This is a genomic window from Micromonospora sp. NPDC049282, from assembly GCF_043197045.1.
Classification (GTDB): Bacteria; Actinomycetota; Actinomycetes; order Mycobacteriales; family Micromonosporaceae; genus Micromonospora.
This window is the reverse complement of the sequence record NZ_JBICSL010000027.1, coordinates 1-55683: the sequence shown is the minus strand read 5'-3', so window position 1 is coordinate 55683 and position 55683 is coordinate 1. Positions and strand designations below refer to the sequence as shown.

Annotated in this window: 54 protein-coding genes, 1 tRNA gene, 1 other RNA gene and 1 pseudogene (1 of these 57 only partly in view); 20 read left to right on the top strand and 37 right to left on the bottom strand. The window is 71.5% G+C overall.

Annotation, left to right across the window (positions count from 1 at the left end; all coding sequences use genetic code 11):
* The 4 genes from ACGFI2_RS28995 to ACGFI2_RS28980 form a co-directional block, all read right to left on the bottom strand.
* On the bottom strand, positions 1-451 hold the 5' portion of the coding sequence (locus ACGFI2_RS28995) for a glycosyltransferase family 2 protein (RefSeq protein WP_393522904.1). Its footprint begins 326 nt before the window's first position; the window shows 451 of its 777 coding nt (coding positions 1-451); the start codon lies at positions 449-451; the stop codon falls past the left edge of the window.
* Positions 439-1251, bottom strand: a complete 813-nt coding sequence (locus ACGFI2_RS28990; protein ID WP_393522901.1) for a GntR family transcriptional regulator — start codon at positions 1249-1251, stop codon at positions 439-441. Before ACGFI2_RS28990 ends, ACGFI2_RS28995 begins: the two co-directional genes overlap by 13 nt.
* 142 nt (positions 1252-1393) lie before the next feature.
* Positions 1394-1738 (bottom strand): hypothetical protein, encoded by a 345-nt coding sequence (locus tag ACGFI2_RS28985; protein ID WP_393522899.1) that lies wholly within the window; start codon positions 1736-1738, stop codon positions 1394-1396.
* Positions 1731-2072, bottom strand: coding sequence for a hypothetical protein (locus tag ACGFI2_RS28980; protein ID WP_393522897.1), 342 nt, complete (start codon positions 2070-2072; stop codon positions 1731-1733). The genes ACGFI2_RS28985 and ACGFI2_RS28980 overlap by 8 nt, the downstream gene beginning before the upstream one ends.
* 542 nt (positions 2073-2614) lie before the next feature.
* On the opposite strand from ACGFI2_RS28980, the gene ACGFI2_RS28975 reads away from it, so the two are divergent.
* From ACGFI2_RS28975 to ACGFI2_RS28965, 3 genes are all read left to right on the top strand, one after another.
* Positions 2615-3037, top strand: coding sequence for a GntR family transcriptional regulator (locus ACGFI2_RS28975; protein ID WP_393522895.1), 423 nt, complete (start codon positions 2615-2617; stop codon positions 3035-3037).
* Positions 3038-3142: 105 nt separating this feature from the next.
* The gene (locus tag ACGFI2_RS28970; protein WP_393522892.1) at positions 3143-6586 is read left to right on the top strand and encodes an NACHT domain-containing protein; all 3444 of its coding nucleotides are present in this window, start codon (positions 3143-3145) and stop codon (positions 6584-6586) included.
* 278 nt (positions 6587-6864) lie between these two features.
* Complete coding sequence (locus ACGFI2_RS28965; protein WP_366621202.1) at positions 6865-7056, top strand: hypothetical protein; 192 nt, start codon at positions 6865-6867, stop codon at positions 7054-7056.
* Positions 7057-7446: 390 nt separating this feature from the next.
* Here the strand turns inward: ACGFI2_RS28965 and rnpB are convergent.
* An RNA gene (gene rnpB, locus ACGFI2_RS28960) (RNase P RNA component class A) lies at positions 7447-7856 on the bottom strand.
* A 67-nt stretch (positions 7857-7923) separates the two neighbouring features.
* Positions 7924-8898, bottom strand: a complete 975-nt coding sequence (locus ACGFI2_RS28955) for a serine hydrolase domain-containing protein (protein ID WP_393522889.1) — start codon at positions 8896-8898, stop codon at positions 7924-7926.
* 127 nt (positions 8899-9025) lie between these two features.
* Here ACGFI2_RS28955 and ACGFI2_RS28950 point away from each other — a divergent pair, with 127 nt between their 5' ends.
* The gene (locus ACGFI2_RS28950) at positions 9026-9787 is read left to right on the top strand and encodes a sulfite exporter TauE/SafE family protein (RefSeq protein ID WP_393522887.1); all 762 of its coding nucleotides are present in this window, start codon (positions 9026-9028) and stop codon (positions 9785-9787) included.
* 7 nt (positions 9788-9794) lie between these two features.
* Here the strand turns inward: ACGFI2_RS28950 and ACGFI2_RS28945 are convergent, their stop codons facing one another.
* Positions 9795-11018 (bottom strand): MFS transporter, encoded by a 1224-nt coding sequence (locus tag ACGFI2_RS28945; protein WP_393522885.1) that lies wholly within the window; start codon positions 11016-11018, stop codon positions 9795-9797.
* 56 nt (positions 11019-11074) lie between these two features.
* On the opposite strand from ACGFI2_RS28945, the gene ACGFI2_RS28940 reads away from it, so the two are divergent.
* Positions 11075-11542 (top strand): MarR family winged helix-turn-helix transcriptional regulator, encoded by a 468-nt coding sequence (locus ACGFI2_RS28940; protein WP_393522882.1) that lies wholly within the window; start codon positions 11075-11077, stop codon positions 11540-11542.
* 58 nt (positions 11543-11600) lie between these two features.
* Here ACGFI2_RS28940 and mctP read toward each other — a convergent pair whose 3' ends face one another.
* The 7 genes from mctP to ACGFI2_RS28905 all read right to left on the bottom strand — a co-directional run bounded on the left by mctP (position 11601) and on the right by ACGFI2_RS28905 (position 18392).
* Positions 11601-13253 carry a monocarboxylate uptake permease MctP gene (gene mctP / locus ACGFI2_RS28935; protein WP_393522879.1) on the bottom strand — a complete coding sequence of 551 codons (1653 nt, stop codon included), beginning with the start codon at positions 13251-13253 and terminating at the stop codon, positions 11601-11603.
* A complete protein-coding gene (locus tag ACGFI2_RS28930) occupies positions 13253-13498 on the bottom strand; it encodes a DUF3311 domain-containing protein (protein WP_393522876.1) in 246 nt (81 codons plus the stop codon). Before ACGFI2_RS28930 ends, mctP begins: the two co-directional genes overlap by 1 nt.
* 152 nt (positions 13499-13650) lie before the next feature.
* A complete protein-coding gene (locus ACGFI2_RS28925; RefSeq protein ID WP_393522874.1) occupies positions 13651-14856 on the bottom strand; it encodes a bifunctional RNase H/acid phosphatase in 1206 nt (401 codons plus the stop codon).
* A gap of 5 nt (positions 14857-14861) precedes the next feature.
* The gene (locus ACGFI2_RS28920) at positions 14862-15599 is read right to left on the bottom strand and encodes a zinc ribbon domain-containing protein (RefSeq protein WP_393522872.1); all 738 of its coding nucleotides are present in this window, start codon (positions 15597-15599) and stop codon (positions 14862-14864) included.
* Positions 15596-16462 carry a Nif3-like dinuclear metal center hexameric protein gene (locus ACGFI2_RS28915; RefSeq protein WP_393522870.1) on the bottom strand — a complete coding sequence of 289 codons (867 nt, stop codon included), beginning with the start codon at positions 16460-16462 and terminating at the stop codon, positions 15596-15598. The genes ACGFI2_RS28920 and ACGFI2_RS28915 overlap by 4 nt, the downstream gene beginning before the upstream one ends.
* A gap of 102 nt (positions 16463-16564) precedes the next feature.
* A complete protein-coding gene (locus ACGFI2_RS28910; RefSeq protein WP_393522868.1) occupies positions 16565-17146 on the bottom strand; it encodes a flavoprotein in 582 nt (193 codons plus the stop codon).
* 16 nt (positions 17147-17162) lie between these two features.
* Positions 17163-18392 (bottom strand): helix-turn-helix domain-containing protein, encoded by a 1230-nt coding sequence (locus ACGFI2_RS28905; RefSeq protein WP_393522865.1) that lies wholly within the window; start codon positions 18390-18392, stop codon positions 17163-17165.
* 217 nt (positions 18393-18609) lie between these two features.
* On the opposite strand from ACGFI2_RS28905, the gene ACGFI2_RS28900 reads away from it, so the two are divergent.
* The gene (locus tag ACGFI2_RS28900; RefSeq protein ID WP_393522862.1) at positions 18610-19281 is read left to right on the top strand and encodes a bifunctional DNA primase/polymerase; all 672 of its coding nucleotides are present in this window, start codon (positions 18610-18612) and stop codon (positions 19279-19281) included.
* 260 nt (positions 19282-19541) lie between these two features.
* Here the strand turns inward: ACGFI2_RS28900 and ACGFI2_RS28895 are convergent, their stop codons facing one another.
* Genes ACGFI2_RS28895 through ACGFI2_RS28875 form a run of 5 tightly spaced genes read right to left on the bottom strand, consistent with a single transcriptional unit; the run spans position 19542 to position 25785 of the window.
* On the bottom strand, positions 19542-20267 hold the full coding sequence (locus ACGFI2_RS28895) for an FAD:protein FMN transferase (RefSeq protein ID WP_393522947.1): 726 nt from the start codon (positions 20265-20267) through the stop codon (positions 19542-19544).
* Positions 20268-20314: 47 nt separating this feature from the next.
* Entirely contained in the window at positions 20315-20914 is a 600-nt protein-coding gene (locus ACGFI2_RS28890) for an FMN-binding protein (RefSeq protein WP_393522859.1), read from the bottom strand.
* Between the two features lie 13 nt (positions 20915-20927).
* Positions 20928-22343 carry a ferric reductase-like transmembrane domain-containing protein gene (locus ACGFI2_RS28885; protein WP_393522857.1) on the bottom strand — a complete coding sequence of 472 codons (1416 nt, stop codon included), beginning with the start codon at positions 22341-22343 and terminating at the stop codon, positions 20928-20930.
* A complete protein-coding gene (locus ACGFI2_RS28880; RefSeq protein WP_393522944.1) occupies positions 22340-23713 on the bottom strand; it encodes a DUF1501 domain-containing protein in 1374 nt (457 codons plus the stop codon). The genes ACGFI2_RS28885 and ACGFI2_RS28880 overlap by 4 nt, the downstream gene beginning before the upstream one ends.
* A gap of 14 nt (positions 23714-23727) precedes the next feature.
* Entirely contained in the window at positions 23728-25785 is a 2058-nt protein-coding gene (locus ACGFI2_RS28875; protein ID WP_393522854.1) for a DUF1800 domain-containing protein, read from the bottom strand.
* A 454-nt stretch (positions 25786-26239) separates the two neighbouring features.
* On the opposite strand from ACGFI2_RS28875, the gene ACGFI2_RS28870 reads away from it, so the two are divergent.
* Complete coding sequence (locus tag ACGFI2_RS28870) at positions 26240-26497, top strand: DUF3040 domain-containing protein (protein WP_393522851.1); 258 nt, start codon at positions 26240-26242, stop codon at positions 26495-26497.
* A 50-nt stretch (positions 26498-26547) separates the two neighbouring features.
* On the opposite strand, the gene ACGFI2_RS28865 is transcribed toward ACGFI2_RS28870, so the two are convergent.
* Positions 26548-27519, bottom strand: a complete 972-nt coding sequence (locus tag ACGFI2_RS28865; RefSeq protein WP_393522849.1) for a hypothetical protein — start codon at positions 27517-27519, stop codon at positions 26548-26550.
* Positions 27516-30863 (bottom strand): SNF2-related protein, encoded by a 3348-nt coding sequence (locus ACGFI2_RS28860; protein ID WP_393522846.1) that lies wholly within the window; start codon positions 30861-30863, stop codon positions 27516-27518. Before ACGFI2_RS28860 ends, ACGFI2_RS28865 begins: the two co-directional genes overlap by 4 nt.
* A 65-nt stretch (positions 30864-30928) precedes the next feature.
* On the opposite strand from ACGFI2_RS28860, the gene ACGFI2_RS28855 reads away from it, so the two are divergent.
* On the top strand, positions 30929-31789 hold the full coding sequence (locus tag ACGFI2_RS28855) for a carbohydrate kinase family protein (protein WP_393522843.1): 861 nt from the start codon (positions 30929-30931) through the stop codon (positions 31787-31789).
* 3 nt (positions 31790-31792) lie between these two features.
* Here ACGFI2_RS28855 and ACGFI2_RS28850 read toward each other — a convergent pair whose 3' ends face one another.
* Entirely contained in the window at positions 31793-32314 is a 522-nt protein-coding gene (locus ACGFI2_RS28850) for a DinB family protein (protein ID WP_393522840.1), read from the bottom strand.
* A gap of 83 nt (positions 32315-32397) precedes the next feature.
* On the opposite strand from ACGFI2_RS28850, the gene ACGFI2_RS28845 reads away from it, so the two are divergent.
* Entirely contained in the window at positions 32398-32604 is a 207-nt protein-coding gene (locus ACGFI2_RS28845) for a hypothetical protein (RefSeq protein ID WP_393522837.1), read from the top strand.
* A 10-nt stretch (positions 32605-32614) separates the two neighbouring features.
* Here the strand turns inward: ACGFI2_RS28845 and ACGFI2_RS28840 are convergent, their stop codons facing one another.
* Entirely contained in the window at positions 32615-33760 is a 1146-nt protein-coding gene (locus ACGFI2_RS28840) for a polysaccharide pyruvyl transferase family protein (RefSeq protein WP_393522834.1), read from the bottom strand.
* A 74-nt stretch (positions 33761-33834) separates the two neighbouring features.
* Complete coding sequence (locus ACGFI2_RS28835; protein WP_393522941.1) at positions 33835-34419, bottom strand: TetR/AcrR family transcriptional regulator; 585 nt, start codon at positions 34417-34419, stop codon at positions 33835-33837.
* A gap of 93 nt (positions 34420-34512) precedes the next feature.
* On the opposite strand from ACGFI2_RS28835, the gene ACGFI2_RS28830 reads away from it, so the two are divergent.
* Both ACGFI2_RS28830 and ACGFI2_RS28825 read left to right on the top strand, forming a co-directional pair.
* Positions 34513-35082, top strand: coding sequence for a dihydrofolate reductase family protein (locus ACGFI2_RS28830; protein WP_393522831.1), 570 nt, complete (start codon positions 34513-34515; stop codon positions 35080-35082).
* A gap of 57 nt (positions 35083-35139) precedes the next feature.
* Positions 35140-36078 (top strand): phosphotransferase family protein, encoded by a 939-nt coding sequence (locus ACGFI2_RS28825; RefSeq protein WP_393522829.1) that lies wholly within the window; start codon positions 35140-35142, stop codon positions 36076-36078.
* 1 nt (position 36079) lies between these two features.
* On the opposite strand, the gene ACGFI2_RS28820 is transcribed toward ACGFI2_RS28825, so the two are convergent.
* Together ACGFI2_RS28820 and ACGFI2_RS28815 are read right to left on the bottom strand one after the other, a co-directional pair.
* Positions 36080-36268, bottom strand: coding sequence for a DUF397 domain-containing protein (locus ACGFI2_RS28820; protein ID WP_393522827.1), 189 nt, complete (start codon positions 36266-36268; stop codon positions 36080-36082).
* Complete coding sequence (locus tag ACGFI2_RS28815) at positions 36259-37059, bottom strand: helix-turn-helix transcriptional regulator (RefSeq protein ID WP_393522824.1); 801 nt, start codon at positions 37057-37059, stop codon at positions 36259-36261. The genes ACGFI2_RS28820 and ACGFI2_RS28815 overlap by 10 nt, the downstream gene beginning before the upstream one ends.
* A gap of 216 nt (positions 37060-37275) precedes the next feature.
* Between ACGFI2_RS28815 and ACGFI2_RS28810 the strand changes: the two genes are divergently transcribed.
* Together ACGFI2_RS28810 and ACGFI2_RS28805 are read left to right on the top strand one after the other, a co-directional pair.
* Positions 37276-37611: a hypothetical protein gene (locus ACGFI2_RS28810; RefSeq protein ID WP_393522821.1), complete on the top strand. Its 336-nt coding sequence runs from the start codon at positions 37276-37278 to the stop codon at positions 37609-37611.
* An 11-nt stretch (positions 37612-37622) separates the two neighbouring features.
* On the top strand, positions 37623-38072 hold the full coding sequence (locus ACGFI2_RS28805; RefSeq protein ID WP_393522818.1) for a GNAT family N-acetyltransferase: 450 nt from the start codon (positions 37623-37625) through the stop codon (positions 38070-38072).
* Positions 38073-38182: 110 nt separating this feature from the next.
* Here ACGFI2_RS28805 and ACGFI2_RS28800 read toward each other — a convergent pair whose 3' ends face one another.
* Positions 38183-39412: an ROK family protein gene (locus ACGFI2_RS28800; protein WP_393522816.1), complete on the bottom strand. Its 1230-nt coding sequence runs from the start codon at positions 39410-39412 to the stop codon at positions 38183-38185.
* A gap of 129 nt (positions 39413-39541) precedes the next feature.
* Here ACGFI2_RS28800 and ACGFI2_RS28795 point away from each other — a divergent pair, with 129 nt between their 5' ends.
* On the top strand, positions 39542-40045 hold the full coding sequence (locus ACGFI2_RS28795) for a SigE family RNA polymerase sigma factor (protein WP_393522814.1): 504 nt from the start codon (positions 39542-39544) through the stop codon (positions 40043-40045).
* A complete protein-coding gene (locus tag ACGFI2_RS28790) occupies positions 40042-41430 on the top strand; it encodes a TolB family protein (protein WP_393522811.1) in 1389 nt (462 codons plus the stop codon). Before ACGFI2_RS28795 ends, ACGFI2_RS28790 begins: the two co-directional genes overlap by 4 nt.
* On the opposite strand, the gene ACGFI2_RS28785 is transcribed toward ACGFI2_RS28790, so the two are convergent.
* Complete coding sequence (locus tag ACGFI2_RS28785; protein ID WP_393522808.1) at positions 41402-42190, bottom strand: alpha/beta fold hydrolase; 789 nt, start codon at positions 42188-42190, stop codon at positions 41402-41404. The genes ACGFI2_RS28790 and ACGFI2_RS28785 overlap by 29 nt on opposite strands.
* A 39-nt stretch (positions 42191-42229) precedes the next feature.
* Positions 42230-42814, bottom strand: coding sequence for a helix-turn-helix domain-containing protein (locus ACGFI2_RS28780; RefSeq protein ID WP_393522805.1), 585 nt, complete (start codon positions 42812-42814; stop codon positions 42230-42232).
* A gap of 79 nt (positions 42815-42893) precedes the next feature.
* On the opposite strand from ACGFI2_RS28780, the pseudogene ACGFI2_RS28775 reads away from it, so the two are divergent.
* The 4 genes and pseudogenes from ACGFI2_RS28775 to ACGFI2_RS28760 form a co-directional block, all read left to right on the top strand.
* Positions 42894-43031 (top strand): annotated as a pseudogene (locus ACGFI2_RS28775) (thioredoxin reductase); the annotation flags it as partial.
* Positions 43032-43107: 76 nt separating this feature from the next.
* Complete coding sequence (locus ACGFI2_RS28770) at positions 43108-44955, top strand: glycoside hydrolase family 15 protein (protein WP_393522803.1); 1848 nt, start codon at positions 43108-43110, stop codon at positions 44953-44955.
* Between the two features lie 108 nt (positions 44956-45063).
* Positions 45064-46104 carry a phosphotransferase enzyme family protein gene (locus ACGFI2_RS28765; RefSeq protein WP_393522800.1) on the top strand — a complete coding sequence of 347 codons (1041 nt, stop codon included), beginning with the start codon at positions 45064-45066 and terminating at the stop codon, positions 46102-46104.
* A complete protein-coding gene (locus ACGFI2_RS28760) occupies positions 46058-46408 on the top strand; it encodes a hypothetical protein (RefSeq protein WP_393522798.1) in 351 nt (116 codons plus the stop codon). The genes ACGFI2_RS28765 and ACGFI2_RS28760 overlap by 47 nt, the downstream gene beginning before the upstream one ends.
* An 84-nt stretch (positions 46409-46492) precedes the next feature.
* Here ACGFI2_RS28760 and ACGFI2_RS28755 read toward each other — a convergent pair.
* The 7 genes from ACGFI2_RS28755 to ACGFI2_RS28725 all read right to left on the bottom strand — a co-directional run bounded on the left by ACGFI2_RS28755 (position 46493) and on the right by ACGFI2_RS28725 (position 51895).
* Positions 46493-46567, bottom strand: a tRNA-Val gene (locus ACGFI2_RS28755).
* A gap of 77 nt (positions 46568-46644) precedes the next feature.
* Positions 46645-47112, bottom strand: coding sequence for a peroxiredoxin (locus tag ACGFI2_RS28750; protein ID WP_393522795.1), 468 nt, complete (start codon positions 47110-47112; stop codon positions 46645-46647).
* Positions 47113-47120: 8 nt separating this feature from the next.
* Positions 47121-47558 carry a DUF3052 domain-containing protein gene (locus tag ACGFI2_RS28745; protein WP_393522793.1) on the bottom strand — a complete coding sequence of 146 codons (438 nt, stop codon included), beginning with the start codon at positions 47556-47558 and terminating at the stop codon, positions 47121-47123.
* Positions 47559-47668: 110 nt separating this feature from the next.
* On the bottom strand, positions 47669-50512 hold the full coding sequence (locus ACGFI2_RS28740; RefSeq protein WP_393522791.1) for a thiamine pyrophosphate-dependent enzyme: 2844 nt from the start codon (positions 50510-50512) through the stop codon (positions 47669-47671).
* Between the two features lie 63 nt (positions 50513-50575).
* Complete coding sequence (locus ACGFI2_RS28735; RefSeq protein ID WP_393522788.1) at positions 50576-51043, bottom strand: MarR family winged helix-turn-helix transcriptional regulator; 468 nt, start codon at positions 51041-51043, stop codon at positions 50576-50578.
* 82 nt (positions 51044-51125) lie between these two features.
* Entirely contained in the window at positions 51126-51530 is a 405-nt protein-coding gene (locus ACGFI2_RS28730) for a secondary thiamine-phosphate synthase enzyme YjbQ (protein ID WP_393522786.1), read from the bottom strand.
* Between the two features lie 23 nt (positions 51531-51553).
* Positions 51554-51895: a hypothetical protein gene (locus ACGFI2_RS28725; RefSeq protein ID WP_393522783.1), complete on the bottom strand. Its 342-nt coding sequence runs from the start codon at positions 51893-51895 to the stop codon at positions 51554-51556.
* A gap of 182 nt (positions 51896-52077) precedes the next feature.
* Between ACGFI2_RS28725 and aceE the strand changes: the two genes are divergently transcribed.
* The gene (gene aceE, locus ACGFI2_RS28720; RefSeq protein ID WP_393522781.1) at positions 52078-54822 is read left to right on the top strand and encodes a pyruvate dehydrogenase (acetyl-transferring), homodimeric type; all 2745 of its coding nucleotides are present in this window, start codon (positions 52078-52080) and stop codon (positions 54820-54822) included.
* 168 nt (positions 54823-54990) lie between these two features.
* Here aceE and ACGFI2_RS28715 read toward each other — a convergent pair whose 3' ends face one another.
* Positions 54991-55437, bottom strand: coding sequence for an SRPBCC family protein (locus ACGFI2_RS28715; RefSeq protein ID WP_393522778.1), 447 nt, complete (start codon positions 55435-55437; stop codon positions 54991-54993).
* Between the last annotated feature and the right edge of the window lie 246 nt (positions 55438-55683).

Below are 55683 nucleotides of genomic sequence, written 5' to 3'. Positions count from 1 at the left end.
ACAGGACCGCACCGCGGTCGACGACCCCGCCGGCCGGGTCCTTGTCCCAGCCGGCGGTTGACCCGTCGGGCAGCAGATCGAGTACCCGCGAGGTGGTCCAACCGATCTGCGGATGCGCGTCGAACGCGGCGATGTCCCGGGCGAGCGCGCCGGGGGTCAACTGGTCGTCGGCGTCCAAGACCTTGATGAGGTCACCAGAGACCCGGGAAAGCGCGAGGGTACGGGCAACACCCGGTCCGCCGGGGCGGCCGATGCCGAGACTGATCCGGGGATCGTCGGGCAGCGTGTCGGCCAGGGCGCCGGTTTGCCCGTCCTCCTGGACGAGCCATTGCCAGTCCCACCCGGGGGGCATCTCCTGCTTGGCCAACGACTCGTAGGCGCCAGCAAGGTGCTCGATGCTGGGCGCGTGGACCGGGGTGACGACCGAGACGAGCTGCGTCAAGTTCTCCACCGCTGAAGTTTGTGGGAGTAGACAAGCTCAGTGCGGTCGCCAGGCATCACGACATCGGCGACCTCGACGACCCGGCCGGCAGTGTCGACGGAAGTCTTCCGCACGGTGAGGACGGAGACGCCCGGGTCGATGTCCAGGAGTTCGGCCTCATCCGGCGACGGCGGACGCGCGCGGATCTCGTCGTCGATCCGGTCCAGCTCGATGCCGATGGTGTGGAGCTGGTGCTGTGTGCCGCCCGGCCACGGTTCCTTGCCCTCGTCGAGCAGGTCCGGGTTCGCGGTCACCAGGTCGTACGGCAGGTACGAGTAGGACACGGTCAGCGGCGCGTTCTCCTGCCGGGAGGAGGTCCAGTAGACCCGGCGCAGCAGCGTCGCGCCCGGGTCGACCTGCAAGGCCGCCGCCATCTCCATATCGGCCTCCACGCGGGTGTACTCGGCGTGGAACTTGAGGTCGTCGACGGTCAGGCCGGTGTCGTGCTCGGTGGCGCCGGTCTTCAGCCGCTCGTCCTCGTCGAGCAGGACACGGTCCTTCTCCCACTGGTAGCGCTCGGCGTTGCGTCGGCGTACCCGTTGGCGGGGTGCCCGCACGTAGGTTCCGCGTCCCTGCTCGGCGCGGACCAGGCCCCACTCGCGGAGCTGCCGGATCGCGTTACGCACGCTGGTGCGGGACAGGCCGGATGACTCGGCAAGCTCGGTTTCGCTCGGCATCAGGGTGCCGGGAGCCAGTTCGCCGCCCATGATCTTTGCCCGCAACTCTTCGGCGAGTTGCAGGTAGCGAGGGCGCCAGTCCCGACCTTGCACACCGGCCACCGTACCCCCTAGACGTTCCAACGTCTGCCAGGTGGTCCCCCCGGCCGGGCGTTCGGGGACCGGAGCGACCGGTGCCGCAGGCAGCTTGGTCTGTCGCCTAGTAAGCGAGGAGGCCCGGCCGGGGCGCCGGCGGTCAGGGGCGCTCATCGCGCTCTTCCAGGTGCTGGCCTTTGGTCATCATCACCAACCGGGCGTAGGTCAGTTCGTAGATGAGCCGGTCCAGACGGATTCGGTCGAGCAGGACGGGCTGGGGCGCGCCGTTGCGGGTGGCGTCGAGTTTCACGACCAGATCTCGTCGCGCGAAGCGGTCGAGCAGCATCTGAACGCTGACCCAGCCGGTTCGTTCCTGACCGACGGTGGCGAGGAACCCGCGGTGCATCGGGTCGTTCGGTCCGCATCCTCGGCACCACGCAGGGCATTCGACGGTGCCCGTCAGCGACCTTATGACGTTCTCCGGCTCTTTCTTCGGCTCAGTCACTGTGGCTCCCGGGATCTACGTCGGCCTCGACCACCAGGCCGCTGAGGCGCTCGATCAGTTGAGCGGCCTGCGTCAGGGACAGCTCAGCCCAGCCGATGCCGGCCCGGCACGTCGCATAAACCGCGATCAGGGGCGTCCGAGCGTCGACGCCGATGAGATACGCGACCACCAACCCGCCCACGCGAGCGTCGCCGACTCGGTGCGTCGGACCGCGATGATGGCGGGTCATCTCTGACATCAGCGGCGGGACCAGGTGACCGCAGCGATCGGGGGCACACCAGTCCGGATGGTTCACGACGTCGGCGCGCTTGTTCGTAGGCGTCACCTTGGCCACCGCCCGACGCCGTCCCTGTAGATCTGGACTCGCGTGATCGGCGGGGTGAGCGGCAACGCGGACGACTCCCGCGTCTGTTCGACCGACCAACGCGCTGACAATCGGACTCCCGCCGGACGCAGCGCTGGCGGGACCTTGCTCTTGGATGATCGCGCCAGGTACCGCTTTCGTGGCCACCACAGGGAGAGCCGGTGGCGTCGACGAGGACGGCTGGACATCGCACCTCCACAGGTAGAAGAGAGCCGGTGGCCGACTACGGGGGAATGCAGCCGGCCACCGGCTCGAATGAAGGCACGGCGCACCGTCCGACGGGGACGGGTCGGGTATCGCCGAGCCAACTTATCCGCGCGGCTACCGCAACCGGTCCGACAGGACGCCGCGCGTCAGGTGCGACCAGGGCTGGCGCCGAGACCACCCCTGACACGAGCCGTCACCCTGGCCGCATACCACGAAACGTATCTACAAGTGGACGAGTTGTCTAGACGTCGAAACAGCCCAATTGGTTGACACTTGGTAAGACAAGTGCCAGGTACGGTGAGCGAGTGCCCGACTCGCACTACGGACAACCCCGCTATCGCGCTATCGCCAACGACCTCAGACGACGCATCTTGAGCGGCGCGCTCCCGCAAGGGGCCCTACTGCCGGCCGAAAGCTCCCTCACCGTAGAACTCAGGGCGAGCCGGGGCACAATCCGACAAGCCCTAGCAATATTACGAGAAGAAGGGCTCATTATTACCGAGCATGGGCGAGGCACATATACGAATCCCAACATAAGCGGAAGGGACCAGCTAGCCAAGCTGGAAACACGACGCCGTCTAGTGCCAGCCGACCAAGAACTCGCGAGTCTCTTCGCAATCGAAGTAGGCGCCGCGCTAGTCGAGCAACAGCGGATAATGCGGACTGGCGGTGTCACAGAAGAGGTAGTCAGAAGCTACCAATTGCCCCTAGTCGCGGACGACACCTAAGAAATGCCAAGCCCCAATAGACATGAGGCTAACCACCGCTCCGCTTCCTATAATTGCCTCGATTCATTCAGCGCTTACCGAGAATTCTAAGAAAAGTTGGGATCGATGATGCGATCTTCGCTCAGCTACAGCCAATCATTGAAGCTGCTCTCACGAGACGACGTCCGAATCGCGAAGCTCGATCGCCTACTGGGCGGGGCATTGTTGATAACCGGGCCGCTGACCGCAGGCGCTTCATTGGCATTGATCGACCCCAAAACCGAAGCAATTGCGCTTATCCGGGAAATCACCAACACCGCTCCAGCGCGCATCAAGTCCGCCACTGGACGTCATCACTATGATCTGCTTGAGTCAGCTCACACCGTGCTAGCTGCCACCGCGTTCTTCGAGGCATTTCAATCCGAACTCGGAGAATCTGGAAAAAAATTAGCGATTACCGACAGCGAAAAGCGCCAGCTAGTCTCCAGCTCGGCGCGGCATCACCAAGGGCTTTCTCGCGAACTTAATGACTCGCAATTTCCACTACCTTCGGTTACGAACGGGTTCTTCGAAAACAAAGAAAGTATTCGATCACGGTTCGAGGAGCTGTTCACACATACTCTAACCTTCGTCGAGGGACTATCCGCTTGGGAACGGCTATCACTCCGCCCTGACAACGACACTCTACGCCAGAGAGTTGTTGAACAGGCTGTAGCTGTCTACGAAGGCCATTTCATGAGACTAGCCGCAGACCTGCCAGAATTCGCATTGTGGATGAATCAAAGCGAGCACGCCGCGACCCGCAACACAGTGACCACAGCCCTAAAGTCCATCGAGTGCCTCCAACACCAGCAGGCCGGGGCTCTTTCGGAACTTCGTAGACTACTGGCACAGACTACTTCATCGGTTGGACGGGCGTGGGATGTAGAGAAAAAGCTATCCAGGAAGTACAGCTCCGTATTAGCTCAGCCCATTTGGAGGACTGAGGTTGAAGGTCTGGCTTTTCCGAACGTCAACGAAGGTTTTGTAAGTACGGACTTTCGGCTCTCAATCGCTGGTGACCAGTCACGACCACATCAAGATGGCTGGTGGGAAAGGCAAGAGCGGCGAGTGGATTTAGCAACCTTCCTAGCAACTTATGTAGCGGATCCAGCAAGCACCAAAAAACCACTAATAATTTTGGGACACCCAGGTGCGGGGAAAACTCTCCTTAGCGAAGTAATCGCTTCTCGGCTGCCGACCGGCTCTCATACTCCAATCATCGTTCAGCTGCGCAGGGTCGATGCGGACGCAGATATCCATCAACAAATCGAGAGTGCGCTTGAGTCCAATGTGCGGGAGCATGTGAGTTGGGGAAGCTTTTGCCGTGAGTCGCCAACCACCAAGGTCATAATCTTCGATGGGCTCGACGAATTAATCCAAGCAACAGGTGTGACACAGACGAGCTACATCGAGAAAATCGCTAAATTTCAAGAAGATGAATGGCGTGACGGACATGCAATGGTCCCAATCATCACATCGCGAGTTCTGGTGATGGACCGTGTACGAGTTCCAAAGCACTCTATGCTAGTCAAGCTTGAGCACCTCTCGGATGAGCAAGTTTCGCATTGGGTGCGGCGGTGGAACCAATCTAACACCGACAGCCCTCGATTTCGTCCCCTGACGGCCGCAGAGCTGCTTCACCACGGGGATCTTGCTCGTCAGCCTTTGCTGCTCTTCCTGCTCGCTATTTACGCTGCAGAAAGTAAGATTGAAAGCCTCGCGAGTGAAGAATTATCCGGGGCAGAGCTATATAGGCGACTGCTTGACTCCTTTATTCTTCGGCAGGTTAGAGAGAAGCTCCAAAAAACCGAAATTGGCGCAGCCGAAATAGCGCGCAGGCAGGCGGTCCTGCGAAGAGATCTTTCCCTCGCGGCCTTTGCGATGTTCAACAGGGGAAAGCAGTCAGTCTCGGAGAATGACCTCGGCAAAGACCTTCACGCATTAGCTCCCACGAAACAGTCTCATATTCAAGCCGACTTTAGCGAGCCTATCGACAGAGCAAATTCTACTGTAGCTGCCTTCTTCTTTGTGCATGTGTCTAAGTCCGCTGAACACGATGCTGCCAGAGGTAGAAGCAACTTCGAGTTTCTCCACGCGACCTTCGGAGAATACCTCGTCGCAGAATACACCGTCGACCGGCTTCGCGACCTTTCGATGGATCGAGACCGACTGAGGGAGCGCATGTTCGCTCAGCCACTGGAGGATCAAGAGTTCAGAGCCATCTTAGCGCATCAGCCACTTCTAAAACGCCAAGCGGCAGCCGAATTCGCAAAAGAAATAATGTCTTATCCAGCGTCAAAGAAAGCCGATTTGCGCGACACTGCTATTGAGCTCTTTTGCAATGCTCGAGATAAAAAGGGATACGACCTCGTGGAAGGCTACTTGCCCACACCGTTCGATCCAATATGCCGTCTAGCAAACTATACCGCAAATATGGCGACCCTGGCCATTCTGGCCGCTCACCCAGAAGCGATTCCCGAGAATCTTCTATCCAAAAATTCAACTTGGCATTCTACTGTCAATCTTTGGCTCGCCGGTCTAGACACAGAAGGCCAAGAAAGTGTCCTTAGAGGACTTAATCGCGACAACACGGATCGAATCTACTTCGATCCACCTTCAGATGAGATTGCTCCGAATTTGAAGGAGAAAGCCAGCAGGATAGCAGGTGACATTGCGGCCGAGTCTGCGATCTCGGCCGGGCTGATTACATGGCACGGTTCCATTGCGGCTGACCGATTTCAGCTCGATTTTCACTGCCGAATATTAGAGCTATTTGCGGCTCGCTGGCCGGTGCCGTCACTAGCTCGCATGATGCCCTTTGATGAAGATTTGTATAAAAAACTCGCAAAGCTTGCGAGAGAATCCGAATCGGGTATTTCCGAATCTAGCGCGAGGCTTCTCTTGTCACTGTTAATTGATGATGGACCACGGCTTTCACCAGATCTAGTCACTGAGCTTGCCATCCTTGGCACCACAACCCTACAGCGGGTTCAAGGCTACTTCGCCCTGCCAGTTTTAATTCTTAGATGCCCCCATCTGCTCAACGTCGAGGATTTCACAAATCAGTTTTCTGGAAACGTCCGAAATGCGCTGGATCTCTTTCTACGCCGCGTAACAGTAAAGCGCTTCTTCAGCGCTACACTGGCCGATGGCATCCAGCTAGGGGCCAGCTCCGCTGGCATGTTGGCGAGCGATACTTTCAGCCCAAGCCTAGTAGTGCCCGATATGGTTAAAGAGTTCAAGGGCGACGGCCTGTCAGAGGATGCAGTCCGGTCACTACTTCATTCCCTGAACTATTATCCGGAAATAGTCTGGCCGCAAGTCGATCCGCGAGACGTTCTAGAGATGGTTACCCGCATTAACCGCCCTTCGGAAGCTTGGAAGAAATCCATATCGCCCATACTGAAAACGTATCTATCCACCCGTGGAATTTCCGTTTCTGAGGATGTGTACCATTCGATAGTGGCAAGACTAGCCGGATATGCTGAAGAAAACGGAGACTCGGTTTCAGTCCAACAAGGGTCGTGACACCTGACGACACCTTGCAGCACAGCGTCCAGTGCCCCGTATCGCACTCTTGCACCACTGTCTTGCCTGACTGTCTTGCCTGACTGTCTTGCACCACTGTCTTTACTGCCGAATCGTTCTAATTGGAATCAAGGCACCGCGCTCCGCGCGGTGCAGGGCGGGAAGCCCGGCCGGCGGCAAGCCGCCCCGGCCGCCTACGGCGCCGGGGCGGTGAGCCACCGACAGCCGCCGGGACACCGCCCTTACGCCACACGACGGCAAACTCCTACGGTCGCAGCATGGACGACCCGATCGAGCTGCGTCTCGACCTCGCCACCGCCGAGTACCTTCGCGTCGCGCTGTACGACCTGGGCGAGCATCAGGCCGCAGGCAGACCAATTCCCTACATGGACGCCGAGGCCAGCAGAAGGCTCGGTGCCCTTCTGCGAGACCTGGATATCCGGTTGGGCGGCACCGGCAGATTCGCATAGCCGGCTTGCCAGCGAGCGGTACGGAAGCCGGCAACTCGACCGCCATCGGGGTCGGGGCTTCCGCCTGCCGCGCCAGTCCAACCCCAGGACTGGCTTGCCACCGGATCACCGGGTCGCGGCACCAGCTCCACCGCCAGGCCGTACCCGACCCTCCCCCACAGCCGCCGGCTCCGCTCCGGAACCATCGAACGCGGCCCTTCAGACGGCCGACAGCGGCGCAGCCAACCCGACCCGAGCAGAGGTCAACTGAGCCGGCACTCAGGGCGTCTCCAGGGCGTCAGGGCGTCGTCAGGGCGTCAAACGCCGGCCAAAGTTGACCAACGACGACCATCGACGCCCGGACATAGAACCAGCTCAGACCCTTGATCAGGTCTCTGAGCTGGTAGGCGACGGACGAGTCGACCTGTACGCCGGATTTTGTGCCCGGCACGCCCGAAGGCGCGCCGGCGGCGGCCATCCATCTCGGCCTGCCGTCGCCGGCAGGCTCCAGCGGCCTACCCGCAGACATCGGGCGGGCAGCCCTCAAGCGTCTGCGCCGGGTCGTCATCTTGCGGTGACGGCCCTTTCTTGGCCTTGCTCCGGGTGGGGTTTACCGAGCCACCCCGGTCACCCGGGGTGCTGGTGGGCTCTTACCCCACCGTTTCACCCTTACCGTCCCGTGACGGGCCGGCGGTCTGTTTTCTGTGGCACTGTCCCGCGGGTCACCCCGGGTTGCCGTTAGCAACCACCCTGCCCTGTGGAGTCCGGACGTTCCTCGGCGGCGGGCCGGAGCCCGCCGACGCGACCGCCCGGTCGACTCGTCCGTCGCTCCCCCATCCTAACGACGCGCCCGGTGTCTTCAATTCCACCCTGACGCCTTCCCATGGGTCACCTGATCTCGGGGAGAATGACCTGCTCCAGCAGCGCGAGCGGGGTCCGCCACTGGTCGGGGTCGTCGTAGTTGCCGGCGGTGACGGCCACGGTGAGGTCCAGGTCGGGCAGGACGTACAGGCGCTGGCCGCCGTTGCCCATGGCGGCCACCACGTGATGGTCCGCGACGGATTCGAGGTACCACTGGTAGCCGTACCGCCCGTCCCAGTCGGTCGTCAGGCGCGGCTGGAGCATCGCCCGGATCCAGTCGGCGGGGACGAGCCGTCGACCGTCCCACACCCCCTCGCGCAACACCAGCTCTCCGAGCCGAAGCAGGTCATGGGGTACGAGTCGCAGCCCGGACGCGGCGGAGGCCACTCCGTCCGCCCCTGCCATCCACTCGTACCGGCTGATGCCCAGCGGGTCGAACAGCTTCGCCTGCCCGTACTCCGGTAACGACTGCCCGGTGCCGTCGGCGATCAGCTTGCCGAGCAGGGCCGTGGCGCCGCCGCAGTAGGCCCATCGGACGCCGGGCGGCTCGACGACCGGCCGTTCCAGGATGTACCGGTACCGATCCGGGGCCAGCTCCATCGCGATCTCGGCGTTGGCCGGGCTGTCGTACGGAAGATCCTCGCGCCACTCCAGCCCCAGCGACATGGTCAGCGCGTGCCCGACGGTGAGCCGGGTGCGCGCGGGGTCGGCCGCCAGGTCGGGATGGTGCGGGAAGTGTGGCAGCAGCGGCTCCTGCGGCGCCGGCACCAGCCCGTCGCCGAGCGCGATGCCGTACAGCAGCGCGGTCACGCTCTTGGTGACCGAGCGCATGTCGTGCAGGGTCCCGGGTCCGAACTCGACCACGCCCAGCGGATTGCCCCAGGTGAAGTCCTCGCCGGCCCCGTAGTGCTCCAGCAGGCTCCGGCCGCCGCGCGACGCGACGACGGCGTGCAGGCCGTCGAGTTGGCCGGCTCGGAGCGCGTCATCCAGTCGATCGCGCATCTGCGCCTCCCTCCGCGACCAGCACCGGCCGGCCACACCCATGCCCGTTATACCGAACCCATGCTCCGGAGGTGGCCCCGCGTCTCGTGCACCAAGTTCCGGCCGGCTCGTACTAGCCTCGGGGATCGTGGATCTCTCCGACGTCGCGTTGCTGCTCGCCGCCGGTCTGGCCGCGGGCACGGTGAACGCGGTCGCCGGCGGCGGCTCGCTGATCACGTTCCCGGCGCTGATCGCGACCGGTCTGCCGCCGGTGGCGGCGAACGTGTCGAACTCGGTGGCGGTCTTCCCGGGGTACGTGGCGAGCGTGGCGGGCAGTCGGGCGGACCTGCCGCGCGGCCGGGCGCTGTGGTCGCTGCTGCCCACCGCCGCGGTGGGCACGGTGGTCGGCTGCGTGCTGCTGCTGGCCACCCCGGCCCGCGCGTTCGAGTTGGTCGTGCCGTTCCTGGTGCTGGGTGCGACCGCCGTGCTGGCGTTGCAGGATCCGCTGCGCCGGCTGGTGGGCCATCCGTCGCGGATGAGCCCGCGCCGCCGTACCGTCACGGTGCAGGCCATGGTCGCGGTCGGCACGGTGTACGGCGGCTATTTCGGCGCGGCGCTCGGGGTGATGCTGGTGGCCGGGCTGGCCCTGGTGCTGGACGCGACGCTGGCCCGGGTCACGGCGGTGAAGAACCTGCTCTCGGCCGTGGTGGGGCTGACCACGCTTGTGGTGTTCGCGCTGTTCGGCCCGGTGCAGTGGGTGGCCGTCGCGGTGGTCGCGCCGGCCACCCTGGTCGGTGGGTACGCGGGCGCCCGGCTGGCCCGCCGGCTCCCGGCGGTGGTGTTGAAGACGGTCATCGTGGTGTTCGGCACGACGATCGGCCTCTACCTGCTGTGGCGCGCGCTGACCTGACCGCCGGTCAGTACGCCTCCCCCACCGGCTCCTCCGGGGCGTGTTCGGCGGCGCGGGCGGCCCGGTTCCACACCAGCCGCTCGCCGTAGCCGGCGGCCATCAGGTGGCCGAAGGCGAGGTAGACCACCACACCGACGGCGAGGACGCCGAAGCCGACCCAGAACGGCAGTGCCAGGCCGTGTTCGGCGAGCTTGCCGGAGATGATCGGCGCGGGCGCGGCGGCGCCCCACCGGACGAGGTTGAACGCGCCGGTGGCGACGCGGCGGTCGGCGGAGCCGAGGCCGAGCGCCAGGTCGGTCAGGTTGGCGTTGGCCAGGCCCATGAACAGGCCGGCGATCACGAGCACGACCAGCGACGTGGCGGTGCCGGTGGAGGTGGCGAACAGGACCATGCAGACCAGCAGGCCGAGGATTGCCACGCCGACGGTCTGCACCGCGCCGATCCGGTGCGCGAGCCGGTGCCCGATCAGCAGGATGCCGGCGGCCAGGCCGAGGCCCCAGCCGGTGAACGCGAGGCCCAGCGGGATGACGTCGAGGCGCAGGAACAGCGGCGTGTAGCCGAGCACGACGAAGAAGACGAAGTTGTAGGCGGCGGTGACCACGCAGAGGGTGATGAACGCCGGCTTGCGGTAGGTGGCGAAGATCTGGCCGACGCGTACCGGTGACTGCTTGTTTGTGGGTTCGCGCAGCTTGCGGACCGCGACGCCGAGCGCGAGCACCATGAACACGCCGCAGACGAAGAACGGCAGCCGCCAGCTCACCTCGCCGAGCAGGCCGCCGATCAGCGGGCCGACGGCGAAGCCGAGGCCGAGCGCGGTCTCGAAGAGGCCGACCACCCATTCCCGGTCGTTGGCCAGGTTGACCAGCACCACCATGGCGGTGGCGAAGAACATCGCGTTACCCAGCCCCCAGACGCCGCGCAGCACGGAGAGCTGGACGATGTCGTTGCTGAACGAGGCTCCGATGGCGGCCAGACCGACCACCGACACGCCGGTGACGAGCACCGGTTTGAAGCCGAACCTCCCGCTGGCCAGGGTGGCCGGGATCATGCCGACGGCCATCACCGCGATGTACGCGGTGAAGAGCAGTTCGACCTGCCAGGCGGTGACGCCGATGGCCTCGCCGATGGCGGGCAGGATGGGGTCCACCACGGCGATGCCGGCGATGGCGAGGAACGCCACGAGTGTGGTGGCGTAGATGGCACTGCGGTTGGGCTCGGATCGCCGATCCACTCCGCAACCTCCCAGATAGCTGTATGGTACAGGTAATTTTCTTGTATCATACAGCTATGAGCGACGACGCCCACGCGAAGGAAGTCACACTCGGCCGGATCGAGACCGAGGTCGCGTTGCTGATGCGGCTCGGCGAGGCCACCCGGCGCGGCACCGGCACGATGGAGCACCGGCTGCTCGACCGGGCCGCGTACGTGATCCTGCGGCACCTCGACGTGGCCGGCCCGCAGAACGTCTCGGCGCTCGCCGCCCGGCTCAACCTGGACGGCTCCACGGTCACCCGGCAGGTCTCCGCGCTCCAGCGGGACGGCCTGATCGCGCGTACCCCCGACCCGGCCGACGGGCGCGGCACGGTGATCTCCGCGACGCCGGCCGGACTCCAGCGGATGGCGGCCGTGCAGGCCGCCCGCACCCGGCTCTACGGCGAGATGCTGGGCGGCTGGTCCGAGACGGACCGCGACAGCCTCGCGGAGCTGCTGCACCGCCTCAACGAGGCGCTCGACGCGCGCAACCGTCGCCGCTGAGGCGATGTCAGGAGGGGCCCCCTGTTGTGCAGAATGCGTCAACCGGGGGCCCCTCCTTCTACGCGACCGGTTCGGGCGCGGAGTCGGCGCGCTCGGCGGCGCTGGTCGCCCGGGGGTCACCCTCGTCGGCGAAGTAGTCGTCCGGGGTGGTGCCGTCCGGGCCGTCGGCCACCTTCGCGGCCCGCAGCACCAGCGTGACCAGCGCGGCCACCGCCAGGTTCACCAGCACCGCGACGATCCCCACGTAGATCGTCTTCTTGGTGTCGAAGCCGAACTCGGAGAGCGGGAACGCCGAGCCGGCGAAGTGCTTCTTGCCGGTCGCCGGGTTGCCGACCTGGTAGAGCATCCACATGCCCAGGCCCATGCCGGCCACCCAGCCGGCGATCAGCGCGTCCCGGTGGAACCAGCGGGTGTAGAGGCCCAGCGCCACCGCCGGCAACGTCTGCAGGATGATCACACCGCCGATGAGCTGGAGGTCGATGGAGAACTGCGGGTCGAGAAAGACGATGCAGGCCACCGCGCCGACCTTCACCACCAGCGAGGCGATCTTCGAGACGTTCGCCTCCTGCGCCGGGGTCGCGTCCCGCTTCAGGTACTCCTTGTAGATGTTGCGGGTGAACAGGTTCGCCGCCGCGATCGACATGATCGCCGCCGGCACCAGCGCGCCGATGCCGATGGCCGCGTACGCCACGCCGGCGAACCAGTCCGGGAACTGCTGGTCGAACAGCAGCGGCACCACCGTGTTGCCGTCCACGCTGCCGGCCTTGGCGCCGGGCAGCGGCTTCACGTTCGCCGCGATCGCCATGTAGCCGAGCAGCGCGATCAACCCGAGCAGCAGGCTGTACGCCGGCAGCGCGGACATGTTCCGCTTGATCACGTCCCGGTTCCGGCTGGCCAGCACGCCGGTGATGCTGTGCGGGTAGAGGAACAGCGCCAGCGCCGAGCCGAACGCCAGCGTCACGTACTGGAGCTGGTTGTTGGCGTTGAGCAGGATGCCGTCGCCCGGTGCCGGGGTGGCCTGGAACTTCGCGTCCGCGGCGTCGAAGATGCTGCCCCAGCCGCCCAGCTTGTAGGGCAGGTAGATCACCGCCACCAGGATCACCACGTAGATCAGCGAGTCCTTGACGAACGCGATGAGCGCCGGCGCGCGCAGCCCGGACTGGTAGGTGTAGGCCGCCAGGATCGCGAACGCGATGATGATCGGCAGATGCCGGGCCAGCGCGCTCTCCCCGGTGACGCCCATGGTCTTCAGCACCGCCTCGATGCCGACCAGCTGCAACGCGATGTACGGCATGGTGGCGACGATGCCGGTGATCGCCACCAGCAGCGCCAGGACCGGCGAGCCGAACCGGTTGCGGACGAAGTCGGCCGGGGTGACGAAGCCGTGCCGGTGCGACACCGACCAGAGGCGGCACAGCACCAGGAACACCAGCGGGTAGATGACGATCGTGTACGGCACGGCGAAGAAGCCGGCCGCGCCCGCCCCGAAGATCAGCGCCGGCACCGCCACGAACGTGTACGCGGTGTACAGGTCGCCGCCGACCAGGAACCAGGTGATCCAGCCGCCGAAGCTGCGACCGCCCAGCCCCCACTCGTCGAGGTGGGCCATGTCCTGCGGCCGGCGCCACCGGGCCGCCACGAAGCCCATGGCGCTGACCAGCAGGAACAGCACGGAGAAGACGATGATCTCGGTGAGATGGTCGCGCCACATCAGAGGTCACCCCGCTTGTTCTTGGTCATCTGGTAGACCAGCGTGGTGGTGCCGACGCCCAGCAGGATCCAGGCCAGTTGCAGCCAGTAGAAACGGGGGAACCCGAACAGCCGGGGTGAGTCGGCGTTGAAGAATGCCGGGATCAGCGGCACCACGATCGGGATGAGGAGCAACCAGTTCCAGGGACTCTTGTCCTTCGCCCGGGATCGCGCCGTGTCCAGCGCCTCCGGTTCCGGTGCGTCCATGTGACACCCTCCGGGAAGTCGTAGCGGTCCATGTGACGGCCGGAGGCTACGACCCGGTGAGCGCGGTCACGTTCGAGTGTCGGACGTCGATGCGCCGAGCGGCCGCCCGGATGCGCCGAACGGCGCTTGCGAACGGCCACTCGGGCCGGTCGTCACAGGTCGGAGAGGTGGGCGGTGTCGTTGACCGAACGGACCGCCACGCCGCCGTCCGGGTACAGGTCGAGCACCGAGACGCCCGCGGTGTCCAGGTAGAGCCGGTGCAGGAACGCGTCGTCGGCGGCGAGCGCGTCGCGCAGCACCAGCTTGATCGGCGAGACGTGCGAGACGACCACCACGGTCTCCCCCGGGTACGCCGACCGCAGCCGGTCCACCGCCCGGCCGGTGCGCTCGGTGACCGCCGTGAACGACTCCCCCTCCGGCGGGCCGATCCGGGTGGAGGCGAGCCAGGCGTCCAGCTCACCCGGCCAGCCGTCGCGCACCTCGGCGAACGTGCGCCCCTCCCAGATGCCGAAGTCGCACTCGATCAGGTCGTCGTCGGGGCGTACCGGCGGGTTGCCGACCAGCGCGGCGATCGCCTCGGCGGTGGCCGTACACCGGGACAGCGGCGAGCTCACCACGGCCGCGACGGACGGCGCCAGCTCGGCCACCCGGGCGGCGGTGGCCCGGGCCTGGGCCCGGCCCCGCTCGGTCAGCGGCACGTCGCCGCGACCGGAGTAGCGCTTCTGCACGGTGCGCTCGGTCTCCCCGTGCCGGACCAGGATCAGCCGGGTGCCCTCCTCGGTCGGGCGGGGCTCCCAGGACGCGGGGATGGTGGCCGGATCGGTGCCGGTGGCCTTCGCGGTGGCGGCGCGGGCGGCCACCTCGCGGGCGGCGGCGCGGGCGGCCGAGTCGGCGCCGGCGACCTCGCGCGGCGGCTCCGCGGCGCGCGGCGCGGCCGGGGCCCGGCCCGCGGCGGCGTCCATGGCGGCGTTGGCCAGGGCGTCGGCGTGCCGGTTGCGCTCCCGGGGGATCCAGGTGAACCGGACGGCGGCGAACCGGCCGACCAGCCCGGCGGCCTGGGCGGCGAGCGGGCGCAGCCCCGGGTGCTTGATCTGCCAGCGGCCGCACATCTGCTCGACCACCAGCTTGGAGTCCATCCGCGCCTCGACCTCGGCCGCGCCCAGCTCGGCGGCGGCCTCCAGCCCGGCGATCAGGCCCCGGTACTCCGCCACGTTGTTGGTCGCCGTGCCGATCCCCGCCGAGCGTTCGGCCAGCACCTCACCGGTCTCCGGGTCCCGGACCACCGCGCCGTAGCCGGCCGGACCCGGGTTGCCCCGCGACCCGCCGTCGGCCTCGATCACGACCGCGCGTACCGCCACCGCGGCTACAGTCCCGACTCGTTGGTCCGGACCATGATCCGGCGGCAGTCCTCGCAGCGGACCACGTCGTCCGGGTCCGCCTTGCGGATCCGGGCCACGTCGGCGCCGGAGAGCTCCAGCCGGCAGCCGCCGCAGCGACCGCCGGTGAGCAGCGCGGCACCCATCCCGGTGTCCTCGCGGAGCTTGTCGTAGAGGGTGACCAGGTCCGCCGGCAGGTCGTCGGCGAGCGGCCGGCGGGAGGTGCGCTTGTACTCCTCCTCCTTGGCAATCTCGGCGAGCGCGTCGTCGCGACGCCGCTCGGCCGCGGACCGGCGCTCCCGGGCCTCGGCGATGCGCCCTTCGATGCCGTCCAGCACGCCCTGCGCGGTCTCCCGCTGCTCCATCAGCTCCAGCTCGGCGTCCTCCAGGTCGCCCTGCCGGCGGTTGAGCGAGACCAGCTCGTGCTGCAGCGCCTCCAGCTCCCGGGCCGGGCCGCTGCCCGAGGCGAGCCGGGCCTCGTCCTTGCTCTTGCGTGCCCGCACCTGGTCGACGTCCTTGTCCAGCCGGGCGATGTCCCGGTCCAGGTCGTCGACGGCCACCTGGGCGCGGACCCGCTCGTCCTCCAGCGCCGACAGCTCGCGCGCGAGCGCCTCCAGCTCGGCCCGTTCCGGCAGGCTCCGGCGGCGGTGCGCCAGCTGGGCGAGCGTGGTGTCGATCGCCTGCAGGTCGAGCAGGCGACGCTGCACCTTCGGGTCAGCCTTCACGGTCGGGGCTCCTTGTCGTCCGGTCGGGGCGCGGCGGCGTGCACGGTCCAGGGGTCGGTGTCCAGGTCGGACACCACGGTCTCGACGCCCAGCTCGCTGGTCAGGTGGGCGGCCAGGTCGTCCAGCCACGGTCGTTCGGTCGCCCAGTGGGCGGCGTCCAGCAGGGCCGGGCCGCCGGCGGCGAGGTGTTCCCCGGCCGGATGGTGGCGCAGGTCCGAGGTGAGGAACGCGTCCACCCCGGCCGCGGCCGCCTCGGCGAGGAAGCCGTCCCCCGAGCCGCCGCTGACGGCGAGGGTACGAACCATACGCCCGGGATCCCCGGCGGCGCGAACGCCCCAGGCGGTGACCGGGAGCACGGCGGCGGCCAGCCGGGTCAGCTCGGCGAGCGTCATCGGGGCGGGCAGCTCGCCGACGCGGCCGATGCCCCGGCCCGGCCCGTCGGCGGGTGAGCCGGGACGGGGCGGGTGCAGCGGGCGCAGCCCGGTCAGCCCGAACCGGGCGGCCAGCGCGTCGGACACCCCCGGGGCGGCCACGTCGGCGTTGGTGTGCGCCACGTACAGGGCCACGTCGGCCTTGATCAGCCGGTGCACGATCCGGCCCTTGTACGTGGTGGCGGCCACCGAGGAGACGCCGCGCAGCAGCAGCGGGTGGTGCGCGACGATCATGTCGGCGCCGGCGGCGAGCGCCTCCTCCACGGTCTCCGGGACCACGTCGACCACGCAGGCGACCCGGCGCGCCGGGTGGTCGGGCTCGCCCAGCACCAGACCGACCCGGTCCCACTCCTCGGCCCAGCCGGGCGGGTAACGGCGGTCCAGGGCGGCCACCACGTCGGCGACCGTGGGCGGGGATCCGGTTGTGCTCACGGCCGGCCAGCTTACCGGCGCCCGGCGGTCGACACGTCCACGGCGGTCGAGCGGGGCCCCCTGCACCACCGAATGCGTTGACAAGGGGCCCCGGCTTACACCTCAGGCGACCGGCGCGACCGGCCGCGCCGCGCCGCGCAGGGCGGCCAGGCCGGCGTCCCACGGGAAGGCGTCCAGGTGCCGCTCGCCGGTGCCGGGCGGGTGCAGGCGGACCACGTGGTCGCCGAAGACCACCCGGACGCCCCACTCGGCGAGCCGGGTCAGGCTGGACCGGAACGCCGGATGCCCGGCCATCGCCACGTTCGTGTACGGGACGGCCGCGATCGGCACCCCGAGCCCTTGCGCCTCGACCAGCAGGCCGAGCGCCAGGGTGTCGGTGATGCCCACCGCCCACTTGTTGACCGTGTTCACCGTGGCCGGGCAGACCAGCATGGCGTCCGCCGCGGGCAGCACGTCCGGGTCCCCCGGGTTCTTGTAGTGCGTACGGACCGGGTGGCCGGTCTGCCGGGCCAACGCCGTCCGGTCGACGAACTTCGCGCCGTCCGGCGTGGTGACCACGCAGACCGCCCAGCCGTCGGACTGGGCGAGGTCGACCAGCCGGCCGACGTGACGGGCCAGCGGCGAACCGCAGGCGATGACGTAGAGCACCCCGCGGTGCCCGGTGCTGGTGTGCGGACCGCTCATCCGGCGGTGCCCGCGCTCATACTCCGACTCCCATGTGCTCAGCCAACTCCGCAATCGGCAGAGGCGGCGTACCCCGTGTGCGACGGAGGACCTCGGACATGAGTTCGTGCGCGATCGGCCGGCACCGGATCTCGGAGGGCGCGAGTCGGTCACCCTGCAACAGCATGTCGCCGGCGTTGCCGACGTCGCCGATCTGCGAGTAGGCCCGGGCCAGGTCGAGCAGGTGGTGGGCACGCCGTTCGGGCAGCAGCGCGTTGAACGCGTGCCCGTTCATCCGCTGGTGGGTCTCCACCGCCCGGCCGCCGTCGCCCAGCTCGACCGCCGCCGCGGCGCGGTGCAGCTCCAGGTTGGTCGGGCCGAACGAGGTCCAGTAGTGGTTGTGGTCGCCGCCGAGCAGGACGGCCGCCTCCGCGGCGCCGCTGAGCAGGTCGTCCACGGTCGCCGAGTCACCGATCCGGGCGGCGGCCATCGCGCCCTGGAGCAGCAGCATGCCGTAGACGGAGAGCCGCTTGGGATCGGCGTCCTTGTCGCCGCAGGGGGCGAGCCGGTCGGCTATCCGCACGTTGAGTTCGAGCGCGGGGCGGGGGCGACCCATCGCGACGAGGGCGTTGCAGACCCGGGTGGTGGCGATGCCGGCGAGCAGCGGGTCGTCGGCCCGCTGGGCCACCGCCATCGACCGGTCGGCGGCCAGCCAGGCCAGGTTGCACTCGCCCAGCTTGCGCAGCACCGAGGAGGCGATCTGGTAGACCTGCCCGAGCAGGTGGGCGGCCTCGCGGCCCTGGTCGTCGCCGCCGTACGTGGCGTCGGCCGCCTGGGCGTCGCGCAGCAGCTTGGGCAGCGCGCGGGTGAGCATGCCGTAGCGGCCGTACTGGTAGGTGAGCCAGGCGTGGTTGACCGCCTTGCGCATGTCGTCCAGCGGCGGCGGGTAGGGCGCGGCGTCGAAGTAGGCGCTCATCGAGTCGTAGCGCTCCAGGGCCGTGCGGATCTCCTCCACCTCGACCTGGTCGATGCAGTTGAGCGCGTCGGTGCGCCGCTCCGGGTCCTTGCCGTGCAGCAGTTGCACGTCGATCTGGAGGATGTCGGCGATCTCGTAGAGCACGGAGAACTTGTCCAGCCGGCGGACGCCGCGTTCCACCTTGTCCACCCAGCTCTTCGACTTGCCGAGCCGGTCGGCGAAGACCTGCTGGGACATCTTGCGACGGCTCCGCCAATAGGCCACCCGCCGGCCTATGGGTAGTTCGTCCATCCCTGCCCCCTCCCCCTGTCGACGCCGGCCACCACCCCCACGTCCACCAGGTTTGCCCTGGTCGCACAGGTTGTGCGTCAGCCATCCAGCCAGTCCTCGTACTTTTCGTGCAAGTTGCACCAGCCGTTCGTCAACTCAACGATCGCGGGTTACGGCAGTGACGGTTCTCGACGTGTGGCGGTGGACGGATTCGGTGGGGCGAGAGGGGATGGCACATATGTGGGGGAACGTCCGACCGCGCGTCGCTCACCTGTCGCCGCTGGAGCGGGTGCGGCTGCGCCGGGTCGCCGTCCGGTACGCGCTGCACGGCTGGCCGGTCACGCCCGGCGCCTGCCTGGCCAACCGTCGCTTCGTCTGCGGCCGGGCCGGCTGCCCCACCGTGGGTTGCCACCCGGCGCTGGAGAACTGGGAACACGCGGCCAGCGCCGACCCGGCCCGGGTGGCCACCTGGTGGCGCAGCCGACCGCACGGCGTGCTGCTGCCCACCGGGCACGCGTTCGACGTGCTGGAGGTCGCCGCGCACCTGGGCCGGCGGGTGCTGGACACCGTCGCCACCCACCCGGCCGGTCTCGGCGTACGCGGGCCGGTGCTGGTCACCCCGACCGGCCGCTGGATGTTCCTGGTCCGCCCCGGCGACCCGCTGCGGCCGGAGCTGGAGCACTGCTTCCACGTGGTGCGGCACGGCCCCGGCTCGTGGATCCCGGCCCCGCCGACCCGGCTCCCCGAGGGGACGGTGCGCTGGGCGGTCGCCCCGGAGCAGGCCCGGTGGCAGATGCCCGACTCCTACCTGGTACAGAACGCGCTGATCGCGGCGTTACGCGCGGCCGGGATCACGCTCACCCCGGACCTGTTACCCGGCCACCTCCCGCTGCCCCGGCGCGGGCGCTGACCCGACGGTTGCCCGACAGCGACCTCCCCGCCACCGCACTCGTTGTGTCTGGCGAGGGCGCATCCGCGCCAGAGCGGGGGTTGAGAATGTCCAAGGACGACGCGGCCCGCCACACCGGCGGCACCGAACCACCGCGGCACCACCGTCGCCGCCCGCACCCGTGGACCTTCACCCGCCCACGCGGTGCCCGCCCCGGCTGCCCCCGCCCACCGGGCTCCCGCCCGGCCATCCTCCACCGCCCCCTCCGCTGACCCCCCGGGTCAGGGGGTTACGGGGAGGGTGCGGGAGTGGAGGAGGCGGGCGTCGTCGGTGACCACGGCGTGCTGCCAGGGGGCCGGTAGGCGGTCCAGCCAGGCGATGCCGGGTTCGCCCATGGCGACCGCTGCCGTGGCGTACGCGTCCGCCTCGCCCAGGTCGGGGCCGACCACGGTGACCGAGCGCAGGCCGACCGCCGGTGCGCCCCGGCGCGGGTCGATCACGTGGTGCCCGCGTTCGTAGACCCCCGAGGTGGCGACCGCCAGGTCGGTGCCGGTCAGCACCAGGAAGGTGGCCGCCGGGTCCCACGGGTGCCGCACGCCGATCCGCCACGGCTCACCGGCGGCGGTACGGCCGCGTACCCGCACGTCGCCGCCGGCGTTCACGCAGTGGTTCGGGGCGCCGGCCGCCACCAGCCGGTCCGAGGCGACCTGCGCCGCCCAGCCCTTCACGTAGCCGGACGGGTCCAGCCGGCCGGTCGCGTACGCGTCGAAGAAGCCGTCCGTGGACGCCCACAGGTCGGCGCAGCGCTCCAGCACCGCCCGCAGGTCGCCGGACGCCTCGGCCAACGGCAGCTCGCCCCGCTCCAGCCGGCACACCTCGCTGTCGTCCCGGTAGGTGCTGAACCGCGCGTCCACCTCACGCATCCAGTCGAACGTCCGCCCGGCCAGCTCGTGCAGCGTGGCGGCGGGCAGGTCGTCGGCCAGGTCGAGGCTGATCGCCGTACCCATGATCTGCTCGACCCGACGCAGGCCGGGCCGACCGGCGGCGGCCGGACTCACGCCTTGTCGATCGCGGCCTGCAGCGACTGCTTGTAGGCGGTGCTGGTGTAGGTGGCGCCGGAGACGGTGCTCAGGTTGGCGCTCTGCTTGGCCACCACCTCGCCCGAGCTGCCGCTGTAGCGGGCCTGCACGTCGTCGCTGCGCTGCCCGGACTGGCCGCCCAGCGGCATGCCGGTCGCGGTGGCGTCGACGATCCGGCTGCCGCTGAGCGTGATCCGGACCTGGAGCGAGCCGTACTCGTAGCTGACCGACGGCCCGGTGACCGTGCGGGTGGTGGGCTTCGGCGCCTTCGTGGTGGTCCTCGGCGCGGCCGGCGCGGTGCTGGTGCGGGTGCTGCTCCGGCTGGCCGGCTTCCGGTCGGCGGACGGCTTGGCGCTCGGCTTCGCCGACGCGCCGGGCGTCGCCGAGACGCTGGGCGCGGCCGACGGACCGGCGGCCGCGCCGCCGGGCGCGGGCGAGCCGCCCGGCGCGACCGGGGCCTGCGCGGCCGGCAGGTCCTGGGCGGTGGCCGGCCCGGCGCCCGGCCCGCCCTTGAGCACCACCAGGGCGGTGGTGCCGGCGGCCAGTCCGGTGATCGCCAGGAGCGCGCGACGCATGATGGGTGCCTCTCTACAACTCGAACGCGGTGAGGTGGATCTGGCGGCGGGGCACGCCCGCCGCCCGCAACACCTTGACGGACTCGTCGACCAGGCCGCCCGGCCCGCACAGGTAGACGTCGCGGCGGGTCAGGTCCGGCACCAGCCGGCGCAGCCCCTCCGGGTTCATCACCTGGCGCGGCCCGGGATCGTCGCGGCGGCCGATGACGTACCAGACCGAGGTCTGCCGGGCCTGGGCGAGCCAGTCCAGCTCGCGGTGCAGCAGCACGTCGGCGGGCTGACGCGCCCGGTAGATCAGCGCCGCGCCCGGCGGCAGCTCCTCAAGCATCGCCCGCAGCGGCGCGATGCCGCTGCCACCGGCGATGAGCAGGGCCCGCTCCCGGGTGCGGTGCGCCGCGGTGAACGTGCCGAACGGGCCCTCCGCCCAGACGCGGGTGCCCGGGGTGAGGTCCCGCAGGTCGGCGGTGTGCTTGCCGACCACCTTCACGGTGAGCCGCAGCCAGCGGTCGTTGGCCGCCGCGGAGAGCGAGAACGGGTGCGACTGCCACCAGCCGCCGGGGTTGAGGAAACGCCAGCGGAAGTACTGGCCGCCGAGCAGGTCGATCTGGTTGAGCCGGTGCCCGGTCAGGTAGATCGAGATGGTGTCCGGGCTCTCCGCCACCACGTCGGCCACCCGCAGCCGGTGCCGCAGGTTGAACGCCAGCGGCGAGATCACCCGGCCCCACAGCAGCGCGGCCACCACCAGCAGGTACGCGGCGATCCAGCCGGTGCGCACCGGCCCCGGCTCGTAGAGCTGGGCGCCGTTGCTGAACTGGTGCGCGTAGCCGAGCAGCAGGGTCAGGTAGCTGGTCAGGTGCAGGACGTACCAGAGTTCGTAGGGCAACCGGCGACGCACGCCGCGCACCGCGGTGAACCCAACCACCACCATGACGCCGGCGGCCACGAACGCGGAAACCATGTCCTCGTAGTCGGACAGCAGCGCGCCGACCTCGCCGAACACGGAGTTGCGCTCCTGCCGGGCGTAGCCCACCACCAGCAGCGCCATGTGGGTCAGCACCGCCACCAGCAGCGTCGCGCCGAGGTCCCGGTGCAGCCGGGAGATCCGCTCGCCGCCCAGCGAGCGTTCCAGCACGCCGAGCCGGCTCATCGCCAGCACCTGCACCAGCAGCAGGTAGCCGGCGATCAAGCCGGTGATCCGGCCACCGGCGGTGAGCAGGTCGGCGGTGTCGGCCAGCGAGCCGGCCGGGGTGTCCAGCCACCACGGCAGGACGGCGGCGACCAGGCCGAGCCAGAAGAGCGCCGTCAGCGCCCGCCGGCCGCCGGGCCCGCGACGCGGCCGGCCGGGTGGTACGGAAGCAGCCGGACGGCCGCCGTACGGGGCGGAGTGCCCGGTACGGCGGCCGGCGGCGTGGGTGTCCTGATACGTCACGCGTACATCTTGATCGGGGCGAACTTCTGCCGTGGGAAGACCTTGTCCACCTGGGCGGCGGTCAGGCCGAAGCGGCCCTGGGCCACCGACCCGTAGACGTTGAACATGTTGTTGTACTCCGGCACGTCACCGCTGTCCAGCTTGCTCAGCCCGTTCCAGGTGCCGAGCAGGGAGCCGGCGAGCTTGCGCCCGGACAGCACGGTGACCACACCGCCGTGCCCGTGGTCGGTGCCGCCGCTGTTCGAGGCGACCCGCCGGCCGAACTCGCTGGACACCATCACGGTCACGTCCGAGGCCTTGTCGCCCAGGTCGGTGAAGAAGGCCGCCATGGCGTTGGCCAGCTCGTTGAGCCGCCGCCAGAGCTGGCCGCCCTCGCTGGTGCCCTGGTTCTCGTGGGTGTCGTAGCCGCCCATGCCGACGGTCGCCACCCGCACGTTCGCCCCGCCCTTGATGAGCTGGGCGAGCTGCTGGAACGCGTACCCGACGCCCTCGTACTTGACGCCGGCCGCGGCCGTGTACGGCTTGGCGGCGAGCTTCTGCGCGGTGGCCAGCGCGCCCATGCCCTCGATGACCGCGTCCTCCACCGGGTGGTTGATCCCGGTGAACAGGCCGCGGATCGCCTTCTCGGTGGCCGCGCGGTACTTGTCGTCGCCGTTGAGCCGCAGCTCGCCGACGCTGTTGAGCGCGAGCGCGCCGTTCACGCCGACCAGCGAACGGGGCAGCGTGCTGCCGATGCCGACGCTGCGGAACGCGGTGCCCTTGCCGAGCGCGTCGACCAGGCTGTCCAGCCAGCCCCGGCCCCCGGTTTCGCCGGGCAGGCCGCCCAGGTTGCAGGCGTCGGCGGCCTGGAAGTGGCTGCGGGACAGCCGCGGGTCGGACACCGCCGGCACGAAGCCGAGCTGCCCGGCCTTCAGCCACTTCTCCAGCGGAGCGAACGCGCTGGTCAGCTTGAAGCCACGGTCCAGCGCCAGCGAGTCGTTGCCGAGCAGCAGGTCGGGGCGGGCCTTGCTGAGCACCGCGTCGTTGGCCGGCGCGACCAGGCTCAGCCCGTCCAGCCCGCCGTAGAGGAAGACGTGGATCAGGGTGCCGGTCTTGGTCGCGGCGAACGACGCCGAGGTGGTGACGAACTGCGCGGTGGCCAGCGCGGTCGCGGTGGCCGCGGCGCCGGCCACGAAGGTACGCCGGGTGACGCCCCGGCCGTCCTGCTGGGCCTCCTCGACCTCCTCCAGCCGGCGGTACCGGTCCGTCTCGGCCGCGTTCTCGGCCGCGACGATGTCCGCCTCCGCGCGCAGCAGCGCCTCGGCCGGGTTGTCGGCCAGCCGCCGCACGTCGGGGCATTCGGGGTGCAGGGGGTACGGGTTCACGGTCATCTCCATCGAATGCCTCACCGGAGGTGGTGCTGGGGGGACGCGAGGATCGTCCGCGCGACCGCGGCGATGGCCCCGTTGAAGGTGGCGTCGACCTTGGCGCCCTCGGACACCCCGGCCACGGCGAGCACGAGCTTCTTCTCCTTGGCGCTGAGCTTCTGGTGCACCAGCTTCTGCGCCAGCGCGTCCACGTACGCCCCGGCGGTCGCCGGCGGCTTCGCCACCAGCTTCTCCGGCTTGACGTAGGTGAACTGCTTGCGCCAGCCGCCGAGCAGCTCGCCGGCCTCGTTCCAGCCGTCGACCATGGTGCCGGCCGAGGTCCACGCCAGGTAGACGTCGGCGTAGCCGTCCGGGGTGGGCTTGCCCATCGGGTACTGGCCCAGCTCGCGCATCTTGTCCTGGACCTGCCGCAGGCCCTGGGCGAACGGCGTGCGCCGCTTGTCGCCGTCGAACCCGGCCGTCGCGTCCGGCCCGACACCGAGCGACCGGTACGTGGCCACCAGGTACTCCATCGGGCGGCGCACCTTCTGGCCGACCGCGGCCCAGAACTCCGAGGAGCTGAACAGCGTCGCCAGCACCGGCCGGATGTTGCCCTTGTTGGTGGTGTACGCCTTCGCCAGCCGGTCCACGATCGACTTCGGCGGGGTGTCGGAGACGAACCGGGTGGCCAGGTTCTGGGCCACGTACCGCGCGGTGGACGGGTGCAGCGCGATGTACCGGATGTAGGAGTCGATCACCTTGTCGGCGACCTTCGGGTCGTTCGAGTTGTTGGCGTGGGTGAACCCGAGGATCTTCACCTTGCCGACGTAGTGCCGGTCGGCGAAGAACATGTACTTGCCGTCGGCCACGCCCCGGCCGGTCTGCAGCATGGCGGCCTGCCGCACGTCCTTCTCGGTGTAGCCGCCGTCGACGCCGACCGAGTAGAGCTCCAGGTTCTCCCGGGCCAGGTTCTCGTTGATCGCGTCCTTGCGCGAGTCGACCTGGTTCAGGTAGAGCAGCAGCGCCGGGTGCTTGTTCGCGGCGACCAGCATGTCCGGGTAGCTGCCCAGCGCGTGCTTGCGGATGACGTCCTTGTCGAACGAGTTGCGGTACGTCTCGCCGCCGTCGAAGTCGGCCGCCACGTGCAGGAAGTCGTTCCAGAAGTCGACCATCACCTCGAACAGCTGGCGGTCGGACCAGATCTGCCGGGCGATGGTGGCGTCCACCGTCTCCCGGGCCGGGTCGACGCCGCGCTCGTTGAGCTGCTCCCGCTGTTCGCGGAGCTGGGTCGGGCTGAGCTTGAGCGAGGGCAGGTCGGCCAGCTTCAGCTCACCCTTGGTCGGGGCGATCTTCTCCGGCTCGAGCTGCTGGCGCAGCCAGTCGTCGATGCCGAGCTTCTTGATGTCGGCGATCAGCTTCGGCGTGGGGCCGAACGTGGCGCGGCGGGCCAGATGGGTGATCGGGTCCTTGGAGAGCACCGTCTTCACGGTCACCTCGGTCGCCGCCGCGGCGGCCGCCGGGCTGCCGAAGAGCCGGCCGCCGGCCGGGGCGTTGCGCTTGAGCGCGGCGCCGGCCCGGGAGCCCATGTAGCTCTCGTTCTGCTCGGTGTAGGTCCGCACCGTGCTGGGCTGCTGGCCGCTGGGCCGGGCCTGGGTGCCGTCGGTGGTCACCGTGCCGGTGGCGTCACCGGCCGCCGGGCCGTCGGAGAACAGGCCGCGCAGCTGCGGGGAGAGGGCGAACGCGGCGCCGCCGGCGACCACCGCCGCGCCGCCGAGCGTGGCGAGGGCACGGCGCCGGCCGCGGCTCGGGGCGTCGTCGGAGTCGTCGTCCAGCATGGGCAGCCCCGGTCCGGCCGGCGACTGGTACCCGCCGGCGGGCTGGGCGTAGCCGCCCTGGGGCGCGGGACCGGCGGGGGCGAAGCCGTTCGGGCCGACCCACTGCGGGCCCGGGGCGGGCGGGGGCACCGGCGCGGGGTACCCGCCGGCGTACGGTGCGGCGGAGTCCAGGTCGCGGTGCCCGTCCGGGTGGGGGTGCTGGTATCCGTCCCAGCCGCGGTCGTCCCTGGATCGACGCGGTGGCACGTTCAGGTCGGCCATGTACCTATCCCGTTTTCTTCGAGCGCCGGCACGCCTGCCACCCGGGGGTTGGGTGGGAGGGGCGGCGACGGTTGCCGGAGAGTTGCTACGGGAAAGTAGCCAGGCCACCCCGGCAGCTCAAGGCAGGCCGGAAGCGCGCCTGCGCGCACTTAAGACGGTGCTCAGGCCCGATGCGAGGTGCCGACCGCCGCGGGCACCGCTCACCGCCCGTCCGGAGCAGGGCCGACCCGGGCGCGGACCGCCCGGACGCGAGGTTTCGTCCCGACGGCACGCCGCCGGCCCTGTTCACGACAACAGGGAAACTTAAGGAACGGATAAGCCTGCGCTGAGGTGCCCGCCCGTGCGTGCACGCCTGCCCGACCCGGCGAAACAAGCAGCAGCGGCGGCGCGTGACCCCCCTCCGATCCGGGTATGCCGCCGAACCGCTGAAGCCGTGAGGGGAAGGCACACCGCCATGCTCAGCCAAGAGGATCAGCGCAGGTTCGAACAGATCACCCGCCAGCTACGGGAGAGCGATCCGCGGTTCTTCGCCCGGCTGGACAGCCGGATCAAGGGCCGCCGGGGCCGGTACATGATGCTGATGACGATCGTGCTGTGGGCGTCGCTGCCGGCGATGACCGTGCTGGCCGGGCGGTTGGCCGGGGCGATCTGCGCCATGGTGCTGATCGCCAACGCCGCCCTGATGTGGCGCTTCCGCCGCCGCCTGCTGTGAGCGCAAGGAAGGCCCCCTGTCAACGCATCCGGTAGCGGAGGGGCTTCCGCTCAACCGTTCGGTCCTTCGCCGAAGGCCCTCGGCGACGTGGCTTCGCCGCGACCGAAGGCCCGGTACGCGCGGCGGAGCCGCTCGGCCAGGCCCGGACCACCGATCTCCGCCCCGGGCGGGCCGAGCTGCCGCAACAGCAGCTCCGGGCCGGTGTCCAGGGTGGGCGGCCGGTCGGGCAGCGCCACCGGCGAGAGCCAGAACCGGTCCAGTTCCTCCGCCGGCTCGACCGACGGCAGCCCGGCCAGCGCCCGCGCGGCGCCGGCCACCGACGTCCCGATCGGCGGCTCCGCCGGCCCGGTCACCGCATCCGTCGCCCCCGTCGACGCGGCCCTGAGGACCGCGGCGCCGCTCGGCGCCGCCGCGCCACCGGATCGGGCGCCGCGCAGCGTACGCAGCCGGTCGAGCAGCTCGCCCCGGGCCCGGCCGCGCCAGTGCAGCAGCTGGAACGGATCGGCGTCGAACGCCTCGGCGAGCAGGTAGAACGTGGCCGCCAGGTGCTTGCACGGCACCGCGAAGTCGGGGCAGCCACACCGCTGCGCCAACGCGCCGACCTCGGCCGGGAACAGCGGCGCGCCCGCCGCCACGAACAGCTCCTCCAACTCGGCCGGCAGGTCACCGGCGAGCAGCCGGGCGCTGAAGAACGCCTGCCCGGCCAGCTCCGCCTCGATCCGCCGCCACACCACCTCCGGGTACGCGGCCAGCCCGATCCGCACCGGGTACGGATCCGGCCGGGATCCCTGCACCTCGGCGGTGACCACACCGGGCGAGACGTCCAGCCGGAGCACCTGACCCCGGCGCGCGTACGCCCGGCCGCGGGTGAGCCGGGAGCCGAGCGCGAACGACTCCAACACCTCCAGGAAGCGCCGGGACCACCAGGACCGCCCGATCGCGCCCCGGGTGCTGCGCGCCCGCAGCCCGCCCTCGACCCGCCGCGGCGGCCCGTAGTCCTCGAAGCGACCGCCCGTGCTCACTCGACCACCGCCCCGGCCTCCAACGTGAACAGTTCGCGCAGCGTGTCGGTGGACAGCTCGGTGACCCACTGCTCCCCGCTGCCCACCACCGACCGGGCCAGGCTCCGCTTGTCGGCGATCATCGCGGCCACCTTCTCCTCCACGGTGCCGGCGCAGACGAACTTGCGTACCTGCACCCGCCGGCGCTGGCCGATGCGGAACGCCCGGTCGGTGGCCTGGTCCTCGACCGCCGGGTTCCACCAGCGGTCCACGTGCACCACGTGGTTGGCCGCGGTCAGGGTGAGCCCGGTGCCGCCGGCCTTGAGCGAGAGCACGAACAGCGGCGGGCCGTCCGGGGTCTGGAACCGGGCCACCATGGCGTCCCGTTCGGCCTTGCCGACGCCGCCGTGCAACAGCAGCACCTCCCGGCCGGTACGCGCCGACAGGTGCCCGCGCAGCATCCCGCCGAACTCGGCGTACTGGGTGAACAGCAACGCCTTCTCGTCCGCCGCGAGCACCTCGTCGACGATCTCGTCGAGGCGTTCCAGCTTGCCGGAGCGCCCGGCCAGCGCGGAGCCGTCGTGCAGCAACTGGGCGGGGTGGTTGCAGACCTGCTTGAGCCGGGTCATGGTGGCCAGCACCAGCCCTCGCCGTTCGATCCCGTCGCTGGACTCGATCTTCGCCATCATGTCGTCGACCACGGCCTGGTAGAGGGCGGCCTGCTCGGCGGTGAGGTTGCAGAGCACCTCCATCTCCAGCTTCTCCGGCAGGTCCGTGATGATCGACGGGTCGGTCTTGAGCCGGCGCAGCACGAACGGGCCGGTCATCCGGCGCAGCCGCTCGGCCACCTCGGCGTCGCCGTGCCGCTCGATCGGCTCGGCGAACCGCTTGCGGAACGCCGCGGCCGGACCGAGCAGCCCCGGATTGGCGAACTGCATGATGGACCAGAGGTCGGCGAGGCGGTTCTCCACCGGCGTACCCGTGACCGCGACCCGGTGCCGCGCGGGCAGCGACCGGACCGCCTCGGCCTGCCTGGTCGCGGCGTTCTTGATCGCCTGCGCCTCGTCCACCACCACCCGGTGCCAGTCGACACCGGCCAGCTCGAACGCGTCGCGGGCGGCCACCGAGTAGGTGGTCAACACCAGGTCCGCCGCCCGCACGGCGGCGGCGAACTCCTCGCCCCGCGCGCGCTCGGCGCCGTGGTGCACGTGTACGCGCAGGCCGGGCGCGAACGTCGCGGCCTCCCGCTGCCAGTTGCCGACCAGCGACATCGGACAGACCAGCAGGGTGGGCCCGGTCTCCGGCGGGTCACCGGCGAGCAGCGCGAGCAGCTGGACGGTCTTGCCGAGTCCCATGTCGTCGGCGAGGATCCCGCCCAGTCCGAGCGACTGGAGGAAGACCAGCCAGGCCAGCCCGCGCCGCTGGTACGGCCGCAGCGTCCCGACGAAGCCCGGTGGCGGATCGGCCGGGGTGAGCCGCCGCTCCGCCTCGCCGGCCAGCAGCTCGCCGAGCGCCCCGTCGGCGACCACGTCCAGCACCGGCAGCTCGCCGCCGCGGTCCTCGCCGGAGAGCCCCAGGCGCAGCAGGTCGGCCACGGTCAGCTCACCCGCGGACCGGAGCAGCCGCAGCCCGGCCTCCAGCCGTTGCGGGTCCAGCTCGACCCACCGGCCGCGCAGCCGCACCAGCGGCGACTTCAGGTCGGCCAGCGAGGCCAGCTCCTCGGCGGTCAGCGGCTGGTCGCCGAGGGCCACCTCCCAGCGGTAGTCGACCAGCGCCTCCAACCCCATCGCCCCGACGGTGGTGGCGACCGCGCCCGGCGCGGTGCGGCTGCGGGCGCGCAGCCGGGCGCCCAGGCGGGACGAGGAACGCCGCCACCAGGACGGCAGCAGCACACCGAAGCCGGCCGCGTGCAGCACGGGCGCTCCCTCGCGCAGGAACCGGTGCGCGCCGTCGGCGTCCAGCTCCATCCCCTCGGGTGCGGCGGTACGCAGGGCCTCGTCCACCTCGGGCCAGAGCCGGCTGGCCCGGCCCAGCTCGGCCAGCAGCGTCTCCTGCGGGTCCACGCCCCGGGCGGCGAGCGCGGGCGCGGGCCGCTGCCAGATGTGCCCGGCGTCGACCACCAGCCCCGGCTCGTCGGCCGGGTGCAGACCGAACTCCACCTGCCAGGTGCCGCCCTCGACCAGCTCGGCGACCGGGTCGGTGGGCGGTTCGACCAGGCGGAACGTGGCCCGTACCGGGCCACCCGCGGCGTCGCGTTGCCAGGCGTCGAGTTCGGCGCGCAGCGTCGCCAGCGCGGCCGGCTCGGCGGTGACGTCGCGCTCCGGTCCGGTGAGCGCGGCCAGCCAGCGCGGCACCGGGCCGCCGGGGCGCATCCCCCGGTGCAGTCGCGTGTCGGCCAGGGCCGCCCGGGCCGCGACGTCGGCCAGCGCGTCCAGCGCGTCCGCCACCAGCGCGCCCGGCCCGGCCTCGTCGGCCTGACCCGTCCAGGCCCGGCCCGCCGCCGCGCCGTTCGCGCGAGCGCCGGCGCCGGGCGACCGCACCGCCGGCGTTCGGTCGCCCGGCGTCGTGGGCACGGCTGCCGTCCCGGGTACGCCGGAAGCAGCCGGCTGCCACTCGCGGGTCGCCGGAGGGTTGCCGTCCGGTGGTTCGGGTGCATTTGTTGTCGCCCGGGCGACGACGGGTGCACCCGAACCGGCCGGTTGCCACTCGCGGGCGGCGCGGGCCGCCGGGGGCAGGGCCGACGCCAGGTCCCGGGCCCAGGCCGCGTCGGTGCCGGTGAGCAGCGGCCGCCAGAGCGCCCGCGCGGTCGCCACGTCGGCCTCGTCCACCGCTCGCAGTCGACGCCGGGGCCCGGCCGGGTGATAAGAGGTGGCCCCTTCTATACCGGAGGCGTTGAGCGGGGGCCCCTCCTTCTCGCTGAGGGCGGGGAGCAGGCGGCCGCGCGCGACCAGGTCGGCGGCGAAGTCGGCCAGTTCGGCCAGGTGCCGCAGGCTCGCCCCGATCGGGCCGGGCCAACCCGCGCGCAGCAGCGGGTACGCGTCGTCCGGGGCGTACGCCAGGGCGGGGACCCGCCAGCCGGCGCGGGTGACCGGGCCGCGGACCGGGTCCTCGACGGCGGCCCGGACCAGCTCCGGCGAGTCCACCGGCGAACCGGCCCGGGTCGGCAGCCCGAGCAGCACGGAGATCGGCTCGCCCGGTGCGCCGTCGAGCGCGGCGGCCAGCGTGGCGTGGTCGGCGGCGAAGGGGTGCGGCCGTTCGCGCGGGGCGCGGCCGGGCCGGCGCGGCGCGCGGGCGGGCCGCGTGCCGTCCTCGGCCCACAGCGCGAGCCCGGTGCCGGGCAGCCACAGCCCGTGGATGACCAGCACGCACTTTTCCCCTCGACGACGCCCGGGGCCAGGATAGGCGGCCGGGCGCGGATATCGTCGGCGCCATGGTCGACCTTCTCGTGATCGGCGGGCTGGGCGTGGACGTCCGCGCCCGGGTGCCCGCGCTGCCGCTGCCCGCCGCCGACTCGCTGACCGTGCCCCCGGTCGAGCTGCGGATCGGCAACACCGGCGCCGGGGTGGCGCTGGCCGCGCACGCGCTCGGCCTGCGGGTGACGCTCGTCGACGTGCTGGGCGCGGACCCGGCCGGCGACGTGGTGCGGGCGGCGCTGGCGCGCACCACCGTGCGGACCGTGCTCGTGGACGCGCCCGCCGGCACCCGGCGCTCGGTGAACCTGGTCGACCCGGCCGGTCGCCGGATGTCGCTCTACGACCCCCGGCCCTGGTCCGGCCCGGCGCCGTTCGCCGACGCGGAGCTGGCCGCGCTGGTCGCCGAGGCGGCCCACGTACACGTGTCGATCATGGATTGGGCCCGGGACGCGCTGCCGGTGCTGCGCGGCGCGGCGCCGGTCTCCACCGACCTGCACGACTGGGACGGCGAGAACGACTACCACCGCCCGTTCGCCGAGGCCGCCGACCTGGTGTTCGTCAGCGAGGTGAAGCTGGGCGAGCGGGCCGGCAAGGAGGCGGCCGCGCTGGCGCCGCGCACGGTGCTGGTCACCGGCGGGGCGGCCGGCGCGACGCTGCACACCCCGGACGCGCCGCCGGCGCACGTGCCCGCCGCCACCCCGCCGGCGCCGGTGGTGGACACCAACGGGGCCGGGGACGCGTTCGCCGCCGGCCTGATCGCCGCCCGGCTTCGCGGCGCCGACCCGCTGGAGGCGGCCCGGTACGCCGCCCGGGTCGCCGCCGCCGCGTGCACCCACGACGGGATGGAGTATCCCGACGGGCTGCTCCCCCGGGGCTGATGCTCAGATCGCGCCGGTCTCGCCGTCGGTCAGCTCTCGCAGGATGTCGGCGTGCCCGGCGTGCCGGGCGGTCTCCTCGATCAGGTGCACCAGCACCCAGCGCAGCGACACCTCGCCGAGCTGCGGGTGCGGCACCACGTGGTCGAGGTCGAAGCGCGCGGCGATGGCCCGGGATCGGGCACCGGCCGCCTCGTAGGCCGCGGCGAGCCCGGCGACCGTGTCGTCGGGGCCGAGCGTGTGGCTGGCGTCGGCGTCGGCCTGGGAGGTGAGGTAGACGTCGCCCGGCTGTGGGTCGAACAGCCGGACGAACCAGTTGGTCTCGACCACGGTCAGGTGCTTGAGCAGCCCGGCCAGGGTGGTCAGCGAGGGCACCAGGCGCCGGGCGGCGTCGGCGTCGGAGAGGCCGCGCGCCTTGCGAAGCACGGTGGCGCGGTGGAAGTCGAGGAACGCGTCGAGGATCGCCCGTTCGTCGCCCGTGCGGGCGAGGACCGGACCGAGGGTCGGATCGGCCGTCGGGGTTGCCATGTCGGGACCCTAGTCGCCGGACCGGGCGGCCCGCTGCCCCGCTATCCGCTGCGCGCGCCCGCCGCCCGGGGCAGGATGGGCGCATGGCTTCCTCGGTGCAGATCCCCCTGGTGGGCGGCGCGGCCGACGGTGACAGCGTCACGGTCGAGCTGGACAGCAACGGCCGCCCGCCGCTGACCCACCACCACCTCGGGCCGGGCGGGCTGGCGGAGGCGCAGATCTACGAGCTGCAGTCGGGTGACCGGCCGGGTCACGAGTGGGTCTACACCTGGCGCGGCCCGGCGGTCTGACCGGGCCGGCTCAGGCCGCCGGGGTCAGCGTCCGGGCCCGGATGCTGTCCAGCACGCTGCGGGTCACCTGCGAGGTGGCGCGTGCCTGCTCGCAGGCCTCCGCCACCCGGCGGGCGGTCTCCTCGGCCCGGGCCGCCCGCTCGTCCCACAGCCGGTCCACCTCGGCCAGCAGTGGGCCCTCCACCTCCCGCTCCATGCCGCGCAGCGCCGGCACGCCGAGCCGCTGGGCCAGGTCGAAGACCTTGCCGGCGTACGGCAGCGGCAGGAACGGCGTGTTCATCATGGCGGCGAAGATCAGGAAGTGCAGTCGCATGCCGACCGCGAGGTCGAAGTGGCGCATCAGGCCGAGGACCTGCGCCGGGCGGTAGTCGCCGTGCAGGATCCGGCCCCGGTCGGCGGCGATCATGTGCGACAGCACCCCGTGCGAGTGCCGGATGTCGTCGCGCTCCATCGGCACGAAGAGCACGTACGCGTCGATGCGGTGCACCAGGAAGTCGCCGATCTGGGCGAGCAGCCGGTGGTAGCCGTCGACGTCGAGGCGTTCCGCCGCCCGGCCCGGCTCGCGCACGCTGAGCCCGACCAGCCGGGAACCGGCCGGTACGCCCTCCTCGCGCAGCCACTGCGCGGGGAACTCCTCCGGCTCCAGCAGAAACGCCGGGTCGGCGGTGACGGTGATCGGGTTGATCAGGCCGGCCTCCTCCAGCACCATCCGGGACTCCTGGTCGCGGACGGTCACCTCGACGGCCTGCGCGAGCGTCTCGCGCACCATCCCGGTGTCCACCCCGTCGGTGAGCGGGCCGACGCCGACCGCGTAGGTCAGCAGCGGCAGGCCCCGCTCCTGGGCGACCCGGACCACCCGCAGGTAGCGCCGGGCCTCCTTGTCGTAGAGGATCCCGCCGCCGCCCAGGACGAGCAGGTCGAGCTGGTCGAGCACCTGGGACGAGTCGACCCGGCTGACGCCCTCCCAGGGCACCGCCTCGACGTCGGGGTGCGCCAGCGCGGTGTGCGCCGGGTTGCGGGAGAACACGATGATCCGCGCGTCCGGCTCGTGCTGGCGCAGATCGGCCAGGAGACCCGTGAGGATCGCCTCGTCGCCGAGGTTGCGACCGCCGTACGACCCGAGCACGCCGATGGTCAGTCCGGTGCCATCCCTCATCCGATGCTCCTTCCCAGGGGCGTCTGGACGGCGTTCCCGCAGTTCGTGGTCGGGTAACCCGGGCGGAGCACCGCTCAGGGAGCGAGGTCCGCGAAGCCGACCAGGCGGGAGACCAGGGTGGAGACCACCTGATCGGGGTCGAACCCGGCGTCGATCGAGGTGGTGAGCAGGTCGAGCAGGAGCCCGTCGACGGCGTAGTGCAGCAGCGCGACCTCGTACGCCCCGCCGGGCAGGCCGGCGGCGAGGTGGTGGGCGACGTCGTCGGCGTACCCCCGGCGCAGCACGCCGCCGAGCGCGGACCGCAACTCGGGCCGGCGGGCGGCCTCCAGCCGCAGTTCGAACAGCGCCCGGGTGAGGTCCGGCTCGCGGGTGGTGCGGGCGACGATGTCGCGCAGGTAGTCGGTCATCAGCGCGATCGACGGTTCCCGGCGGCCGAGGTCGGCGAGCACGGCCGGGTCGGGCGCCATCCGGTCGAAGATCCGCTCGGCCAGGCCGGCGAGCAGCGCGGCGCGGGACGGGAAGTAGTTGGAGGCGGTGCCGGTGGGCACGCCCGCCTCGGCGTCGACCGCCCGGTGGGTCAGCCCCCGCGCGCCGGCGGCGGCGAGGACCCGCAGGCCGGCGTCGGCGAGCCGGGTACGGCGTTCGGTGTTCCGGGCCATGCCGCAGAGACTAGCAATAACCACGACAGGTGTTGTATGTTCGTCCACGAACCACGACAGCCGTCGTGGTTTCATCCGGACATCGGAGTCGGTTTGCGCAATCTCGTGTACTTCGTCGCCAGCACCCTCGACGGCTTCATCGCCGCCCCCGACGGGTCCTTCGACTTCCTCCCGCTGGAGCCGGACGTGGCGCCCTACCTGGTGTCGGACTGGCCGCAGACACTGCCCACGTTCGCCCACGCCCAGCTCGGCGTGCAGTCCCCGCCCACCGGCCGCTTCGACACGGTGCTGATGGGTCGCGCCAGCTACGAGCCGGGCCTGAAGATCGGCGTCACCAGCCCCTACGCCCACCTGAGGCAGTACGTCTTCAGCCGTTCCCTGCCCCCGGCCGACTACCCGGACGTGGAGGTGGTGGCCGGCGACCCGGTGGCGTTCGTCCGCGACCTGAAGGCGCAGCCCGGCGGCGACATCTGGCTCTGCGGCGGCGGCCAACTCGCCGGCCAGCTCCTCGACGAGGTCGACGAGCTGGTGGTCAAGCTCAACCCGGTCGTCGTCGGCAGCGGCATTCCGCTGGTCGACCGGGGCTTCTCGCCCAGCCGGCTCACGCTCACCTCCGCCCGCCCCTTCGACAGCGGCGTGGTGGTGCTGCGCTACGCGCGGTAAGGAGGGGCCCCTCCTTATCCGGTTGCCCGCACGGACGACAGCGCGCACGGTGGAGCGGTGAGCGGCCTGGCGAAGACCCGGATCACGTGGCACGACCTTCCCGCCCACGTCCGTACCGCGGTCGAGGCCATCCTCGACGACCGGGTGGTGGCGGCCGAGTCGCAGCCGGGCGGCTTCTCCCCCGGCACCGCCGACCGGGTCCGCACCTCCCGAGGCGGACGGGCGTTCGTCAAGGCGGTCAGCCCGGCGCAGAACGACCGCAGCCCCGCCCTGCACCGGGCCGAGGCCCGGATCGCCGCCGCTCTACCGGCGACCACCCCGGCGCCCCGGCTGCTCGGCAGCCACGACGACGGCGAGTGGATCACTCTGGTCTACGCCGACGTCGAGGGCCGGCACCCGGTCACCCCCTGGGACGCCGCCGAGCTGACCGCCACGCTGTCCACACTGGAGGCGATGGCGGCGGCGCTCACCCCGGCCCCCGCCGTCGCGACCACCACCGCCGCGCAGTCCCTCGCGCACGACTTCCGGGGCTGGCGGCGGATCGCCGACGACCCGCCGGCCGACCTCGACCCGTGGGCCCGGGCCCACCTGGGCGAGCTGTGCGCCGCGGCCGACCGGGGCCTCGCCGCCCTGGCCGGCGACACGCTCTGCCACCTCGACGTCCGCGCCGACAACCTGCTGCTCGGCCCGGACGGTACGGTCACCGTGGTCGACTGGCCCTGGGCCTGCCGCGGGCCGGCCTGGCTGGACACCCTGCTCACCGTCGTCAACGTGCAGGTGTACGGCGGTCACGACCCGGACGCGCTGCTCGCCACCCGGCCGCTCACCGCACGCGTCGACCCGGCCGACCTGACCGGGGCGCTGGCCGGCTTCACCGGCTTCTTCCTCGACGGCGCCCGGCAGCCACCGCCGCCCGGCATCCCCACCGTGCGGGCGTTCCAGCGCCTGCAGGGCGACGCGCTGCTGCCCTGGCTGGCCCGCCGGTTGGGCGGGTGAGTCAAACCCGCTTCGCGTACGCGACGAAGGCGCGCCAGGAGGCGGGAGCGAAGGCGAGGGCCGGGCCGGACGGGTCCTTGCTGTCCCGCACGCCGACGACCCCGGGGAGGTTGTCCGCCACCTCGACGCAGGCGCCACCGTTGGAGCCCGAACGGGAAGACTTGCGCCAGCGCGCACCGATCAGATCCATGAGCTTGCCGCCTCCCTGATCAGGTCGAGGGACTGTCTGCGGGACAGCGCCTCCCCTCGCACCGCCTCCCAGCACGCTTCCAGGGCGGCGATGTCCTCGACCTGGTGCATCATCTGCGCCCGGATCTGATTATCGAGGTATGCGGCCACCGAGCCGTCGGTCAGGCTCGCCAGGATGAAGCCGCCCTGAAGCGAAGGGTAGAGGCCGGCTTCCTCCGGCACCACCAGGATCTGCACGTGCGGCAGCACGGCCATCTTCACCAGGTGCGCCAACTGCTGGCCCATCAGGTTGGCGTGGCCGACGAGAGGACGTCGAAGCACCATCACGTCGACGACGGCCACGAGACGGCAGGGATGCTCCCCGGTGATGATCCCCTGTCGTCCCAGCCGGGAGGTGACGCGCTGGTCGACCTCCTCCTCGTTGAGCAGGCTTTCCGCCAGCGTCATCCGCGCATAGGCCTCGGTCTGGAGGATGCCCGGCACGTAGGCCGGCTCGTACCAGCGGAGCATGGTGGCCGCGCGCTCGTCGTCGACCCAGGCACGCATCCATGACGGTGCGCCATCGGTCAGCGAGGCGCGGCGCAGCATGCGGAGGAACAGGCCGCCCGTCTCCAGCGCCTCGTCCATCGCGGTGAGGTAGTCCGCCTTCGGCGGGCGCTGGCCGGTCTCCACCCCGGACACGTGGGACGCGGAGTAGTTGATCCGCCGCGCCAGATCCTCCTGGCTGAGCCCGGCCCGCGCGCGAGCCTGCCGCAGCTCACCGGCGATGAAGTCCCACCACGACCCGCCCACGGTCACCCCTCGTCCGCCCGTCGACTCCCACGCCCTCCCGGGCCCCGCCCGGAGCCCGCCCGACCACTACCAGGAGCAGCCGGAAGCCTTCCGAGCGTAGTGCCGTCCGCTACAGACTGTCATCAGGTGGTCCGATTCCCGTCCGGCCACCACCGGGCCGCCCCGATGTCCCCCCGATGCCGGGGCGGCCCACCTCCGCCGCCGAGGAAGGTCGTGATGAACGTGGCCGCGCTCCCCGTACCCCGGCTCGGGCCGCATCCGGACCGGCCGCGCCCCTACCCGCCGGACCATCCGGCGCACCTGCCGCTCCGGCCACTGTGGCTCTGCCGCACGTGCGGCGCACCGTGGCCCTGCGCCCAGGCCCGCCTGCTGCTCAAGGTCGAGTACGCCGACCACCCGGTCGACCTGGCCGTCTACCTCTCCGGGCTCTACCACGAGGCCACCCACGACCTGTTCCGCCTCAACCCGCAGGACGGGCCGACGCCCCGTGACCTGTTCGACCGGTTCGTCGGCTGGGGCCCGTACCGGCGGGGTGTGGTCGAACAGGATTAGGCTCGGCCACTGTGTCCACTGCGCTGACGATCCGTCCGGCCACCCCCGATGACGACGTCGACCAGCTCTTCGACCTGCTGCGGCAGTTGGCGCCCGACGACGACCGTCCCGCCTCGGAAGCGCTCGTCGCGGCCTGGCGGGGCCTGCACGCCCAACCGGGCCGGGAACTGCTGCTGGCCCACCTCGGCCCGAGGCTGGTCGGCACGCTGGACACCCTGGCCGTCCCGAACCTGACCCACGGGGCGCGGCCGTTCATGCTGGTGGAGAACGTGGTCGTCGACCGGGCGGCGCGGCGACGCGGGGTGGCCGCCGCGCTGATGCGGGCCGCCGTCGACAGCGCCCGGTCAACCAACTGTTACAAGATCCAGCTCGTCTCCCACCAACGCCGCGTCGAGGCGCACCGCCTCTACGAGAGCGCCGGCTTCACGCCCTCCGCCACCGGCTTCCGCCGCTACCTCTGAACTCCCCGCCTCGCCGACCGCCCCTCCTCGTCGATCATGGAGTCGTGGCGCCACATCCCGGAACTCGGGAGGCGGCGCGGCCGCGGGCGCGAGCGGGGCGCGCGAGGGGGCTAGCTGCGGTGGGCCGGGGTCCGGGGGGACGGGGCCAGCGGATCGGTCAGGAGCGGGGAGAAGGCCAGTTCGGCGGCGCCGATCAGGGTGGCGTCGTATCCCAGGGCCGAGACGGTCAGCCGGGCCTTGTCCCGTGAGATGGGCAGCACGTTGGCGGCCATCCGGTGGCGGACCTGGGATACGACGGCGGGGAACACCTCGTGCAGCGTGCCGCCGAAGATCACCACGCCGGGGTTGAACAGGTTGATCAGGTTCGCCACCCCGATGCCCAGCCAGTCACCGATGTGCCCCAGCGCCCCGCGGGCGGCGGCGTCGCCCTGGCCGGCGGCGGCGACCACGGCCCGTACCGCCTCGCGTCCCGTGTGGTCGGCCGGGCGGCCGGCCTCGTCGAGCAGCGCCCGCTCACCGACCTCGGCCTCCAGACAGCCGCGGGACCCGCAGCCGCAGGGCCGCCCCCGGTAGGGGTTGACCAGCATGTGACCGACCTCGGAGCCGTAGCCGCCGTCGCCGTCGAGCAGGTCGCCACCGACGATGATCCCGCCGCCGACACCGACGTCACCGTGCAGGTAGATCAGGTTCTGCACGCCGACGCCCGCGCCGCGCTGGTGTTCCGCCATCGCGCCCAGGTGGGCCTCGTTACCGACCAGGACCGGGAGGCCCAGGTCCAGCCGGCGGGCCAGTTCGGCGCCGAACGCCTGGTCCACCCAGCCCATGTCCGGCCCGAACCGGACCATCCCGTCCCCGGGTCGGATCATCCCGCAGTAGGACGCCCCGACGCCCACGCACACCGACCGGGGCGGCGCGTCCCGGTGCAACTCCCGCCCGAAGCCGGCGAGCACCGACACCACCGAGTCGAGGTCGGCCCCCGCCCGGGGCCGCTCCGCCTCCAGCCGGGCCGACACCGCCCCGCCCAGCCCGACGCGGGCGGCGACGAGGCGGTCCACCGCGATGTCGAAGGCGAGGACGTAGACGGCCTCGGACTCCGGCCGGACCACGAAGGACGGACGCCCGGCGCGTCCGCTCGCCGTGGCGGGCACCTCCCGGACCAGGCCGGCCGCCGCCAGCTCCGCCGTGAGCGCCATGACCGTGCTGCGGTTGACGCCCATCCACTCGGCGAGCCCGACCCGCGAGACCGGGCCGCCCAGGTGGACCCGCCGGAGCAGCGCACCGAGGTTGCGCCGCCGGCTGTCCCCCGGCACGTGCCGGTCCGCGGCCAGATCCCTCAGCATCGACCACCCCGTCAGCTGACACATGGCTTGTCATCCGAGGATAGGTGGCTCACCTCGACCGCAGCCACCAGCCGGACCGCCTCAACCCTCCGGCGGTCGACAGGCGTTCATCTGAGCGAGGGGGTGGGCATGTCGGAGACGTTCCACGAGTTCGTGGCGCAGCGGTCGCCCGCGTTGTCGCGGACCGCGTACCTGCTGACCGGGGACCACCACCTCGCCGAGGACCTGTTGCAGAGCGCGCTGGCCCGGACCTACCGGCACTGGCGGCGGATCCGCGGCGGCGACCCGGAGGCGTACGTGCGCCGGGTGATGTACCACCAGCAGGTCTCGTGGTGGCGCCGGCGGCGGGTGGCGGAACGGCTGGACGCGTCGCCGGTCGAGCGGGGCGGCGGTGACCACACCGAGGACACCGCGCTGCGGCTGAGCGTGGTGGCGGCGCTGCGCCGGCTCACCGCGCGGCAGCGGGCCGTGGTGGTGCTGCGCTACTACGAGGACCTGACCGAGTCGCAGGTGGCCGACGTGCTCGGCTGCTCGGTGGGCACGGTGAAACGGCACGGGCACGACGCCGTACGCCGGCTCCGGGACCTCGTCCCCGATCTGTGGGAGCGGACGTCGGAGAGGAGCGGGCGGTGAGCGTACGGCTGCGGGAGGCGTTGCGGGAGGCGGCGGCCGACGTGCCCGCGTACCCGGTGCACGATCGTGCGGTGCGGACCGCACGGCGCACGCGGTTGCGGACCGCCGCGGTGGCCGCGGTGGTGCTGGCGATGACGGCCACCGTGCCGCTGGCGGTACGTGGTGGTGGTGGTGGGCCGGCCGCCCCGGCGGACGCGGGTGGGGCGGCCTTGCCGGACCGGCTCGGGTTGCCGCCGCTCGGTGCGTTGCGGGCCACCGACCGGCCCCGGCTCGGTCCGGCGTCGGTGGTGTTCAGCGGCCAGGCGCGCGGGCTGACCGGGCTCACCGACGAGGACGGCACGGTCGGCATCGTCGCCGCCGACGCGGACCGCTACCGCAACTGGACGGTGGGGGTCGAGGTGCCGGCCGGCGAGGGGGTGCTGCTCTCCCCCGACGGGCGCCGGCTCGCCGTGCCGGACCGGTCGGGCTTCCGACCGGGGATCAACCTGATCGACCTGGTCACCGGTACGACCCGGCACCTGCCCAGCCCTCGGGCGGGCAGCTCGATGACCGACCCGGCCGGTTGGGCTCCGGACGGCTCCGCGCTGGTGGTCCGCGACACCACGCCGGCGAACCCGGAGGTCAGCGCCCACCTCAACACGCTCAGCCTGCTCCGGATCGACACCGGCCGGGCGGTCCGCCTGCTGGAGACCACGCAGGTGCCGGTCTTCGGCACCCCGGTGGCGTTCACCGCCGACGGGTCCCGCCTGGCCTACCAGGTCGGCGACAAGGTGCTCGTGTCGGGCGTGGACGGTAGGCAGATCTCCTCGTTCGCGCTGCCGGCCGAGAGCGCGCTGGCCGGCAAGGGCGCCTGGCTGCCGGACGGCTCGCTGGCCCTGGTCGGTCGCGATCCGGCGACGGACCGGTGGCGGTTGAGCCGGGTCGACGTCGAGGGGCGGGCGCTGCCCGCGCCGGCACTGCCGGCCGTCTCCGGGGTGACGGCGATCCGGCTGCTCGGTTGGCAGGCGGACGGGAGCGCGTGGGTGGTCGCCTACCAGCCCGAGCCGAACATGCCGTTCGTACCCACGAGCGGACTGGAGATCGACCAGCGGACCTGGTACGGGCACGTGCGGTCGATCCGGGTGCTGGGGTTGTCGCCGGGCGCCGCCGAGCCGACCATGCTGCTCACCGCGCCGGACCAGGTGCTCGCCATCGACGTGGCGGACGCGGTGGTACACGCCGGCCGGGTCCGCGAGGCGCACCCGCCGTCCGGGCTGGGCGGCCGGGTGTGGTGGGGCCTGGCCCTCGCGGTGCTGGCGCTGGCCGGGGTGGCCGCCTTCCGGCTGAGCCGCCGGCGGGCACGTCGCGGTCGCCGGCTCAGCCCGGGGCGCGCGCGACGTGGGTGAGGAACGGCAGCACCGCCGCCGAAAGGACGGGCGAGGTGACCACCTCGTCGTGGGTCAGGCCGGGCAGCACGGCCAGCCGGGACGCGGGACGGCCTTCACTCGCGTCCCGGCGCGCGCCGCCGAGCAGGCCGAAGAACTCGGCCATGTGGCTCACCGGGATCGCGTCGGCGTCGGCGAAGACCAGCAGCACCGGCATCGGCAGCGCGGCCACCTCGCCCGACCAGTCGTAGTCGCGGCGTAGCAGCTCACCGGTGCGGGCCCAGAGCGCGGGCCAGTCCTGCGGACGGGGCGCGACCCGCGCGTACCGCTCGTGGGGTGGGGTGCCGCGCATCCGCTCGCCGGCCCGTTCGTCGTGGGCGGACATCGCGGCCAGCACGTCCGGGTGCCAGCCCCGCCGCCGGAACGGGGTGGAGACCAGGACCAGGCGGCGCACCGACGCCGGATACTGGATCGCGGTACGCAGGGCCACCCCGCCGCCGAGCGAGTAGCCGAGCAGGTCGACCTCGGGAAGGTCGAGGTGGCGCAGCAGCGCGGCCAGGTCGTCGGCCATCGACTCGTACCGCAGCGGCCGGTCGGTGCCGGCGGTGCGGCCGTGCCCCGGCAGGTCGACCGCGATCAGCCGCCGGCGGGTGGCCAACGCCTGCCGGATCGGGGCGAATGTCTTCGTCGAGCCGTAGGAGCCGTGCAGCAGCACCAGCGGCTTGCCGGTGCCGTGCTCCTCGTACCAGACCCGCAGGCCCCGCACCGCCGCGTAACTCACCCGTCGATCATCGCGGGCTCAGCTCACGCGCGGGCCGGATCACTTCCGGTCGCGGGGCCGGGCGCGCAGGTGGGCCCGCTCGCCCTGGCTGCCGAAGAGGCTGAGGAACTCCACCCCCTCGGCGTCGGCGCGCCCGAACCAGTGCGGCACCCGGGTGTCGAACTCGGCCGCCTCGCCGGGGGCGAGCACCAGGTCGTGCTCGCCGAGCACCAGTCGTAGCCGGCCGTTGAGCACGTAGACCCACTCGTACCCCTCGTGGGTCTTCGGTTCGGGCTCGGCCCGGCCGCCGGCCGGGATGATCAGCTTGTACGCCTGGATGCCGCCGGGGCGGCGGGTGAGCGGCAGCATGGTCATCCCGAACGCGGCGACCGGCCGCAGGTGGATGCGGGGATCGCCGGTGGGCGGCGCGCCGACCAGCTCGTCCAGGGTGACGCCGTGCGCCTTGGCCAGCGGGAGTAGCAGTTCGAGGGTGGGCCGCCGGCCGCCCGACTCCAGCCGGGACAGCGTGCTCACCGAGATGCCGGTGGCGGCGGACAGGTCGGCGAGCGTGGTCTCCCGCTCGCGGCGCAGCGCGCGCAGGCGGGGGCCGACCGCGTCGAGGGCCTGGTCGAGATCGTCGTCCATGCCACCAGTTTGCCACAGCGGCAACAATGCTTGCGGTTCTGTCAACGGCTGTCGCACGCTTGGCGCGGAGGTGGTCACGGTGACCGACCTGTCCGCCCGGGTCGGCGCCGCAGCGGCGGCCGGCGCCCGGACGGCCGCGATGATCAACGCGGACCTGGTGGCCGCGGAGACCCGCCGGGCGGTCGAGGAGCGCCGGGGCGCGCGGCCGGGTGGCTGACCGCAAATCGGGCCTGACGCGACAATTCTTCCCCTAGGTTGGGATGCGCAGGAGGCAGTCGACACCGGGGGGCGACGTGGAGAGCTATCCGGCGATCGAGGATCACGGGCTCATCGGCGACCTGCAGACCGCCGCGCTGGTGACCTGCGACGGGACGATCGACTGGTTCTGCGCCCCCCGCTTCGACTCGCCGAGCATCTTCGCCGCGCTGCTGGACAAGGAGAAGGGCGGCTACTTCCGCATCGCCCCGCACGACGTCCGGTACGTGACCAAGCAGCTCTACCTGCCCGGCACGCCGATCCTGATCACCCGCTTCATCAGCGCCGACGGCGTCGCCGAGGTGATGGACTTCATGCCGGTCACCGGCGAGCGGGCCACCGACGCCCACCGCCTGGTCCGCATGGTCAACATGGTCCGGGGCAGCATGCGCTTCCGGGTCGAGTGCCGGCCCCGGTTCGACTACGCCCGGCAGAAGCACCGGCTCGAACTTCACCGCACCGGGTACGTCTTCCGCAGCCCGTCGGCGTCGCTCACGTTCAACCCGGTCGACCCGGTGCGTCAGCTGATCTCCCAGAGCGGCGACCTGCACCTGGACGACGACGACCTGGTCGCGCACGGCACGTTGAACGAGGGCGACACCGGCGGGGTGGTCCTGGAGACGGGCGGCGCGGAACCGCGGATCTTCTCCCCGGAAGAGGTCCAGGGGATGTTCGAGTGGACCCGGGACTACTGGCGGCGCTGGGTCGAACGCTCCCGCTACACCGGCCGCTGGCGGGAGATGGTCGAACGCTCGGCGATCACGCTGAAGCTCATGACGTACGCGCCGACCGGCGCGATGATCGCCGCGCCCACCGCCGCGCTGCCCGAGCTGGTCGGCGGCGCCCGCAACTGGGACTACCGCTACACCTGGGTACGCGACACCTCGTTCTCCGTCCACGCGCTGCTCGGCCTCGGCTTCACCGAGGAGGTCAGCCGGTACATGGACTGGCTGGACGAGCGGATCCGCGAGGCCGGCGACCACCAGGACCCGCTGAAGATCATGTATCGGGTGGACGGCTCCTCCGACCTGCACGAGGAGGTGCTGGAACACCTGGAGGGCTACCGCGGCTCCAGCCCGGTGCGGATCGGCAACGGCGCCGCCGACCAACTCCAGCTCGACATCCACGGCGAGGCGCTCTACGCCATGCACCTCGCCGACGAGCAGGGCATCCGGGTGTCGCACCAGGTCTGGAAGAGCACCGTTCGGCTGGTCGACTGGCTGTGCCACAACTGGGACCAGCGCGACGCCGGCATCTGGGAGAGCCGCCACCACCCCCGCAACTACACGTTCGGCCGGGTGATGTCCTGGGTGGCGCTGGACCGGGCGATCCGGCTGGCCACCCGCACCGGCCGCCCCGGCGACATGTCGTGCTGGACCGAGCAGCGCAACCGGATCTACAACCAGGTCATGACTCGCGGCTACCACCGGGAACGCGGCAGCTTCGTGCAGGCGTACGACGAGAACGTGCTGGACGCCGCGCTGCTGTCCATGCCGTCGGTCGGCTTCGTGACGCCCAGCGACCCGCTGTGGACGTCCACGCTCGCCTCGATCGAGCGGGAATTGGTCTCCGACAGCCTGGTCCACCGCTACGACCCGGTGCACTCGCCGGACGGCCTCCCCGGCCACGAGGGCACGTTCAACATGTGCACGTTCTGGTACGTCGAGGCGCTGGCCCGCACCGGCCGCCTGGACGACGCCCGACTCACCTTCGAGAAGATGTTCACGTTCAGCAACCACCTCGGCCTGTACGCCGAGGAGATCGCCGCGACCGGCGAGCAGATCGGCAACTACCCGCAGGCGTTCAGCCACCTCGCGCTGATCAACTCGGCGTTGGCGCTCAACGACCTGCTCGACGCCGAGGCGGACGCCCGCCGCCGCCGGTAGGGCTCAGCCCGGCACCGTGCCGACCCGGATCCGGTTGCCGTCCGGGTCGGTGACCTCGAAGTCCCAAATCCCCTTGCCGGCCGACCTACGCGGTGACACGCTCCGGCGATGATCGACAAGCCGGGCGTGGACGAGCGGCTCCTCGCGGCCGAGGTGGCCGCCGCTTGGGCCTTGGACGTCGCCGACCTCGTGTTCCTGCCGGTCGGGCTGGACGGGCAGGCGTGGGCGTACCGGGTGGACACGTCCGACGGTGGGCGCTGGTTCCTGAAGCTGCGCCGCGGCGAGTTCACCCCGGCGGCCGTCCGGCTGCCCGGTTTCCTCCGCGCGCACGGCGTCCGGCAGGTCGTCGCACCCGTGGATCGGCCCGACGGCGGAGCCGCGCACCGGTTCGGCGACCACCAGCTCCTGCTCTACCCGTACCGCGAGGGCGGCAGCCTCTGGGGTCCCGGACTCACCGACCGCCAGTGGATCGAGTACGGCGAGTTCCTCGCTCACCTGCACGCGGTTCCGCTGAGCCCCGAGATCGCCGCCGTGCTGCCGGTCGAAACCTACCGGTCGGGCGCTGGCGAGCGGCTGAACGCACTGGCGGGAGCGGCTGCGGCGAGCGCGGCCCTGGGCGCGTTCTGGGACCGGTACGGCGACGCGCTGCACCGGTTGGCGGAGACGGTCGACGAGCTGGCCGTCCGGGTGCCAGCGGCCCCGCACGTCATCTGCCACGCCGACGTCCACCCCGGCAACCTGATCGCCGACGGCGACGGCCCCCTGCACGTGGTGGACTGGGACGCGCCGATCCGCGCGCCGCGCGAGCGGGACCTGATGTTCGTGCACAGCCGGGACTTCGGCGACCACCCGATCGACGCGCACCGTGCCGCGCTCTTCCGCCAGGGGTACGGGCCGGTGGAGCCGGAACCGACGTTGCTGAGCTACTACCGCGCCGAGCGGCACCTCGACGACGTCGCCGCGTTCCTCGCCGGCATCCTCGACTCACGGGCCAGTGCGGAGTCCCGGGCCAACGACCTGCACTGGCTCACCCGCATCGCCGAGACGGTCGCCGGTCCCGGCGGCGAGTTTGTTCACCACGCCGATGGGAAAGCGCGACCTCATGACGGACGACCAGCGCGTCAAAGGCAACCTCAAGGGAATGGATGATCTCGACTTCCAAGGCTGGAACAGCGCCGATTGGAACGGCGTGTTCGCCCACCACCACACCGAGGACGTGTTGGTGGACTGGAAGGGTCAGGAACCGACTCACGGGATCCAGCAGCACATCGACGCCATGAAGGCCTACGTCGACTCGGCGGGCGGGACACCGCCCCGGATCACTTCCCACCCCATCGCGTTCGGATCCGGGGAGTGGACCTGCGTCATCGGCGAGTTCGAGGACGGAAGCCGCATGGTCACCGTGGCCAAGTGGCGTGACGGCGCGATCGCCGAGGAGTACATCTGGGCCTGACGGGCCGCGTGCCTCGTCAAGCCACCAGCCCTGGTCGCCGCCCTGGGGAGTGATCTTCCTGGGGCGGTCTTCGCTGCTGGTGGGTGGTGGGCGCGGCAGGTTTCGAACCTGCGACCCCTCGCTTGTAAGGCGAGTGCTCTCCCGCTGAGCTACGCGCCCGGAACGCCCGTACGGCGGGCCGGAGCGGCAAGCTTACCTGCCGGGCTCCGGACCGGTCGAACGTGTCTGGAGTGGGATCAGCCGGCGACCGCCTCGGCCAGCGCCTTGCGCCAGCCCTGCTGGTCACGCGCCTCACCGGGCATGTTCATCTCGGCGAAGCGGACCACACCGGCCTTGTCGATGACGAAGGTGCCCCGGTTGGCGATGCCCGCGACGTCGTTGAAGACGCCGTACGCCTGGGCCACCGCGCCGTGCGGCCAGAAGTCGGCCAGCAGCGGGAACTGGTAACCCTCGCGGTCGGCCCAGACCTTGTGGGCGTAGACCGAGTCGACGCTGACGGTCAGCACCTGGACGTCGTCGTTGACGTACTCGTTGAGATTGTCCCGCACCTCGCACAGCTCACCCTGGCAGATGCCGGTGAAGGCGAGCGGGTAGAAGACCAGCAGCACGGTCTTGCGACCGCGGAGGTCCGAGAGCCGGACCTCCTGGTTGTTCTGGTCCTTGAGCAGAAAGTCCGGCGCCTCGACGCCAACCTCGACGGGCATGCGCGCTCCTACTTCTTGCTCTTGGAACCGCGCCGCAGCACGAGGCGGGCGCCACTCCAGTCGCGGCCGGCGTTGATGGTGGAGGTCTGCTGGAGCCCGGCGGTCTGCGCGCTCTCGGCGACCTCGCTCGGCTCGACGTGGCCGTCCCGGCCGGCCTTCGGCGTCAGGAGCCAGACCACGCCGTTGTCCGCCAGCGGCCCGAGGGCGTCGACGAGGAGTTCGAAGAGATCACCGTCGCCGTCGCGGTGCCAGACCACAACCGCGTCGACCACCTCGTCGGTGTCCTCGTCGACCAGTTCTCCACAGCGGTCGGTCAGGGCGTCCCGAAGATCGGTGTCGACGTCGTCGTCGTAGCCCATCTCCATGACGACCATGCCCGGCTCGATCCCGAACCGGTCCGCCAGGCTGCGTACCCCGTCGGCGGCCTGACCAGCGGTCGCGCTCACTGTCGCGTGCCTCCTCATCTCATCCCTGCTCCGGCGTCGTGCGACACCGTGGTGCCCAGTCCACACAGTTGCGGCTCGCTGCGCAAGTGGCGCACCGGGTGGAACGGAATTTACCGTGCCAGCAGCGTACGGGCACCCTGGGTAATGGCTTCCTCGGACACCAGGACCTGATGGGCGGCCGGACCCAATGGTACAAAAGAGTCAAGTGCGGCCACCCGTCGCGCCGCACCGACGTAGCCGGTGTCGACGAGCGCGGAGAGCACCCCCTCGCCCACCCCGCCGGACCGCCGTGTCTCGTCCACCACCAGTACCCGGCCGGTCGCCGAGGCCTCCCGGATGAGGTCCGCCACCGGCAGCGGGGCGAGCCAGCGCAGGTCCACCACCCGGCTGCCGACGCCCTCGTCGGCCAGCCTGGCCGCCGCCCGCAGCGACATCCGCACCCCGTTACCGAAGGTGATGATGGTGAGGTCCTCGGCGGAACCGATCCCGTACACCCGGGCCCGGCCGATCGGCACGTGCCGGTCCGCCCACGCGCCCGGCTCGGCGTACTCGGCCAGCCACTCGCCGTCGCCCTCGGCGTAGAGGTCGCGGGCGTGGTAGAGCGCGATCGGCTCCAGGAAGACGGAGACCGTGCCGTCCACCCGGGCCGCCGCCAGGCAGGTACGCAGCATCGGCGCCGCGTCGTCCGGCCGGGCCGGCACCGCGACCACCAGCCCCGGCACGTCGCGCAGCACCGCCACCGAGTTGTCGTTGTGGAAGTGCCCGCCGAAGCCCTCCTGGTAGGCCAGGCCGGCCACCCGCACCACCATCGGGTTGCGGAACGCGCCCCGGGAGAAGAACCGCATGGTGGCCGCCTCACCCCGGAGCTGGTCCTCGGCGTTGTGCAGGTAGGCCAGATACTGGATCTCCGGCACCGGCAGCATGCCGGCCAGCCCGGCGCCGAGCCCGAGGCCGAGGATCGAGGTCTCGTCGAGCAGCGTGTCGAACACCCGCGCCGCCCCGAACCGGTCCCGCAGGCCCTTGGTCACCCCGTACACCCCGCCCTTGGCGGCCACGTCCTCCCCGAACACGGCCATCCGCGGATGGTCGAGCATGCCGTCGGCCAGCGCCGCGTTGATGCTCTGCGCCAGCGTCAGCGGCCCGGTCAGCTCCGGCGGCTTGCCGCCGAACGCCTCCGCCCGGGCCCCGGCGCCGGGGCCGGCCGCGTGCGCCGCCGAGCCGGCGACCGCCCGGGACACCCGGACCGGCCGGCGCGGCGCCAGCTCCGCCACCACCTCGACCGGTGAGGTCAGCTTCGGCTCGTCGAGCACCTCCTCGGCGATCCGGCGCAGCTGCCAGCCCCGCTCGTCGTACCGGGCGAGCAGTTCCTCCCCGCCGGCGTAGCCGGCCGCCACCAACCGGCGGGCGGTGACCAGCAGCGGGTCCCGCGCCACGTCCGCGGCGATCTCCGCCGGGCTCCGGTACGCGGTCTCCGCGTCCGCCCCGGCGTGCCCCATCAGCCGGACCGCGGTCAGGTGCAGCACGGCGGGCCGGCGGTGCCGGCGTACCCAGGCCGCCGCCTCCGCCGCCACCCGGTAGGTCTCGACCACGTCGGTGCCGTCGGCGGCGAAGTAGCGGATGCCGGGCCGGGACCGCAGCGTGGTGGCCACCCACCCCTCGGGGGAGCGCACGCTGATGCCGAGCCCGTTGTCCTCGCACACGAACAGGACCGGGATCCGCAGGCCGGTGTGGTCGTACCAACCGGCGGTGTTCAGCGCGGCGGTGGCCGTGGCGTGGTTGACCGAGGCGTCACCGAAGGAGCAGACCACCACCGCGTCCGGCGGCCAGGCCACCGCCTCCGGGTCGCCGTCGGCGCGCGGGCCACTCCGGCGCAGCCGCTCCAGGGCCAGCCCCAGCCCGACCGCCCGGGGCAGGTGCGAGGCGATGGTGGACGTGGTCGGCACGACCGCGAGGTCGGCCCGGCCGAAGACCTTGTGCCGGCCGCCGGCGATCGGTTCCGCGGCGGAGGCGACCATGCCCCGCAGCACGTCGCGCGCCGCCGCCGCGTAGGCGTCGTCGAGCGACGGCGACGGCAGATCGGGTACGCCGGGGGTCGCGCCGCCGTCCGCGTCCACGGCCACGCCGGCCCCGGCCGGCAGCCGCTCCGCCTCGACGCCCGCTTCCTCGGGCGGCCCGCCCCCGTCGACGCCGGCGCCACCGCGCCCACTGTCACCCCGCAGCTCGCCGCCACCGTCCCGGCGCTCGCCGCCGTCCCGCCGCTCGCCGCCGCCCCGCCGGTCCGCGTCACCGCGCCGGTCCGCGTCGCTCGGAAGGGGCGACTCCGCGTCCACGAGCGCAAGGTCGGTCGCCGGATCGAGATCTTGGTACGGAACGGCCCCCATGGGGGCACTTTCGTGCCAAGATCTCGACGCGTCCCGGCTTTCGGAACGTTCATCCCGAGAAGTAGAAGAGGCGTCGTCATCCGGGCCGACGGGACCGCTGTCGGCGGGGTCCGGCAGGTCGGGCGGGTCAGCCAGGAGCAGGTCGGGCAGGTCGGCCGGGAGCCGGGCCGGCGGAGCGGACGGGCGCGGGGCCGGCGGGTCGGCCGAGAGCGGGGCCGGCGGGGCGGACGGGAAGGCGTCGGCCGCCTGGGCGGCCCGCAGACAGTAGAACGCCCCGCTTCGGTAGTGCAGCAGCGCCGGGTCGGTCGGCCGCAGCGCGGCGGCCACCGCGGCGTTGCCCTCGTGGCCGGCCGAGCCGATCGTGTAGTACCCCTCGCCGAAGCCTCGCAGCCAGCGCCCGGCCAGGTCGAGCAGCCGGCTGGTGAGCTGCGCGTCGAACAGGGCCAGCATCTGCGCCCCGGTCAACGACCCACCGTCGGGCATCGGTTCGCCGAGGTCGCGCCGCCGCTCCGGCACGCCGAGCGCGGCCAGGTCGGCGCGGAGCCGGTCGTCGAGATCGTGCGGGGTGGTCACGTCGGACAGCATTACCGACTCGGGCCCGCCTCGCCCAGTCGGACACGTTCCGCCCGGCGTGGCTCAGATCTCCCCGCACCCCTTCGGGCACCCGCCGTCGGAGACCTTCCAGACCAGTTCGCGCAGCGTGACCAGCTCGGTCGCGTTCAGCCGGTCGAGCAGTCGGGAGTCCGACATCACCTGCCGGACCCGCTCGCGCACCTGCCGGCCGCGCGCGGTGACCACGAGCGTCTTCTGCCGCCGGTCGGTCGGGTCGGTCCGCCGCTCCACCAGGCCGGCCTGCTCCAGCTTGTCGGCCAGGCCGGTCACGTTGGACCGGTCACAGCCGAGCCGCTCGGCCAGGTCGCGGGCGGGAAGCGGGTGGTCCGGGTCCAGCTCGTGCAGCGCCCGGGCGGCGGCCGGGGTGAGCCCCAGCTCGGCGATCGCCTCGTCCTGGTGGTGCCGCAGCGCGGCGGCGACGTGCAGGAGCCGGCGCACGGTCTCCCCGGCCAGGGTGGCTCGGTCGCCGGTCGCAGCGGTGGATGGCGCCATACTCGCCATCATACGTGACCAAGCAATAATTGACGTGCTCCACTATATGGTCCGGACCCCGCGACCCTCCACCGCGGGCGGCTCAGCCGGCGAGGAACGAGAAGCGGACCTGCCGGTCCGGGTTGTCGCCGTTCGGGTCGACCAGGCAGATCGACTGCCAGGTGCCGAGCTGGAGCCGTCCGTCGAGCACCGGCAGGGTGGCGTACGGCGGCACGAACGCCGGCAGCACGTGGTCGCGGCCATGCCCGGGCGAGCCGTGCCGGTGCCGCCACCGGTCGTCGGTGGGGAGCAGGTCGTCGAGCGCACGGAGCAGGTCGTCGTCCGAGCCGGCGCCGGTCTCGATGATCGCCAGCCCGGCGGTGGCGTGCGGGACGAAGACGTGCAGCAGCCCGTCGCCGGCCCCGGCGACGAAGCGCTCGGCCTCGGCCGTGATGTCCCGGACGGTGGGCCGGGAACCGGTCCGGACGGTGATCACCTCACTGCGCATACGGCGCATTCTGCCGCAGCCGCTCAGTTCCCGCCGCCGCCACCGCAGTCGCCGCCACCTCCGCCGCCGTCCCCCGAGCCGTAGCTGGGCATCTCGCCGCCGCCGGTCTCCGGGCCGGGCGTGAGCGGAAAGACGCCGGCCCCGCCGGCCGTCTCCCGGTAGCCGGCCCCGAACCGGCGCCGGTGGCGGAGTTCGTCGACGCCGCCGAGGACCAGCATCACGCCGACGCCGAGGCCGAGAACCCAGCCCGGGCCCCACTCCGGGGTACGCGCGATCTCCCGCGCCAGCCCCACCGCCGAGCCCGCCGCGACCAGCACGCCCACGGCCACCAACACGCCACCCGCCCGCATCGGCCATCCCCGCATGCCGGCAGGGTAGCCGGGGGCCGCCAACCGCGGGCCGGACGCCGCGGCCGGTGATCGCACAAAGTTACCGGCGGGTACCTGTGTTCAGCGTCGCGTCTGGGGGAGCCAGAGGTGACGACGAGCGCCACCAGGGGGCAGGATGGCGCTAGAGACCTATCCGACACAGAACCGAGGGAACGCCTGTGGCTACGGAACGCAAGCGCCCGGTGATCACCGCTGGTCTACCGAGCCAGCTTCCGGACATCGACCCTGAAGAAACCAGCGAATGGGTCGAGTCGCTCGACGGTGTCATCGACGAGCGCGGAACCAAACGCGCCCGGTACGTCATGCTTCGCCTGCTGGAGCGGGCCCGCGAGCGCCAGGTCGGGGTGCCGTCCCTGACCACCACCGACTACATCAACACCATTCCGCCGGAGCGGGAGCCGTGGTTCCCGGGTGACGAGCACATCGAGCGGCGGCTGCGGGCGTACATCCGGTGGAACGCCGCCATGCTCGTGCACCGGGCGCAGCGCCCGGAGATCGGCGTGGGCGGCCACATCTCCACGTTCGCCAGCTCCGCGTCGCTCTACGAGGTGGGCTTCAACCACTTCTTCCGGGGCAAGGAGCACCCGGGCGGCGGCGACCACATCTACTACCAGGGTCACGCCTCCCCCGGCATGTACGCGCGGGCCTTCCTGGAGGGCCGGCTGAGCGCCGACCAGCTCGACGGGTTCCGGCAGGAACTGTCGCACCGCGCCGGCTCGCTGCCCTCGTACCCGCACCCGCGGCTGATGCCGGACTTCTGGGAGTTCCCCACCGTCTCCATGGGGCTCGGCCCGCTGAACGCCATCTACCAGGCGCGGTTCAACCGCTACCTGCAGCACCGTGGCATCAAGGACACCTCGCAGCAGCACGTCTGGGCGTTCCTCGGCGACGGCGAGATGGACGAGGTCGAGTCGCTCGGCGCGATCGGCGTGGCCGCGCGCGAGGAGCTGGACAACCTCACCTTCGTGATCAACTGCAACCTGCAGCGGCTGGACGGGCCGGTACGCGGCAACGGCAAGGTCATGCAGGAGCTGGAGGCGTTCTTCCGGGGCGCCGGCTGGAACGTCATCAAGGTGGTCTGGGGCCGCGAGTGGGACCCGCTGCTCGCCGCGGACACCGACGGCGCGCTGGTCAACCTGATGAACACCACGCCCGACGGTGACTACCAGACCTACAAGGCGGAGTCCGGGGCGTACGTCCGGGAGCACTTCTTCGGCCGCGACCCGCGGACCCGCAAGATGGTCGAGCACCTCTCCGACGACGAGATCTGGAACCTCAAGCGGGGTGGCCACGACTACCGCAAGCTCTACGCGGCCTACAAGGCGGCGATGGAGCACACCGGCCAGCCGACCGTCATCCTGGCCAAGACCATCAAGGGCTGGACGCTGGGCTCGCACTTCGAGGGCCGCAACGCCACGCACCAGATGAAGAAGCTGACGCTGGACGACCTGAAGCTGTTCCGCGACCGGCTCTACCTCGACATCCCGGACAAGCAGCTGGAGGAGAACCCCTACCTCCCGCCGTACTACACGCCGGACGAGAAGTCGGACGAGATGGAATACCTGCGGGAGCGGCGCCGCCAGCTCGGCGGCTACCTCCCGTCGCGCACCACCGCGCACAAGACGCTGGCCATCCCGGGCAGCGAGCGGTTCGCCGACGTCAAGCGCGGGTCCGGCAAGCAGAAGGTGGCCACCACGATGGCCTTCGTCCGCCTGCTCAAGGACGTGATGAAGGACAAGGAGTTCGGCAAGCGCTGGGTGCCGATCATCCCGGACGAGGCCCGCACCTTCGGGATGGACTCGCTCTTCCCGACCCAGAAGATCTACTCGCCGCACGGCCAGCGCTACACCTCGGTCGACCGGGAGCTGTTCCTGTCGTACAAGGAGTCGACGACCGGGCAGATCCTGCACGAGGGGATCAACGAGGCCGGGTCGGTGGCCTCGTTCACCGCCGCCGGCACGTCGTACGCCACGCACGGCGAGCCGATGATCCCGATGTACATCTTCTACTCGATGTTCGGCTTCCAGCGCACCGGCGACGGGTTCTGGGCCGCGGCCGACCAGATGGCGCGAGGCTTCGTGCTCGGCGCCACCGCCGGCCGGACCACGCTCAACGGTGAGGGCCTCCAGCACGAGGACGGCCACTCGCTGCTGCTCGCCGCCACCAACCCGGCGGTGGTCGCGTACGACGCGGCGTTCGCCTACGAGCTGGCGCACATCATGGAGAACGGCCTGCACCGGATGTACGGCGAGGCGCAGGAGAACGTCTTCTACTACCTCACCGTCTACAACGAGCCGATCTTCCAGCCGGCCGAGCCGGCGGGCGTGGACGCCGAGGGCATCGTCAAGGGCATCTACCTCTACTCGCCGGCGCCGCAGGTCGACGGCGACGCGCCGAAGGCGAACATCCTCGCCTCCGGCACCGGCATGCAGTGGGCGCTCAAGGCGCAGCAGCTTCTCGCCGAGGACTGGGGCGTCGCCGCCGACGTGTGGTCGGTGACGTCCTGGACCGAGCTGCGCCGCGACGCGGTGGAGTGCGAGGAGCACAACCTGCTCAACCCGGGCGACGAGCAGCGGGTGCCGTACATCCAGCGGAAGCTGGCCGACGCCGAGGGCCCGAAGGTCGCGGTCAGCGACTGGATGCGCGCGGTGCCGGACCTGATCGCCCGCTGGGTGCCGGGTGACTACACCTCGCTCGGCACCGACGGCTTCGGCATGTCGGACACCCGGCACGCGTTGCGCCGCCACTTCCACGTGGACGCCGAGTCGATCGCGGTCGCCACGCTGCGGCAGCTCGCGCTGCGCGGCACCGTACCGGCCCACGCGCCGGCGGACGCCGCCCGTAAGTACGCGCTGGACGACGTCAACGCCGCCCCGGTGGGCGAGACCGGCGGCGACAGCTGAGCGTGAAAGGAAGGGCCCCTTCTTGACGCCTACGGTGGAGAAGGGGCCCCTTCTCACCGCCAACGGCGGTGAGAACCGTCGCGCGGCGGACGGACACGACGATGGTCCGGCGTCCCTGGCCGGGATGCCGGACCATCACCGTTGCGGGCGACGCCGGGACGGGCTCGGTCAGCCGACGGCGGCCAGGTCGGTCAGCCGGGCCAGCGAGTCCTCCAGGTCGGCGCCGACCCGACGCAGGCCGAGCCGCAGCATGGCGGCCTTGACCGGCCCGGCGGGCCACCGCACCACGATCAGCCGGACCATGGTGCCGCCGGCCTCCTCGTCCGCGGTCAGCTGGACGTAGATCTCGGTGCGCGCCTCGGCCCGGGCGCCGGCGCCCCGGGCCCGTTCGCGCCAGCCGATCAGGGTCGGTTCCTGATAGGCGATCACCTCGGCCTCGTGGGCGGCGCCGCGCCCGGCCTGCACCAGCTGCCGTCGGCCGAACCCTTCCCCGGAGAGGACCTCGGCCGCGCGGACCCCCGCCAGCCAGGCCGGCAGCTGCTCGGCCCGCTGCACGACGTCCCAGACCACTTCCACCGGCGCCACCACGTGCGCGCTACGTTCCACGAGGATCATGAGCGTCTTTCCCCCACTTAAATCACATCCGCGATATTTGGCACTCTATGTGTAAATCGGACTTAAGCGGACGGGATCGGAAAAGACACGCCGAAAGCCCTTGTGCCGCCCACCTTCCCGGCCTATGGCGCGGCGGCCAGCCGCGCCCTAGTACTCCAACGTCACTTGGCTTCGGCGTTGAGCGTGGCGTGGGCATGAAGACGGCCACCGCGTTGATCATCGATGGTTTGTGAGGACAACCGAAGA

Excerpts from the sequence above, each read along its gene's own strand:
- ACGFI2_RS28970 (WP_393522892.1), top strand. The coding sequence starts at position 3,143 with ATGATGCGATCTTCGCTCAGCTACAGCCAATCATTGAAGCTGCTCTCA.
- ACGFI2_RS28965 (WP_366621202.1), top strand. The coding sequence starts at position 6,865 with ATGGACGACCCGATCGAGCTGCGTCTCGACCTCGCCACCGCCGAGTAC.
- ACGFI2_RS28955 (WP_393522889.1), bottom strand. The coding sequence starts at position 8,898 with ATGCGCGATCGACTGGATGACGCGCTCCGAGCCGGCCAACTCGACGGC.
- ACGFI2_RS28940 (WP_393522882.1), top strand. The coding sequence starts at position 11,075 with ATGAGCGACGACGCCCACGCGAAGGAAGTCACACTCGGCCGGATCGAG.
- mctP (WP_393522879.1), bottom strand. The coding sequence starts at position 13,253 with ATGTGGCGCGACCATCTCACCGAGATCATCGTCTTCTCCGTGCTGTTC.
- ACGFI2_RS28930 (WP_393522876.1), bottom strand. The coding sequence starts at position 13,498 with ATGGACGCACCGGAACCGGAGGCGCTGGACACGGCGCGATCCCGGGCG.
- ACGFI2_RS28910 (WP_393522868.1), bottom strand. The coding sequence starts at position 17,146 with ATGAGCGGTCCGCACACCAGCACCGGGCACCGCGGGGTGCTCTACGTC.
- ACGFI2_RS28905 (WP_393522865.1), bottom strand. The coding sequence starts at position 18,392 with ATGGACGAACTACCCATAGGCCGGCGGGTGGCCTATTGGCGGAGCCGT.
- ACGFI2_RS28900 (WP_393522862.1), top strand. The coding sequence starts at position 18,610 with ATGTGGGGGAACGTCCGACCGCGCGTCGCTCACCTGTCGCCGCTGGAG.
- ACGFI2_RS28895 (WP_393522947.1), bottom strand. The coding sequence starts at position 20,267 with ATGGGTACGGCGATCAGCCTCGACCTGGCCGACGACCTGCCCGCCGCC.
- ACGFI2_RS28890 (WP_393522859.1), bottom strand. The coding sequence starts at position 20,914 with ATGCGTCGCGCGCTCCTGGCGATCACCGGACTGGCCGCCGGCACCACC.
- ACGFI2_RS28880 (WP_393522944.1), bottom strand. The coding sequence starts at position 23,713 with ATGACCGTGAACCCGTACCCCCTGCACCCCGAATGCCCCGACGTGCGG.
- ACGFI2_RS28875 (WP_393522854.1), bottom strand. The coding sequence starts at position 25,785 with ATGGCCGACCTGAACGTGCCACCGCGTCGATCCAGGGACGACCGCGGC.
- ACGFI2_RS28870 (WP_393522851.1), top strand. The coding sequence starts at position 26,240 with ATGCTCAGCCAAGAGGATCAGCGCAGGTTCGAACAGATCACCCGCCAG.
- ACGFI2_RS28855 (WP_393522843.1), top strand. The coding sequence starts at position 30,929 with ATGGTCGACCTTCTCGTGATCGGCGGGCTGGGCGTGGACGTCCGCGCC.
- ACGFI2_RS28850 (WP_393522840.1), bottom strand. The coding sequence starts at position 32,314 with ATGGCAACCCCGACGGCCGATCCGACCCTCGGTCCGGTCCTCGCCCGC.
- ACGFI2_RS28845 (WP_393522837.1), top strand. The coding sequence starts at position 32,398 with ATGGCTTCCTCGGTGCAGATCCCCCTGGTGGGCGGCGCGGCCGACGGT.
- ACGFI2_RS28840 (WP_393522834.1), bottom strand. The coding sequence starts at position 33,760 with ATGAGGGATGGCACCGGACTGACCATCGGCGTGCTCGGGTCGTACGGC.
- ACGFI2_RS28835 (WP_393522941.1), bottom strand. The coding sequence starts at position 34,419 with ATGGCCCGGAACACCGAACGCCGTACCCGGCTCGCCGACGCCGGCCTG.
- ACGFI2_RS28820 (WP_393522827.1), bottom strand. The coding sequence starts at position 36,268 with ATGGATCTGATCGGTGCGCGCTGGCGCAAGTCTTCCCGTTCGGGCTCC.
- ACGFI2_RS28810 (WP_393522821.1), top strand. The coding sequence starts at position 37,276 with ATGAACGTGGCCGCGCTCCCCGTACCCCGGCTCGGGCCGCATCCGGAC.
- ACGFI2_RS28800 (WP_393522816.1), bottom strand. The coding sequence starts at position 39,412 with ATGCTGAGGGATCTGGCCGCGGACCGGCACGTGCCGGGGGACAGCCGG.
- ACGFI2_RS28795 (WP_393522814.1), top strand. The coding sequence starts at position 39,542 with ATGTCGGAGACGTTCCACGAGTTCGTGGCGCAGCGGTCGCCCGCGTTG.
- ACGFI2_RS28780 (WP_393522805.1), bottom strand. The coding sequence starts at position 42,814 with ATGGACGACGATCTCGACCAGGCCCTCGACGCGGTCGGCCCCCGCCTG.
- ACGFI2_RS28765 (WP_393522800.1), top strand. The coding sequence starts at position 45,064 with ATGATCGACAAGCCGGGCGTGGACGAGCGGCTCCTCGCGGCCGAGGTG.
- ACGFI2_RS28760 (WP_393522798.1), top strand. The coding sequence starts at position 46,058 with ATGACGGACGACCAGCGCGTCAAAGGCAACCTCAAGGGAATGGATGAT.
- ACGFI2_RS28750 (WP_393522795.1), bottom strand. The coding sequence starts at position 47,112 with ATGCCCGTCGAGGTTGGCGTCGAGGCGCCGGACTTTCTGCTCAAGGAC.
- ACGFI2_RS28735 (WP_393522788.1), bottom strand. The coding sequence starts at position 51,043 with ATGGCGCCATCCACCGCTGCGACCGGCGACCGAGCCACCCTGGCCGGG.
- ACGFI2_RS28730 (WP_393522786.1), bottom strand. The coding sequence starts at position 51,530 with ATGCGCAGTGAGGTGATCACCGTCCGGACCGGTTCCCGGCCCACCGTC.
- ACGFI2_RS28725 (WP_393522783.1), bottom strand. The coding sequence starts at position 51,895 with ATGCGGGGATGGCCGATGCGGGCGGGTGGCGTGTTGGTGGCCGTGGGC.
- ACGFI2_RS28715 (WP_393522778.1), bottom strand. The coding sequence starts at position 55,437 with ATGATCCTCGTGGAACGTAGCGCGCACGTGGTGGCGCCGGTGGAAGTG.